The organism is Pseudomonas sp. B1(2018) (assembly GCF_003097365.1).
Lineage (GTDB): Bacteria > Pseudomonadota > Gammaproteobacteria > Pseudomonadales > Pseudomonadaceae > Aquipseudomonas > Aquipseudomonas laurylsulfatiphila.
Genome location: NZ_PYUK01000015.1, coordinates 1 through 57,671 on the forward strand (window position 1 = coordinate 1; position 57,671 = coordinate 57,671).

The window sequence follows — 57,671 nt, forward strand, 5'->3', positions numbered from 1 at the left end:
GGGCGGGACCCTGGGGCTGGCGCAATTTGCCAACAGCACCAAGGGCGATCCGAATGCGTTGCTGGTGGTCGGGGCGATCATGGTCGCGGGCATCGAACAGAACAAATCGCAGATCAGCCTGAAGGATGTGACGCCCATTGCCCGGTTGTTCACCGAGTACAACGTGATCGCCGTGCGCAAGGAGTCTGAATACAAGACCCTCGATGACCTGATCAAGGCCTTCAAGGCCAACCCGACGAGCATTACCTGGGGCGGCGGCTCCAAGGGCTCGGTGGATCACATCGGCATTGCCGAGCTGGCGGGCAAGCTGGACGTGCCGGTCAACAAGGTGAACTACGTGGCGTTTGGTGGCGGCGGCGAGGTGGTCGCCCAGGCGCTGGGCGGCCAGCTCAAGGTGATCACCGGCGGTTTCGCCGAGCTGGGCCAGTACATCAAGAACGGCCAGTTCCGTGTCCTGGCCATCGGCGCGCCGGAGCGTGTTCCCGGCATTGACGCGCCGACCCTCAAGGAGAGCGGCTATGACGTGACGATCGGCAACTGGCGCGGCGTCTACGGTGCGGCGGGTCTCACCCCGGAGCAGCGTAAAGAGGTGATCGACGCTGTGGTGGCCGCCACCAAGAGCAAGGTCTGGCAGGACAATATCCAGACCAACGCCTGGACCCCCAGCGTGTTGACCGGCGATGAGTTCGGCAAGTTCGTCGACGAAGAACATGTGCGGTTGCACGCCATGCTGGTCAAGGTCGGGCTGCTTTGAGATGGCCACACTGCGCACAGTGGTGCCGACGCAATTGGCGGTCGGCATCGGCCTGATCGCCATCAGCGTCGTGTTGGCGATGGGGGCCTACCGGTTTCCGCCGGAAATGGGTTTTGTCATCCTCCCGGCCTACGTTTACCCCTATGTGGTGGCGGCGTTTCTCGGCGGTGTGGGCCTGTTGCTGAGCTATCAGGCGCTCAGCGGCGGTTTTCGCGAGCTGGATAACGACGACGCAGGCACGGTGCCCGGTGGAAAAACCGGCGCCGCCTGGGTGACCGCCGGGCTTGTCGGGGTGGCGCTATTGATCAACCTCATCGGTTTTGTGCTGGCCGCCGGGTTGTTGTTCGCCTGTTCGGCGCGGGGGTTCGGCAGCCGTCATCCGCTGCGGGACCTGGCCATCGGCATTGCCCTGACCCTGCCGATCTACTGGCTGTTCAACGCCGGGCTGGGGGTTTCTCTGCCGTCGCTGATCAACATCTGGCTTTGAAAGGAGATCGACACCGTGGACATTCTTTCAAGCCTGGCGATGGGGTTTTCTTCGGCACTGACGCCGATCAACCTGATGTGGGGGTTCATCGGCTGCCTGCTCGGCACCGCCATCGGCGTGTTGCCGGGGATCGGCCCGGCGCTGACGGTGGCCCTGCTGTTGCCGATCACCGCCAAGGTCGACCCCACCGGCGCGCTGATCATGTTCGCCGGTATCTACTACGGTGCGCAGTTCGGCGGTTCCACCACCTCGATCCTGCTCAACACCCCGGGTGAATCGTCCTCCATGGTCACGGCCCTGGAGGGCAACCTGATGGCGCGCAACGGCCGCGCCGGCCCTGCGCTGGCAACGGCGGCGATAGGCTCCTTCGTCGCCGGTACCATCGCCACGGTTTTGCTGACGCTGTTTGCGCCGGTTGTGGCCAGGTTGGCGCTGAATTTCGGCCCGACCGAATATTTCGCGATCCTGGTGCTGTCGTTCACCACCGTGTCGGCGGTGCTCGGCGCTTCCATGCTGCGAGGGTTTGCTTCGCTGGGCGTCGGGCTGACCATCGGTTTGATCGGCCTGGACTCGACCTCGGGCATTGCCCGCTACACCCTGGGCGTTCCCGAACTGGTGGACGGAATCGAGGTGGTGCTGGTGGCGGTCGGCTTGTTCGCCGTGGGCGAGGCCTTGTACAGCCTGCTCTATCAAACGGAAGCGAACGAAGGGCGGCATCGCCTGACCTCGTTGTGGATGACCCGTGCCGACTGGAAACGCTCGGTGCCCGCGTGGCTTCGCGGCACGCTGATCGGCTTTCCGTTTGGTTCGATTCCGGCGGGCGGCGCGGAGATCCCCACCTTTCTGTCCTATTCCACCGAGCGCAAGCTCAGCAAGTACCCCAAGGAGTTTTCCGCCAACAAGGGCGAGGGCGCCATCGAGGGTGTCGCCGGTCCCGAAGCAGCCAACAATGCCAGCGCGACCGGGTCCCTGGTGCCGTTGCTGACCCTGGGCATCCCGACGTCCGCGACTGCGGCGATCCTCCTGGCCGCGTTCCAGAACTACAACCTGCAACCGGGGCCGATGCTGTTCGAAACCTCCGCCGACCTTGTCTGGACGCTGGTGGCCTCGCTGTACATCGGCAACGTCATCCTGCTGGTGTTGAACCTGCCGCTGGTGGGGCTGTGGGTCAAACTGCTGCAGATCCCCAGGCCGTACCTGAATGCCGGCATCCTGGTATTCGCCACCATCGGCGTGTATGGCATGCGCCACTCATCCTTCGACCTGCTGCTGATGTTGGCGATTGGCTGGGGCGGGGTGCTGATGCGGCGGTTCGACTTCCCCGTCGCCCCGGTGATCGTCGGCATGCTGCTGGGGCCGATGGCCGAGAAACAACTGCGCAATGCCTTGTCCATCGGCCAGGGCGACTGGACGGTGTTCGTCACGCAACCGATCTCGGCGTTCTTTCTCGCCCTGACGCTGCTGGTGCTGGTGGTGCCTCATGTGTTGCATAAACGCGGGATCAAGTTGCATGAGGATGATTGAGCAATCCCTGTGGGGGCGGTGTGTCAGTGAAATAATGGTCAACTGACCCGACGCTTTCGCGAGCAAGCCCGCTCCCACAGTAATTTTGGTTGTTCACGAATACTGCGTACACCCACCAACCCTGTGGGAGCGGGCTTGCCCGCGAAAGCGGTGTGTCATTCAACCGATAAGTTGACCGACCCGACGCCTTCGCGAGCAAGCCCGCTCCCACAGTAATTTCGGTCGTTCATGAATACTGCGTACACCCACCAACCCTGTGGGAGCGGGCTTGCCCGCGAAAGCGGTGTGTCATTCAACAGATAAGTTGACTGACCCGACGCCTTCGCGGGCAAGCCCGCTCCCACAGGGTCATGCAGTGGTTTGTGCGGTGAACCACTGCATGACCGGCGCGCACGCTGGATGCGACGCCGCCGAGGGTTGCAGGCACAACGAGTAAATCCCCCGGGTCTTCAATGGCTCACCAAACGGAATCACCAGTTCGCCGCGCTGGATCGACTCGCCAGCCAGGGTCATGTCGGTCATCGCCACCCCCAGCCCCCGGGCGGCGGCATCGAGCGCCAGTTCGTCGAGGTTGAAGGGGATATGCCGATACTCCTGCAACGCCTTGCCGCCATTGGCTGACAACCATACCTGCCAGTCATGTTGATCGGAGGAGCGGTGCAGCAATGCGAACTCCGACAGATCGTCCAGCGAAGCCAATGGCCGGGTCGGGGTGCCCAGCCCGGGCGCACACACCGGCACCAGGGCTTCCTCGAACAGCGTCAGGCAATCGGGCGCCGTGGACGGCTCAGGCAGATAGAGAATGTAGGCGTCGCTGTCACTGGCCGGTTCCACCACTTCCGTGGCCACGGTTTCGATTGCCAGGGAGACGTCCGGGTGATGCCGGTAGAAATCGCTCAGCTTGGGCAACAGCCAGCGCACCGCCAGTGACACGTGCATGCGAATGCGGAACGGGCGTTGCTTTGGCGCGAGCCGGTCTTCGAGCGACCTCAATTGTTCGAGGATAGTGCGAGCGCTGGCCAGCACCTGGTCGCCTTCCGGGGTCAGTTGCAGGCTGCGGCTGCTGCGCACGAACAACGCAACACCGAAGTGGCTCTCCAGTTGCTGGATCTGTCGGCTCACGGCGCTTTGGGTCAGGCAGAGCTTTTGCGCCGCCTGGGTGAAACTGCCCGACCCGGCGACCTCGACCAGGGCCTGCAAGCCCTGCAATGAAGGCACGTGGCGTAGTTTATCCATGCGTTTTCAGAATGCCTCGATGATTTAATAACGTTGGTTGTCTGCGTTATCAGCCTTTAGATTCTAGTCATTGACGCCGTTCACGAAAACCATTTATGCGAATCCTGCATGAAGCGCTGATCGAGACGGTTCACAGAACAAGAACCTGAGGTGACGCATGGAAAATATCTGTGGCTGGATTGCGCAAGCGGGGAGTTCTCCGTTGCGCGATTCGCTAAAAGGCACGCAGCACGCCGACTGGCTGGTGATCGGCGCCGGCATTACCGGCCTCAGCGCGGCCCACGCCCTGGCACACATGCACCCCCAGGCACGCATTGTGGTCGTTGACCGTCAGCGGGCTGCGCAGGGGGCATCGGCGCGTAACTCCGGGTTTGTGGTGGCCCACGAACATCCCGTCGCCAGCGAACTGTTGGGCAGCGCCGGGTTCGCCGGCTATCAAGTGGATACGGCGATCGGCCGCGCCGCCGCCGATGAAGTGCGCAAGCAGATCGCCCGGCTGGGCATCGAATGCGACTTCAGGGAGTCGGGCTATTTCTTTGCCGTCAGCGATCCACGCAAGCTGAGCGACGTCGAGGCCAAGTTGCAGACCTTGCGGGCCGTTGGCGCCAGCGCGCTGTTCCTGCAAGGCGAGCAACTGATCGAGAAACTCGGCACCCGCCACTACCGTGCCGGAATCTGGTGCGGCAATGGCAATGCGTTGCTGCAACCGGCCAAGTACGTGAAGGGCCTGCTCGATGCCTTGCCGCCGACAGTGACGGTCCATGAGAACAGCGATATCGCAGGTCTTGAGCGCCTCGGCGACGGCCGGATCCGTGCCCGGGGCCAAGATGGCTGCGTTGAAGCCAAACAGGTGCTGGTCTGCCTGAACGCCTTCATTCCTCGTTCAGGGATCGACGACAGCGGCACCTTCGCCATGGAGCTCAGCGCCAGCCTCACGCGGCCCCTCAGCGATCAAGAGTTTCAAGCCCTGGGTGCGCCAGCGTCCTGGGGTGTGCTGTCGACCCGTCCGTTGGGCGCCACGGTACGCCTGACGCCGGATCGCCGGGTGATGATCCGCAACACCGCGGAATACCGCTCCCGGGATTTGTCATTGAGCGAGCTGTCGACCCGTCGCCAGCACCACGTGCTGGGGTTGCAACGACGTTTCCCGATGCTCGGCGAGCAGGACATCGAATACACCTGGACCGGTCATCTCAGCGCTTCGCGCTCCGGGCAACCGTACTTTGCCAAGGTCGAGGAGGGCGTGTTCGCCGTGGCCGGGTGCAACGGTTCCGGCGTGGCGCGGGGCACGTTGTGGGGGCGCTTGCTCGCGGAAATGGCCTCGGGCGGTGATTCACCCTTGCTGCAATCGGTCATCTCGCGGGCACAACCCGGCTGGCTGCCGCCCAAGCCGTTGCTCGACATCGGTGCCATGCTGCGTATGCGCGTGGAAACGGTCCGGGCCAGAAGCGAAGTCTGAACAACACGAACTTCACAACAAGAACAACAGCACTTCCCATCGAAGGTGATTCAACATGCGCGTCAATACGCTTTCCCTTGTGGCCCTGATCTCGACCTTTTCCGCTGTCGCCTACGCCGACGAAACCGTCAATATTTCCAACTGGAACGGTTACATCGCCGACGACACCTTGCCCGACTTCACCAAGGCCACCGGGATCAAGGCGACCTACGACATCCACGACAGCAACGAAGTGCTGGAGTCGAAACTGATGACCGGCAATACCGGTTATGACGTGGTCAGCCCGTCGAACCACTTCCTGTCGCGCCTGATCAAGGCCGGCGCGATCCAGAAACTCGACAGGAGCCAGTTGCCCAACTGGAAAAACCTCGACCCGGCATTGATGAAGAAGCTCGAGGTCAACGACCCGGGCAACCAGTATGGCTTCCCTTACATGTGGGGCACGGCGGGCATTGGCTACAACGTCGAGAAGATCAAGGCGATCTTCGGCAGTACCGACGTCACCCATTCCTGGAAGCTGTTCTTCGACGAGGACAACATCAAGAAACTCAGCGAGTGCGGCGTGGCGATCATCGACAACCCGACGCAGATCCTGCCGATCACGCTCAACTACCTGGGGCTGCCGCCTCATAGCCACGAGCCGGCCGACTACAAGAAAGCCGAGCAGGCACTGCTGAAGATCCGGCCTTACGTCCAGTATTTCCATGCGTCCAAGTACATCAGCGACCTGGCCAACGGCAACGTCTGCGCGGTGATCGGTTTCAACGGCGACATCGTGCAGGCGGCCGCCAGCGCCAGGGAAGCGAAGAACGGGATCGACATTGCCTACTCGATCCCGGACGAAGGTTCCACCTTGTGGATGGACATGGTGGTCATGCCCAAGAGCGCGCCACACGAGAAGAACGGCTACGCCTACATGAACTACCTGCTGGAGCCGAAGGTGATTGCCAACATCAGCAACAGCATCCACTACGCCAACCCCAACAGCGCGGCGGATGCCTTCGTCGACCCGGCGGTGAAGCAGGACCTGGCGATCTACCCGCCGAAAACCGTGATGGATAAGCTGTTCACCGTCGAGGACTTGCCCGCGGCCATCGCACGCCTCAGCACGAGGTTGTGGACCAAGCTGAAAACCAATACCTGATCGCTACGTCATGCGCACATCTGTAGCTTGAGCAAAATCACTGTGGGAGCGAGCTTGCTCGCGATAGCGTCAGGCCAGACAACATTGATGTTGAATGGACCACCGCGATCGCGAGCAAGCTCGCTCCCACAGGTTTCGGTTCGCTCCGACAGAATGTTTCAGACAGGATTTACGCTAGATGGGTTCAGGCGTCGATGGCCGGGAAGTCGATGTCGGTCAGGATTGCGTTGTTCAGGTAGTTGGTTAGCGTCTGGGATGCCACATGGGCGATCACTTCGATGATCTTGCCGTCGTCGATACCCGCGTTACGGGCTGCGGCGATCTGCTCGGCGCTCAGGTGGCCACGGCTTTCGGTGACCTGGCGGGCGAGGGTGGCAATGGCGTTAAGCTCGCCGTGTCGTGCGCTGAGGATCTCCTGCTTGGACAGCCCGGCCTTGCCGGCGAACACCGTGTGAGCCGCCAGGCAATAGTCGCAGCCGTTGACTTGCGAAGTGGCGAGGGACACCGCTTCCTTTTCCGTGGCGCTCAGGGACGTCTTGCCCAGTGCGGCCGAGTTTTGCAGGTACGAGGCCAGCACGGCCGGTGCGTGGGCCAGGACTTTGAAGACGTTGGGCAGAAAACCGATTTTCTTCTGCACGCCTTCCAGCAGCGGGCGGGTGGTGTCGGTGGCGTTTTCCAGGCTGATCGGGGCAATGCGGGTCATGGTGATACTCCGTGATGTAAGGCGCGGAATGCGCTGGGTACGGAGCTCATGTTAGGGAGAAGGCCTGGCGTATTGGATGCAAATCGTCGAGGATATGCGACAGATCGTCCAGAACTGCCTTCGGGAGCCCTTGTCATGGATCGCCTGTCCACGTTGCTCACCCATTTCAGCGTCAATGCCGGCACTTTCCATAGCGGTATGTTCTGCGGCACCGTCGCCTACGACGGCCAACAGGCCAGCGGTCATTTACACCTGCTCCAGGCGGGGGAGTTGCTGCTCAAAATGGGCGACCAGCCGGACCTGCAACTGACCGAGCCGAGCCTGATCTTTTTCCCCCGACCCTATCGACATCGTCTGTTTGCGTCTGAAGCATCCGGCACGCAACTGGTGTGCGCGACCCTGGATTTCGACGGCGGTGCGGGCAATGCCCTGGCGGCGGCGCTGCCGGATTACCTGGTGCTCAAGCTCGATGAAATCCCGACCCTGGCCGGGACCCTGGAATGGCTGTTCAAGGAGGCGTTCGACGGTACGTGCGGGCGTGAAGCGGTGATGGATCGCCTGTTCGAGCTGCTGGTGATTCTGTTGCTGCGGCACATCCTGAGCACCACGGGCCAGCGACCGGGCATGATGGCGGGCCTTGCCGATGCGCGTCTGGCGCGGCCCCTCAGCCTGATGCATCAAAGCCCGGCCAAGGCCTGGAGCGTGGCCGAACTCTCGGTCGCCGCCAACATGTCGCGGGCCAGTTTCGCCGAACACTTTCGCCGGGTGGTCGGGCAGACGCCGGTGGATTACCTGGTGAGCTGGCGCATCAGCCTGGCGCAGAAGCGCCTGCGCGAGGGCCGGCCGATAGCGCTGATCGCCGAGGAAGTGGGTTATGAGAGCCCCTCGGCGCTGGCCCGGGCGTTCCGGCGCAAGACCGGGCTGAGCCCGCGGGAGTGGAAAGGCAACTGACCACCGCAAATCCCCTGTGGGAGCGAGCCTGCTCGCGAAGGCGGAGTGTCAGCTTGCACAAGTGTTGACTGACCCGGCGCTTTCGCGGGCAAGCCCGCTCCCACAGTTGAATGTTGCTGTGCACAAATTCCGGGTACGACATAAAGCCCCTTGTGGGAGCGGGCTTGCTCGCGAAAGCGGCATGTCAGTCGACATCATGGGTGTCTGACACTCCGCCTTCGCGAGCAAGCCCGCTCCCACAGGTTTTGTGGTGGCCTCAGCAGTGCATCAGAACTTGAACGCCTGCCGTCCCACCAACAGCCATTTACCGTCCTGCTTTTGCCAGATCTGGAAATTCTCGATTTCGGTGGGCACCACTTCGGTGCCTTTGAGCGCTTGCGCCGAGAAATGGTGGCGGACCAGCGCGACATCGCCGGAGACGGTGATGGTCTGGTTCTGCATCTCAAGGGTCTTGAACGCGCTTTTGCCGGTTTCGATGTCGGCGATGAAGGCCTGCTTGTCCTGGATCTTGCCGCTGGAATGTCCGTAGGTCAGGTTCTCGGCGGTCAAGGCTTTCAGTTCCGGGATGTCCTTGTGCAGCATGGCCTGGGTCAGGTGGTCGACGGCCTGGGCCACGTCCTTGTCCGCGGCGGCCGGGGTGGCGACGACGTAGCCGGTGAACAGGCACAGAAAACCAATCAGCACTTTTGCTTTTTTCATGGGTGTTTCCTTGTTGTTGTAGGGATGACGCGATGAATGGATGAGTATTCATCAGTCATCGTACAACTTATCATGCGCTGGAGGGAAAAAGCGAACTTGCCCGGCGACCTTGCCTCGAAGTTAAAAGGGCGCTGTCCTGACTTCGAGGTATTGCAGCCATGCAGCCGAACCAACGTATACGGCACGACTTGACGTTGCTGATGGTGTTCCTGGTGATCGTCGTGGTGTCGGGTTTTTCTCCCCGCAGCCGGGTGGACTGGGCGCTGGAAAACCTGCTGGTGCTGTTGCTGGTGGGGACGCTGGTCGCGGTTTCTCGGCGGTTTCGCTTGTCGGCGTTGTCCATCACGCTGGTGTTTGCGTTTCTGTGCGTGCATGAACTGGGCGCCCACTACACCTATTCCCTGGTTCCTTACGAACACTGGTCGTCGGCGTGGTTCGGGTTCAGTGTCGAGCAGGCATCGGGTGTTCACCGCAATCACTACGACCGGCTGGTGCATCTGAGCTACGGGCTGCTGCTGGCATATCCGGTGCGCGAAGTCCTGTGGCGGCTGACGCCGCTGCGCGGGTTCTGGCTGTTTTTCGTGACCCTCAACATCATGCTGTCGACCTCCGCCCTGTACGAACTGGTGGAGTGGATCGGCGGTGCCTTCCTGGGCAATGACACGGCGAAGGCCTTCGTCGGCGCGCAAAACGATCCGTGGGATTCGCAAAAGGACATGGCCATCGCGGTCGCCGGTGCGTTTGCCAGCCTGTCGCTGGTGTCCCTGCGTGGCATGCTGCAAAAGCAACCGGTGACGACCGCATGTCGCAAAAAACACAATCTGTGGGGATAGGCTTCAATTACTGCGTGGCCCCGTCGATAACCTCTTCAAGAGTGCCATCCGCGCGGTGCAAGCCCGCCGTCCAACGTGCCAGAGAGGAACCACAGAGTGTCCATAAAACTGCGTTTGATATTGCTGATCGGCACCGGACTACTGACTGCGTTGATCATGAGCCTGGTCAGTTACCTGGGGAACGCCCGGATGGCCGAGGCCGTGGACGACAACAACGTCAGCATGGCCGCGCTGCGCAATCACCTCGAAGCCGACATGATGCACGACGCGTTGCGCGCCGACGTGCTGTCGGCCATGTTGGTGGGCTTGAACAAGAGCACCAGCAGCAAAGCCGAGGTGCGCAGTTCCATCGAAGAGCACGCCCAACGCTTTCGCGATGTGCTCGGGGAAAACCTCAAGCTGCCGGTCAACGACACCATCAAGGCCGCCCTTAACAAGATCAAGCCCAGCCTCGACACCTATATCAGCGCCGCCGAACGCATCGTCGGGCTGGCCCTGGAAAACCCGGAGGCTGCGCAACAGGAGCTGGGCACGTTCAACAACGTCTTCAGCCAACTGGAAGACCAGATGGAGGCCCTCAGCGAGTTGATCGAAAGCAACACGCAACAGACCAGCCAGGGCACAGTGCTTGCCATCAGCAACGCCAACCTGACCCTGGGCGGGGTGCTGATTGCCAGCCTGTTGTTGCTGCTGGCCCTGGGGCGTTCGGCGATCCTGAGCATCATGGGCCCGTTGCAAACCGCCAGCCGCATTGCCGAGAGCATCGCCCATGGCAACCTCAGCGAGCCGATTGTCGAGCCCACTCGCAAGGACGAGGCCAGCGCCTTGATTCGTAGCCTGGCAACCATGCAACGGGATTTGCGCGGCATGATCGAGGTCGTGCGCAGCAACGCCCACGGCGTCAGCGGCATGAGCGAACTGCTGAGCAACGGCTGCCATGAGGTGGCCGGCAGCAGCCAGCAGCAAAGCGCGGCGGCCAGCACCATGGCCGCGGCCGCCAGTGAAATGACCGCGAGCATCGAGGAAATCACCCGGCATGCCGAACGGGCGCTGAACATGGCCAATCAGGCAGAAACCCTGGCCAAGGACGGCGGCCGGGTGATCCACCAGGTGGTCAGCGACATGGACGGCATTGCGCGTTCGGCGCAGCAGTCGGCGCAGGTGATCCGCACGCTGGACAAGGAGTCCGAGGGGATTTTCAACATCATCCAGGTGATCAAGGGCATTGCCGACCAGACCAACCTGCTGGCACTCAATGCCGCCATCGAAGCCGCCCGCGCCGGCGAGCAGGGACGCGGCTTTGCCGTGGTGGCCGATGAGGTCCGCAGCCTGGCGGGGCGCACCAGCGCTTCCACCCAGGAGATCGCCAGCATGGTCGCACGCATCCAGCAAAGCACCCGCGAGGCGGTGATCAGCATGGAGGAGGGCGTGGCCCAGGTCGACAAAGGCATGGCGGTGACGGCCGATGTCGAGCGCGCCATCCGCGAGATCCTCGATGCCACGCTGCACACCACGCAACTGGTCAATGACATCAGCCGTACCATCGGCGAGCAAAGCCTGGCCAGCAACGAGATTGCCCATCAGGTGGAGATGATTGCCGGCATGTCCGAAGGCAACAGCAAGGTGATCGGGCAGACGGCTTCGACCACGGATGAGCTGTCCAGCCTGGCGGGGCAGCTGTCGCAGTCGGTGGATCGGTTCAGGCTTTAAAAGATCGCAGCCTGCGGCAGCTCCTACAAGGATCGCGTACCTCTGTAGGAGCTGCCGCAGGCTGCGATCTTTTGACCTTAAAGATACTTATCCGTCACAGCCCCCTCCGAAGCACTGGACACGGTCTTCGCATACTTGGCCAGCACCCCGCGCTTGTATTTCGATTCCGGGCGCACCCAGCGCGTCTTGCGCTCCGCAAGCACGGCATCGGACACATCAACGGTAATCTGCCGGGTTTGCGCATCGATGATGATCCTGTCGCCATTCTCGACCAGCGCAATCGGCCCGCCTTCAAACGCCTCAGGCGTGATATGCCCCACGACAAAACCATGCGAGCCACCAGAGAAGCGCCCGTCGGTGATCAGCGCCACCTCCTTGCCCAAACCCTTGCCCATGACCGCTGAGGTCGGCGAGAGCATTTCGCGCATGCCTGGCCCGCCCTTGGGCCCTTCGTAGCGGATCACGATCACTTCGCCGGGCTGCACTTCGCCATTGAGAATGCCCGCCAGCGCACCTTCCTCGCCGTGATAGACCCGCGCCGTGCCTTCGAAGCGCAGGCCTTCCTTGCCGGTGATCTTGGCCACGGCGCCGTTGGGCGAGAGGTTGCCGCGCAGGATGACCAGGTGCGAGTCCTTCTTGATCGGCTGGTCGAAGGGCCGGATCACGTCCTGGCCGACCGGATAGTCGGGCACGCCGGCGAGGTTTTCCGCCAGGGTCTGGCCGGTGACGGTCAGCACATCACCGTGCAGCATGCCGGCATCGAGCATGCGTTTCATCAGCGGTTGAATGCCGCCGATGGCCACCAGCTCGCTCATCATGTACTTGCCGCTGGGGCGCAGGTCGGCGACCACCGGGGAGATCTTGCCCAGCTCGACGAAGTCATCCAGGGTCAGCTCGACATCCACCGCGTTGGCCATGGCCAGCAGATGCAGCACGGCGTTGGTCGAGCCGGCGAGGGCGATCACTACGCGTATGGCGTTCTCGAAGGCTTTGCGGGTCATGATGTCCCGGGGTTTGAGGTCGAGCTTGAGCAGCTCCATGACCTGCTGGCCGGCGCGGAAACTGTCCGAGGCCTTGTCGCCGCCGATGGCGTCCTGGGAGCTGGAACCGGGCAGGCTCATGCCCAGTGCCTCGATGGCCGAGGCCATGGTGTTGGCGGTGTACATGCCGCCACAGGAACCGGGGCCGGGAATCGCCACTTCCTCGATCTGCTTGACCTGGATTTCGCTGATGTCGCCCCGCGCGTGCTGGCCCACGGCCTCGAACACGGAAATGATGTCGGTATGCCCGGCCCCCGGCTGGATGGTGCCACCATAGACAAAGATCGACGGGCGATTGAGCCGCGCCATGCCGATCAGGCAGCCCGGCATGTTCTTGTCGCAGCCGCCGATGGTCACCAGACCGTCGAAACCCTCGCAACCGGTGACCACTTCGATGGAGTCGGCGATCACTTCGCGCGATACCAGGGAATACTTCATGCCTTCGGTGCCGTTGGCGATGCCGTCGGAAATGGTGATGGTGTTGAAGATCACGCCCTTGGCGCCGGCGGCATTCGCGCCTTTTTCGGCTTCGAGCGCCAGCTTGTCGATATGCATGTTGCAGGGCGTGACCATGGCCCAGGTCGAGGCGATGCCGATCTGCGGCTTGTCGAAGTCTGCATCGGTAAAACCCACGGCGCGCAGCATGGCCCGGGCGGGCGCGGCTTCGACGCCGTCGATTACTTGGGATGAATATTTGCGCAGATCGTCTTTGTCGCTCATGACAACACCTCAAGCCTCGGCGGAAAAAGCCCAGTGAGTATAGTTCTCCTCCCGAAGAGCAAAAGATCGCAGCCTTCGGCAGCTCCTACAGTGGTCAGATATCGCGGACAGGCAAAGATCCCTGTAGGAGCTGCCGAAGGCTGCGATCTTTTGATCCTGAACCGGACCACACAGTCGCGAACAGACGCGCGGGTTAGCCATGTCGTGATATTCTTCGCCCCAACTTGGTTTGACCTATTCAGTTGGCGTGTCCTCGAGACGTGCCGACGGAATCACTGTCGCTCAAGTAGCTGAAGCCAATAAAGATAAAAAGTCAGTTCAGAAGGGACAAAAAACTGGGGTCGATGCAGTTCATCGGCCTTGTGTGCCCACCCTGCAATCCTTGAGAGCCGCATCCGTGACTGCCGTGAAACACGGGGGCTGTGCGCATGAGGATGGAAGGGCGGATGGCGTTTTATCATAGGTGCTACAGATGTTTAAGAAAGTGAACACAGCCCTGCTGGGGCTGGCCTTGTCGTTGGGGATGACGACAGCCCAGGCCGAAGAAGCCAAGAAGGTCGACGTACTGCTGATTGGCGGCGGCATCATGAGCGCGACCCTGGGTGTCTGGCTCAACGAGCTGGAACCTGGCACTTCGATGGAAATGATCGAGCGCCTCGACGGCGTCGCCCAGGAAAGCTCCAACGGCTGGAACAACGCCGGTACCGGTCACTCCGCCCTGGCCGAGCTGAACTACACCCCGGAAGACGAGAACGGCAAGGTCTCGATCCCGAAGGCCGTTGAAATCAACGAAGCCTTCCAGATTTCCCGTCAGTTCTGGGCCTGGCAGGTTCAGCAAGGCGTGCTGAAGAACCCGCGTTCGTTCATCAACTCCACGCCGCACATGAGCTTCGTGTGGGGCGATGACAACATCAAGTTCCTGAAAAAACGCTACGACGCCCTGCAGGCGAGCCCGCTGTTCGCCGGCATGCAGTACTCCGAAGACCCGGCTGTGATCAAGCAGTGGGTGCCACTGATGATGGAAGGGCGTGACCCGAACCAGAAAATCGCGGCCACCTGGAGCCCGATCGGCACCGACGTGAACTTCGGCGAAATCACGCGTCAGTTCGTTGCACACCTGCAAACCACGCCGAAATTCGACTTGAAGCTGTCCAGCGAAGTACAGGACATCACCAAGAACGCCGACGGCAGCTGGCGCGTCAGCTACAAGAACCTCAAAGACGGCAGCAAGACCGAAACCGACGCCAAGTTCGTGTTCATCGGCGCCGGCGGCGGTGCCCTGCACCTGCTGCAGAAGTCCGGCATTCCTGAAGCCCAGGAATACGCAGGCTTCCCGGTCGGCGGCTCGTTCCTGGTGACCGAGAACCCGACCATCGCCGAACAACACCTGGCCAAGGCCTACGGCAAGGCTTCGGTGGGCGCACCGCCGATGTCGGTTCCGCACCTGGACACCCGCGTGCTGGACGGCAAGCGCGTGATCCTGTTTGGCCCGTTCGCGACCTTCAGCACCAAGTTCCTGAAAGAAGGTTCGTACCTGGACCTGCTGACCACCACGACCACCCACAACGTGTGGCCAATGACCAAGGTCGGCATCAAGGAATACCCGCTGGTCGAGTACCTTGCAGGCCAGCTGATGCTGTCGGATGAAGACCGCCTCAACGCCCTGAAGGAATACTTCCCGAATGCCAAGGCTGAAGACTGGCGCCTGTGGCAAGCCGGCCAGCGCGTGCAGATCATCAAGCGTGACGAAGCCGCCGGTGGCGTGTTGAAACTGGGCACCGAAATCGTCGCTTCGCAAGACGGCAGCATCGCCGGCCTGCTGGGCGCCTCCCCAGGCGCATCGACCGCCGCACCGATCATGCTGACCGTGCTGCAGAAAGTGTTCAAGGACAAGGTCGCGAGCCCTGAGTGGCAGGCAAAACTGCACCAGATCGTACCGAGCTACGGCACCCAGCTGAACAACAGCCCCGAGAAGGTTGCTGAAGAGTGGGCCTACACCGCCAAGGTGCTGGAACTGACTCCGCCACCAGCGGTGATCGCGCCGGCTGTGAAGCCAGTGACTGTCGATACGGATGCGAAGGCACCGAAGGCTAGTGCTGCGAGTGATATGGCTCTGTAACTAGACGCCGGATCAAAAAAAGCCCACTGAACCGGCGACGGTCAGTGGGCTTTTTTGTGGGCGATGACCAGGACATGCCGAAAAGCTGTTTACTTAAGCGTGTCTTCAGTCAAAGAGAAACCCGTGGCGAGGGAGCTTGCTCCCGCTTGAGTGCGTAGCACTCATAAAAAACGACATTGTTGTCATATTTTTTTTGGGGCCGCTACGCAGCCCAGCGGGAGCAAGCTCCCTCGCCACAGAAAGCAGGTGTGTCTGAGGCATCTGCTTAAGTGAACAGCACTCTCTCTATGCCGCACATATCGGCAATCCCTGTCATCAATTGCCAAGTATCTGACGCTCAATGTGAAGCAGACAGGTTGGCTGTGTCGATACTGGTTTGTTTTACCGACCCGGGTAACGCGAAACCGTAAGTCTGATACCTCTTTGCCCTGGCGGGAATTTGTAGGGGCGTGCTCGCTCCCACAGTAGTCAGTTGCATCTCGATAAAACAATCATAGAGAGCGCAGAATGAAGTTCAGTTTTTTAGACAGCCGCCAGCCGAGCCGCCGGCGGGTTTTACGCGATGCTTTCACGTTGGCGTTGGCGGCTTCGCCGGTGGCAAATCTGGCCAGGGCCGCGGAGGAAAACACTGAAGAAGTGACCTTTGCCGCGGGCCCGCGACCGTTGGTGCAATACCCGCAAAAACGCCCGTTGACCCTGGTGACCACGCGCCCGCCGCACCTGGAGACGCCTTTTTCTGTCTTCAACGAAGGGGCCATTACGCCCAATGACGCGTTTTTCGTGCGTTACCACCTGGCCAATTTCCCGACCAGTATCGATCCGGACAGCTACCGCCTGGCGATCAAGGGCTTGGTCGACACGCCGCTGTCGCTTTCCCTCGCCGAACTCAAGGCGCTTGCCGAGCCGGTGGAGGTGGTGGCCGTCAATCAGTGTTCGGGCAACAGCCGTGGCTTTTCGATGCCGCGGGTGTTCGGGGCTCAGTTGGGCAATGGCTCGATGGGCAATGCGCGGTGGTTGGGTGTACCGCTCAAGGCGGTACTGGAAAAGGCGGGAGTGAAGGCCGGCGCCATGCAAGTGACCTTCCGTGGACTCGATAAGCCGGTGCTGCCGAGCACGCCGGAGTTCATCAAGGCGCTGGACATCAGCCATGCCATGGACGGCGAGCCGATGATCGCCTGGTCAATGAATGGCACCGACCTGCCATTTCTCAACGGTTATCCGATTCGTCTGGTGGTGCCGGGTTATTTCGGCACGTACTGGGTCAAGCACCTGAGTGAGATCGAAGTCGTCGACCATACCTACGACGGTTTTTTCATGGCCAAGGGGTACCGGGTTCCGGATAACGATTGCCTGTGCATTGCCCCCGGCACCACGGCGGCGAAAACCCAACCGATTTCCAGGTTGCCGGTGCGCAGTTTCATCACCAGCGTCAAACACGGCGATGTATTGCCGCTGAACCAGAGCCTGGTGCTCAAGGGCATCGCGTTCGACGGCGGCGTGGGGGTCAACAAGGTCGAGGTGTCGATCGACGGCGGAGCTACATGGCGCGAATCCACCCTCGGGCAGGACCTGGGCCGTTTCTCCTTTCGTGAGTGGACGCTGCCGATCACCTTTACCCGCAAGGGCGCCACTCAGTTGATGGTGCGAGCCAGCAACAGGGCCGGCGAGACGCAGCCGCTGCAAGCGGACTGGAACCCCGGTGGCTACCGCCGGCACGTCGCCGAAACCCGCCACGTGACCGTCGCCTGAGGAGGGCTGCATGAAATTTTTGACCTCCCTGCTGTGCGCCGCCCAGGTTTGCCTGATGACCCTGGCTGACGCCGCGCCACTCTCGATCACCTTGCCGCCCGAAACGGCAGCGTTCAAGCCCAGTTCGCTGCCTGGCTACCCATTGGCGCAGCAGAAGTGCTCCATCTGCCATTCGGCCGACTACATCAACTTCCAGCCGCCCGGCATGAGCCTGGCGCAGTGGACCGCCGAAGCGGGCAAGATGCAGCACGTGTACGGTGCTCCGATCAGCGACCAGGACGTGAGTGTGATCGGCGCCTACCTGGCGGCGACCTACGGCAGTGCCAAGGCCAGCGACGCCGATGTCCAGGCGGCCTCGAATCCGCCGGTGGAGCAGCCGCCGACGGTGTCGGTGGCAAAAGTGGCTTCGGCCTTGCTCAAGGACAACGCCTGCCTGTCCTGCCACGCAATCGACCATAAGGTCATTGGCCCGGCCTATCACGATGTAGCGGCCAAATATGCCAATGACCCGCAGGCGCTGGCCCAGGTAATGTCCAGCATTCAGCATGGCGGCAGCGGGAAGTGGGGGGATGTGCCCATGCCGCCCTTCGCGCAATTGGGCCCTGACGACCTGAAAAGCCTGGCGACGTTCATCATGAGCCAGTGAGTCCGCCGTCCAGTTTGGTGGAGCACGCCTTCCCCTGTAGGAGCTGCCGCAGGCTGCGATCTTTTGATCTTGATCTTCAGCAATCTCCTGATCGTAAAAGCAAGATCAAAAGATCGCAGCCTGCGGCAGCTCCTACAGATATTTCGTTATCTGTGTTCCCCCGGGATTGACGGTCAGTGGGCTTTTCTGTGAGTGCGATTTGTTCAATCCATCTAGGGATTGTCGGCACTGAAGCGCTTGAGAATGTCCTGGTACATTTTGGTCCGGCGGTGATCCCGGCCATATCCGCCAGCGGCGGCGACGGTGCCGGCCTGGACGTGGTCCAGGTACTTGAAGATTTTGCCGGGGGACAGAAACACCACCTTGTAGCCGAGGCCGATCGCGCGGTCCTGCAGCTCATAACCGGGCACCCGGTCATCGATCTGGAAATGCAGACCCTGCTGCTTCATCAGACTGCAATTCCAAAGGGTGCAAAAGCTTTTCAGGTGGGTTTCGGTGTAGGGCTTCGGTTCTCTTGAGCGCAGGCCCAGGGACAGTTTCAAGCGGCGAAAATGGTGCTTTGCGAAGCGTGAGGTGAAGCGCCAGACAGTCCTTGGCAACCCGCGATTGAGTTGTTCGGTGCAGCCGACCGCGATGACATTTCGGTCCCTGGTGCAGTGCTCCATCATCATCGTAAAGATGCTGGCATCGAAGACGAAGGTGTCGGTGTGCATCAGGAACAGATGGTCGGTATCGACCCTGGAAAGCGCCATGTCCAGTGCCTTGCCATGGGCGATGTGGCCGGGTTCTTTGGTGGGGGCATCGCGTTCGATCAGGTTGATCCAGTCCAGTGAGCGCAGATACTCGACGCTGGCGTCCGCCGAATCGTTGTCCACCACCCAGACGGGTATGCCGGCTTTGCGTGCAGGCTCACGTAAAAGGTCCAGGCAGATCCTGGTCAGATCGAGGGTTTTGTAATTCACCAGCACGATGCTGAACGGCGGTTTGGCGCTTGTATCGACACGGGCCATCTTCGAAATGCTCGACTACCTGAAAGCCTCGAAGACTAAACAAGCAACCTTAGCCCAAGCTTAATTTCACCTGGGCGGGTTGGCCGTTGGCATTCAGGCGGCCTCGATACGCCTAGGGCTTGGCCTGGTTTTTCAGCTTCTCTTCGATTTTTGCATCGACCGCCGCACGAATCTGGTCAACGCTGAAACTGGCAGGCTTCTGGCTCGGCGGGTACTCGATGAAGGTCTGCAGGAAGCGCGCCGCCTTGGCAACACCCGCGGCCATCAGGTAGGAGTTTTTCACCAGCCAGTCGTTGTACTGGTCCGAGACCAGGTCAGCCCGTTCATACGGGTCCATGCGCAGGTTGAACAGCTTCGGCACGCGCAGTGGCACGAACGGGCTGCTCCACACCGCAAAGCCACCGGGTTCGCGCTGTTCGGCGAAGACCACTTTCCAGTTGTCGAAGCGCATCGATACCAGCACGCCGTCGTCGTTGAAGTAGTAGAACTCGCGACGCTCGCCTTTAGGCTGTTGGCCGGTCAGGTACGGCAACTGGTTGTAGCCGTCCAGGTGCACTTTGAAGCTGTTGCCACCCGAGGTCGGTGCCCAACCCTTGAGCAACTTTTCCTTCACGTCGGTTTCGCCCGCGGCTGCCAGCAAGGTCGGGAACCAGTCCATGCCCGAGAACAGCTCGTTGGAGACTTCACCGGCCTTAATCTTGCCCGGCCAACGAATGATCGCCGGCACGCGGTAGGCGCCTTCCCAGTTGGAGTTCTTCTCGTTACGGAACGGCGTGGTGGCTGCGTCCGGCCAGGAGAACTGGTTCGGGCCGTTGTCGGTGGTGTAGACGACAATGGTGTTGTCGGCGATCTTCAGGTCGTCGAGGGTTTTCAGCAGTTTGCCGACGTCGCCGTCGTGCTCCAGCATGCCATCGGCGTAATCGTTGCCGGGCATGCCGCTCTGGCCCTTCATCGAGTCGCGTACGTGGGTGAACAGATGCATGCGCGTGGTGTTCATCCAGACGAAGAACGGCTTGTCGGCCTTCGCTTGTTTCTCGATGAAGGATTGAGCGGCAGCGGTGGTTTCGTCGTCGATGGTTTCCATGCGCTTGGCGGTCAGCGCGCCGGTGTCTTCGATCTTGCCGTCGGCGTAGCTGTGGATCACACCGCGAGGCGTCCTGGCCTTGACGAAGTCCGGGTCATCCTTGGGCCAGTAAGGGCGCTCGGGCTCCTCTTCGGCGTTGAGGTGATAGAGGTTGCCGAAGAATTCGTCGAAACCGTGGTTGGTCGGCAGGAACTCGTCCTTGTCGCCCAGGTGATTCTTGCCGAACTGGCCGGTGGCGTAGCCTTGGGATTTGAGGGCCTGGGCGATGGTAATGTCACGTTTTTGCAGGCCGATCGGCGCGCCCGGTACGCCCACCTTGGTCAGGCCGGTGCGTAGCGGTGACTGGCCGGTGATGAACGACGAACGCCCGGCGGTGCAGCTGTTCTCCGCGTAATAGTCGGTGAACAGCATGCCTTCGTGGGCGATGCGGTCGATGTTCGGCGTCTTGTAGCCGACCACGCCCATGGAATAGGCGCTGATGTTGGTCTGGCCGATGTCATCGCCGAAGATCACCAGAATGTTGGGTTTGTCAGCGGCATTCGCCGCCATTGCCATGACCGTCGTCGCCACCAGGGCGAGTTTCGGCAGCCACTTTTTTATGCGAGTCATCTGACTGGCTCCTTGTTGACGGGCGTCGCGCAGGGCGACCAGCGGCCATGTTCGAACGTCGTCAAAAGGTTCGCGCCACCCGTATCAGGTGGCGTGGTCGTCGATATGCAACACCGCGCCGGTGACGCTGGCGCCGGCACCGCTGGCCAGCAGTAACAAGGGGCCGTTGAGTTCTTGCAGGCCGGCGTCCTTGCCTCGACCGGCGGCGATGACGTTGACGCGAATGCGGTGGGGTGTCAGCGACTGGGCCATGGCGCGGCTCATGCGGATCAGGCTGCTATTGGTGCGCAGGCACGGGTTCGGCTCGCTGATGGGGCGCGGCGGCGGGTCGATATTGACGATGCTGCCACCGCGTTCGGCCTTGATCATGTGCAGGCTGGTGCAGTGGACGATGTGATTGTTCAGGGCAACATGCTCGCGCTCGGCGCTGTTGTTGATCAGCACATCGACGCTGCCGAATCGCTCCTGCACGGTGTCCAGGGCGGCTTCGATGCTCGGTCTGCGGGCGCTGTCGAGGCTGACAACCATGACTTCGCCACCTTCCCAATGCAGGTCGGCCGCCAGTTGCTCCAACTGCGAAGGGTGCTGGCCGCCGAGGGCCACACGGGCGCCGGCGAGGCTGATCAGGCGGGCGAAATGCGCGCCCAGTCGGGTGCTGGCATCGGCCACCAGGACGGTCTTGCCGGCCATGGAAAACGGCTGCATGAGATCGCTCATGGGCGTGCCTCCGCGGTTATCGGGCGGCGGGTGATCAGGGCTCGTGGGACAGGTATCCCGGGCGACGGAACAGGCGCGGCGCCGAGCATTTTCAACACCAGTTCCGAGTAATGGCGGATGACGGCATCAATGCTCCAGCGACCATCGGCCTGGTACCAGACGCAGGCATGGGTGAGCATGTTGAACAGGGTGCGGGCCATCAATTTGGGTTCGGCGCAGCTCAGCGAACCTTCCTTGACCCCTTGTTCCAGCAGTTCCTGCAGGGCGTTCAGATACTGACGCCGGGCTTGGCGGACCTGCTCCAGATCCTCTTCGTCGAGGCTTCTGAACTCCAGATTGCCGAGCATGGCCTCGTCCTGGTGTTCCAGGTGATAACGCACGTGGCAGGCGATGAAGGCAAGCAGTTTGATATCGGCGGTCGCGCACTTTTTGGGGCGACGCCGTGCCCACTCCCGGGACACCCCCTGGAAATATTCGAGAATCAGCTCCAGCAGCAGTTCGTTTTTGCCTTTGTAGTAGAGGTACAGCGTCGAGGCGTTGATGCCAGCTTCAGTGGCGAGCTGGCGCAGGCTCATCGAGCCGAAGCCGTTGCGCGAGATCAGTTTGATGGCGGCCAGGCGGATGTTGCTTTCAGTCATGTTCATGGGGTGGTCCTGCGGTCATCAAAACTCAAACGAAGTTGTGGCGGAGGAGCTTTTTGTGGCGAGGGAGCTTGCTCCCGTTGGGCTGCGAAGCAGGCCCATTTTTTCGGGGCCGCTTCGCGCCCCAGCGGGAGCAAGCTCCCTCGCCACAGTGGTTTTTACCTGCTGCTTATCGCTTTGTGCTTATTGCAGATTGCCAGCGACCGCGATGGTCTGCGCCGTGATGTAGTTCGACTCTGGTGAGCAGAACAGGTACACCGCATCAGCCGCTTCCTGCACGGTGCCCGGACGACCCAGCGGGTTGCGCTGGGCGAACGACTTGGCGGCTTCCGGGCTGATGCCGACTCGGATGTCACGGCCTTCGATGTTCACCGTGGCGCCGGCATGGGCGTCGGCCTTGGTCATGCGGGTTTCGATGAAACCGAAGGCCACGGCATTGACGTTGACCTTGAAACGACCCCATTCGCGCGCCAGCGCACGGGTCATGCCGATCACGCCGGCCTTGGCCGAGGAGTAGTTCATCTGCCCGGCGTTGCCGTTGAGGGCCGACACCGAAGAAATGTTCACCACTTTGCGGAACACCTCGCGCTCGGCCGCCGCATCGGCCTGGGCCTGGGCCTTGATGATCGGGTAGGCGGCACGCAGGATGCGGAAGGGCGCGGTCATGTGGCAATCGAGAATGGCGTACCACTGCTCGTCGCTCATCTTCTGGATCACGTCGTCCCAAGTGTAGCCGGCGTTGTTGACGATGATGTCGATGGCGCCGAAGTTGTCCATCGCGGTCTTGACGTAGCGGTCGCCGAAGTCCGGGGCGCTGACGTTGCCGTGGCAGACGGCGGCTTCGCCACCCAGCTTGCGGATCATTTCAGCGGTCTCGTGGGCCGGGTCGGCGTCCAGGTCGTTGATCACGATGCGCGCGCCTTCGCTCGCCAGTTTCAGGGCGATCTGTTGACCGATGCCACGACCGGAACCGGTGACCAGTGCGACTTTGCCTTCGAGTTTTGCCATGGGGTGTTGCTCCTCAGTGATCAGTTTTGTTTACAGAGCGATCACGGCGTCGCCAACGATCTTGGTCTCGCCGAATTGATTGGTGGTGCGCACTTCGACCTTGATCCGTTGCTCGCCCTCGACCTCGAAGCGCTCGACGACAGTGCCGGTGCAGGTGATCTGGTGACCCAGGTGAGTGATGCCGAGAAAGCGCACGCAGAACTCGCGCAACTGGCGCTGATCGACCCACTGGGTCAGCAGGCGACCGAGGTAGGCCATCGACAGCATGCCGTGGGCGAACACGTCGGGCATGCCGGCCCGGCGGGCGTAATCAGTGTCGATGTGAATAGCGTTGTGATCACCCGACGCACCGGCGAACAGGGCCAGGGTGGTGCGGTTGATCGGCGGCAGGGCCAGTGGTGGCAGGGTGTCGCCGACGTTGATTTTTTCCAGGCTAATCGCGTTCATCAGTGTTCTCCGCTTCAGCTGTTGCGCTGCACAAGCACGCTGCGCAGGTCCGCAACATGCTCACCGTGCTGATTGGTGACTCGGGTTTCGCGCACCACGAATTCCAGGGCGCCGCCTTTCTTGTCGTAGATGTCGGCGATGCGCACATCGAAGCGCAACGTGTCGCCGGCATAGGCCATGCGGTGATAACGGAAGGATTCTTCGCCATGCAAAATGCGCGCGGTGACGATGCCCAGTTCGTCACGCCAGGCGTTCGAGGGAATCTGGAACTCCAGCGAAAACAGAAAGGTCGGCGGCAGCGGCAGGTTGGGATACCCGGCATCGCGTGCGGCCTGTTCGTCAAAGTAAACCGGGTTGGTTTCACCGGTGGCCTTGGCGAAGAAGCGCAGTTGCCCGGCTTCGGCGGTCACGAGGAAAGTGGGCAGTTGTCTGCCGATGTGTTTCTTGTCGATCATCGAAATGGCTCCTTTGCTCTGCGGGCGCGTCAGTTTTTCTGGTAAACGGTGACCACGCAGGCGCCGCCCAGGCCGAGGTTGTGCTGCACCGCAATGCGCGCGTCCTGCACCTGGCGTTGTTCGGCGGTGCCGCGCAATTGGTGGGTCAGTTCAAAGCACTGGGCCAGGCCGGTGGCGCCCAGCGGGTGGCCCTTGGAGAGCAGGCCGCCGGACGGATTGGTCACCCATTTGCCGCCATAGGTGTTGTCGCCATCGTTGACCAGTCGCTCACCGCCGCCTTCGGCGCACAGGCCCAGGCCTTCATAGGTCAACAGTTCGTTCTGCGCGAAGCAGTCGTGCAGTTCGATGACGTCGACGTCCTGCGGGCCGATACCGGCCTGGTTGTAGGCGATATCCGCAGCCATGCGGGTCATGTCGAAACCGACCACGCGGATCATGTCCCTGGCGTCGTAGGTGCTCGGCAGGTCAGTGGTCAGCGCCTGGCCGGCCATCAATACGTCGGTGCGCAGGCCGTGCTTTTTCGCGAACGCTTCGGACACCACGATGGCCGCGGCAGCGCCACAGGTCGGCGGGCAGGCCATCAATCGCGTCATCACGCCTTCCCACAACATCGGGGCGGCCATGACTTCTTCGCTGCTCACCACGTTGCGGAACACTGCCAGCGGGTTATTGGCGGCGTGACGGCTGGCCTTGGCGCGGATCTTGGCGAAGGTTTCCAGTCGGGTGCCGTACTTCTGCATGTGCGCGTAGCCGGCGCCGCCGAACTGGCGGATGGCATTGGGCAGGTCAGGCATGCCGATCAGTTCGTTGGCCAGCACCAGGGCACGTTCGGTGGCCGGTGCGCGATCGGTCCAGGCGGATTTCAAGGCGCCCGGGTTCATGTGTTCGAAGCCAAACGCCAGGGCGCAGTCCACCGCGCCGCTTTGTACCGCCTGGCGAGCCAGGAACAGCGCACTGGAACCGGTGGCGCAGTTGTTGTTGACGTTGATCAGCGGGATGCCGGTCATGCCCACGCGGTACAGGGCTTTCTGGCCGCAGGTGGAGTCGCCGTAGACATAACCGGCGTAGGCCTGCTGGATGTCATTGAAATCCACACCCGAATCGGCCAGGGCCTGGCGGATCGCCTGTTCACCCATGACGTCGTAGGGCTCGTTGGTTCCCGGTTTCTTGAACTGGATCATGCCGACGCCAGCAACGAACACTTTATTGCTCATCGTTGTTTTCCTTGTTGTTTGAGAGGTTCAGAGCTTGCGCGCGATCATTTCGCGCATGACTTCACTGGTGCCGCCGTAGATGCGATTGACCCGTGAGTCGACGAAAGCGCGGGCGATCGGGTACTCCATCATGTAGCCGTAGCCACCGTGCAGCTGGACCATGTCGTCGATGCATTTCCACAGGGTCTCGGTGGTGAAGAGCTTGGCGATGGCCGCTTCTTCCAGGGTCAGGCGCCGGCGCATGTGCTCGCCCAGGTAGTAGTCGACCATCACCCGCATGGAGGTGGCCTGGGCCTTGATGTCGGCGAGCTTGAATTTGCTGTTCTGGAAGTCCCAGACGGTCTGGTTGAAGGCCTTGCGGTCTTTCACGTATTCGAGGGTCTGCTCCAGCAGGCGCTCCAGCTTCGCGGCGGCGGACACGGCGATCGAGAAGCGCTCCTGGGGCAGTTCACCCATCAGGTAGGTAAAGCCCAGGCCTTCCTCACCAAGGCGGTTGCCGACCGGCACGCGGACATTGTCGAAGAACAGCTCGGACGTGTCGGCGGCGGCCTGGCCGACTTTCTCCAGTTTGCGCCCGCGCTTGAAGCCGGCGCGGCTGGCTTCCACGGCGATCAGGCTGATGCCCTTGGCGCCGGCAGCCGGGTCGGTCTTGCACACGACAATCACCAGGTCGGCGGTCAGGCCGTTGCTGATGAAGGTCTTGCTGCCGTTGATCACGTATTCGTCGCCATCGCGCACGGCGGTGGTGCGCACGGCCTTGAGGTCGCTGCCGGTGCCGGGCTCGGTCATGGCGATGGCCAGGATGGTCTCGCCCGAGCAAATGCCCGGCAGCCACTGCTGTTTCTGTTCTTCGTTGCCGCAGCGATTGATGTACGGAGCGATGACGTCCGAATGCATGCCGAAGTAGGCGCCACTCACGCCGGCCCGGGCGAACTCCTCGTTGAACACCGCGCAGTGACCGAAATCACCGCCACCACCACCGTATTCGATGGGCAGGGTGATGCCGAGCAAGCCTTCGCGGCCGGCCTTGAGCCAGGTTTCGCGGTCGACCTGACCGGCCTTGTCCCAGGCGGCCTGGCGCGGCAGGCATTCGCGTTCGAAAAAGCGTCGCACGGTGGTGCGGAACATCTCATGGTCGTCGCGGAAAACGGTTCGGGCGATGTGCACGCAAGACTCCTCAAACATGGCAGGCCGGCCTTGGGCCGAGCGCTTACGCAAGGCGCGGACTGCGCCTGTGATCTGAGGGTTACGATAGGTGGGGCCCGTGGCCCGAACGCCACCCGAGCCGGGTGGCAGGGAAAAAAACAATCCATGTAGGAGCTGCCGCAGGCTGCGATCTCTTGATCTTGTTCTTGAAAAACAAAGTCAAAAGATCGCAGCCTGCGGCAGCTCCTACAGGGTTTCAGGGGTGGACGTTGCTGTCATCCTGGGATTCCAGATCGCGCACCCGGGCCACCGCTTCATCGCGGCTGCTGACGCCGAGCTTGCTGTAGATATGGCTCAGGTGCCATTTCACGGTTTCCGGGGACAGGCCCAGGGCACGGGCGATTTTCTTGTTGGGCAGGGCCTGGGCCAGCAGGCGCACGACTTCGATTTCTCGCTCGCTCAACGGCTCGATCCCGGCCGTCAACGGTTTGCTGGTGGCCGTTGTCGCAGGTTTGGCCTTCGAGATCGCCGGGGTCGTGGCCTCGGCCGCCTGCAAGCGCTCGACATAAAACGCCAGCACCGGGTCCAGGGCTTCGCGGGCGGCGATATCGCAGATCAGTTTCAAGCCATCCGGATGGGCGTCGAGGAGGCTGCGCACCAGGCCAAAGCGTTGACCTCGGCGCAAGGCTTCGATGACTTTGATCCGTGCCCGTTCAGGGTTGCCGCGTTCGGACTCGATCACGGCGCTGAGCACCAGCAGGCGCGTTGTCCCGAGTTGGCGACGATGCCGGTCGCAGGTTTCGATCAATCGTTCGATGCGATCGCAAGCCCCGTCCAGATCACCCTGGACCAGTTGCCAGCGAGCGCGGGCATTCTCGGCCAGGATGTGGATTTCCTTCAGGGCCGTGTGCCCGGCATCCGGGTGACGCGCGTCGATGGCTTCCAGGCGCGCCAGTTTGGCCTGGGCTTGTGCCGTCTCCCCGAGAATCAGCAACCAGCGCACTTGCCAGGTCAGGCAGTAGGCTTGCAGGCGCTCCAGACCGAGTTTGATCGCGTACTCATCCAGCCGCTCGACAAACGCCAGGGCTTCTTGATGGTTACCTGCCAGCCATTGCACGTTCCATAACACTTGCAGCACACGCAGGACGGAATCGGGAATCGAAATCCGTTCGAGCAGGTCGATCCAGCCCGAGAGCATTTTGAACGCGGCGTCGACATCGTTGGTTTCGTACAGCACCTCACCGAGCAGCGCGGCGGAGAGATAAGTCGCGTCGGCACCGGCCTTGCCGCATTGGCCGGCCTCATGCAGCACGTCGCGGTAAACCCTTTCCGCCTGAGTCATCTGGCCTTCAAGGGCCAGGCTCAAGCCAATCATGCAACGCCCCTGAAGGCTGCCCGCCGTGGTTCCCAGCAGCGGTTCGCCATTGATCAGCAGGTTCGGCCGGTCGAGTTGTACCTGCCGGGCCTTTTCGTATTCGCCGCGGTGCATGTACAGCCAGGACAGGATATTGGCGCAGGAGCCGATGGCCACGCTGTTGCTGCCCGGCGGCGGGTTGAGCAGTTGCGGCAGGACCGTCATGGCCGCGTCGGTGTCATCCCGTTGCAGGGCCAGGGAGGCGCGCAGCAGCGAGATCATGAAGTGGTCATGGACTTCGCTCTCGGGAACGTCGCGAAACAGTTGTTCGAGACTGGCGCTGCAGGCCACGAAATCCCGGGCATACAACTGCATCCGCGCCTTGAGGATGCGCAACTTGACCCGAGCCTGTACCTGTTCGACCGGCAACAGCCGTACCAGCTCGATCAACATGCGCAGGTCGCCATGGGCGTAGAGCGCCTCGGCGTGTTGCTCCACCAGGTCGGCGGCGGCAGCCGGGTCGCCGCCCATGACCGCATGGTGCACCGCTTCATCCAGGTGATTGTGGTCACGGAACCAGTGCCACGCCCGCACGTGCACCGCGTGTTGCTCGGCCTGGCTGCGGGAGTCGAAATACTTGAGCAGGGTTTCGCGCAACAGCGGGTGCAGGCGATACCAGGTTTCACGTTCGGCGCTGTCCACCGGGATCAGGAACAGGTTGTCCCGCTCCATGCGCGTCAGTAGCGCATTCGCTTCGGCAACCGCCTGCGGGTGGCCGCTGAGAGCGGCGCACAACGAGGCGCAGAATCGGTTGCACACGGCCATGAGCAGTAGCAGGTCGAGGTCGGTCGGCGACAGGTGAGACAGCACTTCGACTTCGAAAAACTTGGCGAAGGCTTGATCGTCCCGCAGTTGCGTGTGCACTGACGTGGCGTCCGGGGTGGCAGGCGGGCGGTTCTTTTTGCGGCTGACGGCGAGCAGTTGCAGGCCGGCGACCCAGCCATCGGTCAGCTCATGCATCATCCTGGCGTCGCGGGCATTGATCTCGCCCAACTGCGCCTTGAGGAACTGTTCGGACTCGAGCGCCGTGAAGCGCAAGTCCCGCAGGTTCAGCTCGAGCACCAGTTCCTGGCTGCGCAACCGCGCCAGGGACAACGGCACGGCACTGCGCGATACCAGCGCCAGGTGCAGGTTGGCCGGGGCGTAGTCGATCAGCCATTGCAGGGCCTGGTGAATTCCCACGTCGGTCAGGTGGTGCAGGTCGTCGAGTACCAGCACCAGTTCACGGCCACGGCTGGCAATGCTGCGCACCAGGGTGATGACAGTGCGTTCAACGGCTTCGCTGTCGATGCCGCGACCTTCCAGTTGAGTCGCGTCCCGCACCAGCGCCGGGTCGATTTGGCCGAGGCTCGCCAGCAGGTAGTCAAGAACACGCGTCAGTTCGTTGTCGTCCGCCGACAGCGTCAGCCACGCCACATCGAATCCCAACGGCAACAGCGCCTGGCGCCAGGCGATCAGGGTCGAGGTCTTGCCGCAGCCGGCCGGCCCCTTGAGCACGATGCAGCGCAAGCGTCGGGCCTTGAGCATTTGATCCTGCAGGCGTTCGCGGGAAATCAGGCGCCCGGTGCTGCGCGGCGGAATCAGTTTGGTGCTGACGATCGGGGACTGAACCGGATTGAAGACCTGGCTGGCATGGGGGTCCGATGCATTGGACTTGCGGTGTTTATCCATGGGGCTGTCCGATTCTTTCTTGTTTTGTGGGTGCGTCGAATCTCATCGAGTGTAACCCAGGGCATGGGTGGCATGACCCTGTCTTTGGCGGCCACCACCCGATGTGGGTGGTGGTCGTCGATCAACGGATTGATCTACTGGAAGGCACAAGAATAGGAGTGCTGTGGCGCTCCGTCAGAACAGTGGAGCGTTGGCAATGGGCGTACTGAGTGGCATTCGGGTGGTGGAGTTTGAGGCAATCGGGCCGGCGCCGTTTGGCACCATGCTGTTGGCCGACATGGGCGCCGACGTGGTGCGCATCGACCGCCCGCAGAAGGCCAGTGACTTGGGGCCGAAGCTGGAAGGCAAGCGTGCCGATATTACTGGGCGCAATCGGCGTTCGGTCACCCTCGACTTGAAGCGCCCGGACAGTGTCGCCGCTGCGCTGGAACTGATCGAACGTGCCGATGTGGTGATTGAGGGGTTTCGCCCCGGCACGATGGAGCGCCTGGGTCTTGGCCCTGACATCGCGCTCGAACGCAATCCGCGCCTGGTCTACGCACGGATGACCGGTTGGGGCCAGACCGGCCCGATGGCCGACCGCGCCGGGCATGACCTGAACTACATCGCCTTGTCAGGTGTGTTGTCGAGCATCGGCCCGGCCGGTGGGCGACCGGTGCCGCCGCTGAACCTGGTGGGCGATTACGGCGGTGGCGGCATGCTGCTGGCGATGGGCGTGCTGGCGGCGCTGGTCAACGTGCAGCGCGGCGGCGCCGGCCAGGTGGTCGACGCGGCCATGACCGAAGGTGCTGCGCAGCTGGGCTCGGTGATCTGGGGCTTGCTCGCCGGCGGGCACTGGACAGAACAGCGCGGCAGCAACCTGCTCGACGGCGGCGCGCCCTGGTACGACACCTACGAAACCCGCGACGGCCAATACATGGCAATCGGGCCGATCGAGTCGCGCTTCTATGCGCAGATGCTGGAAGTTCTCGGACTGTCCAACGCCGACCTGCCCAATCAGCACGACCGGGCTGGCTGGCCGCGGCTGCGTGAGGCCTTCACCGCTGCGTTCCTGGGCCGCACCCGCGAGCAGTGGGTGGCAGCGTTCGAAGGCAGCGACGCTTGCGTTGCACCGGTGCTGGGGCTTGTCGAGGCCGCCCGGCATCCCCATGGCGTTGCCCGTGGCAGCTTCATCGAGGTCGACGGGGTGGTGCAGCCGGTCCCGGCTCCGCGCTTCCTTGGCACGCCATCGGCGCAACCGCAACCCGCTCCCGAGCGTGGCGAACACGGCGGCGACGCACTGCGCGACTGGGGCTACGACACAGCGGCCATCGAGCGCTTGCGTGCGCTGGGTCTGGGATGGCGCGCCTGAGCGCGTTCGCCCCGAAAAAACATAAAGATCCGTGCAGCGCAGGAGTCACCCATGGCCATTCAGTTCAAGATCATCGATCACGTGGCACTTGTCACGCTCGATGCGCAACAGTCGAACAACGCGCTGACCCTCAGCGATTTGATGCACCTGCGCAAGACCCTGGGCGCCTGCCAGGATGACGAACAGGTGCGGGTCATCGTCCTGACCGGTGCCGGCGAACGTGCATTTTGCAGCGGTGCGAGCCACAAGGAGTCGCTGCTGGCCGCTTCGGGGTTCGTCGCCGGCACCCTCAAGAGTCGCGAAACCGAAGCCGAGGAGGGTGGCTACAGCCGGCTGTTCGACCTCAGCGACCTGGACATCTGGAAACCGGTGGTTGCCGCCATCAATGGTGCCTGCCTGGGAGGCGGTCTTGAGCTGGCGCTGCAATGCGATCTGCGCATCGCTTCGTGCGGCGCTACCTTCGGCTTGCCTGAAGTGTGCGACGCGACCATTCCAGCGGCCGGCGGCGTGCAGTACCTGCTGCGTGCGATCCCGGCGGCACACGCGATGAAAATGGCCCTGACCGGAGAGTCGATCGGCGCGCAGGAGGCTTTGGACATCGGTTTGATCATAGAGCTGCTGCCCCAGGACCGTCTGCTGCCAGCGGCGCTGGACCTGGCCGGGCGCATTGCCGCCAACGGCCCGCTGGCGGTGCAGTCGATCAAGCGCCTGGCCTTGCAGACCGCCCACCTCTCACCCCGGGATTTCGTCACCCAGGCCCATCTGCACTGGGGGTTGCTGCGCGACAGCGAAGATCACGCCGAAGGGCGCATGGCCCAGGCCGAGCAGCGTTCACCGAAGTACACCGGCACCTGACGCAACAGGCAAGCGCCGCATTCGTCCTGACCTGACAACAATAATTCACAGGAGAACCCCATGTATTTGACCCAAGGCCTGCACCGCGTGTTGCAGCAACGTCCCCATGCCGTGGCGACAGTCTTTCGCGACCGCCGCCGCACCTATGCCGAACTGGCCGAGCGGGTGGCTCGTCTGGCCGGGGCGTTGCAGCAACTGGGGATGCACACCGGCGACCGCGTCGGCCTGCTGGGCCTGAACTCCGACCGATTCCTTGAGTATTTCCTGGCGACCTGGTGGGGCGGCGGCGTGGTCAACCCGGTGAATATTCGCTGGAGCGTGCCGGAAATCGTCTACTCGCTGGACGACTGTGACACGCGCATCCTGCTGATCGACGACACCTTCCTGCCCATGGCCGAAGACATCGCCGGCAGCGCCAAGGTACGACCATTGCTGATTCACATCGGCGACGGGCCATTGCCCGAAGGCATGCTGTCCTATGAGCAACTGATTCGTGAAGCTACGCCGGTGGACGACGCCTTTCGCGGCGGTGATGACCTGGCGAGCATCATGTACACCGGCGGCACGACCGGCCGGCCGAAGGGCGTGATGCAGTCGCACATGAACCTGTGGACCGCTGCCGTGGCCCGTGCGGCCGATGTGCCGGTGCCGGCGGATGCCCTGACCCTGCATATCGCGCCGATGTTCCACCTGGCGGCGCTGTCGCGGGTCATCCTGATCTCGCTGCTCGGTCTGCCGAGCATTTTCGTCCCGGCCTTCGATGCCCTGGACGTGATGCGTACCATCGAGCGCGAGCGCATCACCGACATCCTGATCGTGCCGACCATGCTTCAGGCATTGATCATGCACCCGGAATTCGCCAGACATGACCTGAGCTGCCTGCGCAGTCTCACCTACGGCGCCTCGCCGATTGCCGTGCCCTTGCTGGAGCTGGCGCTCAAGGCGTTGCCTAATGTCGAGTTCACCCAGGGCTACGGCATGACCGAAGCGGCGCCGCCGATCAGCGCCAACGGTCCGGAAAACCATAGCGCCGAAGGCATCGCCAATGGCCGATTGCGTTCTGCCGGGCGACCTGGGCTGGGCGTGACCGTGCGCATCGTCGACGAACACGACAACGAGGTGCCGCGCGGCACGGTCGGCGAAGTGCTGGTCCGTGGCCCGAACATCATGCTCGGCTACTGGAACAAACCCGAAGAAACCGCCCAGGCCCTGCGTGGCGGCTGGATGCACACCGGCGACGGCGCCTACATGGACGACGACGGCTATGTCTACATCGTCGACCGCTTCAAGGACATGATCGTCAGCGGCGGCGAAAACGTTTATTCGGGTGAAGTCGAAAGCGCGATTTCCAGTCACCCGGCCGTCGCCGCCTGCGCAGTGATCGGCATTCCCTGCGCGCAGTGGGGCGAAGCGGTGCATGCTGTGATCGTGCTCAAGCCCGATCACGAAGCCGCGGGCGCAGCGATCATCGAGCATTGCCGGCGGCAGATTGCGGGCTACAAGACGCCGAAGTCGGTCGAGTTCCGCACCGCGTTGCCGCTGTCTGGCGCTGGCAAGGTGCTCAAGCGCGATCTGCGCGAGCCGTTTTGGGCCGGCAAGGATCGGGGAGTCAGCTGATGCCACAAGTGAACGGTGGCGCATTGATTCCCGAGGGCTTCTGCGCGCTGGAACAACGCTCGGGTTTTTTGCGCTGTTGCGGCGACTTTTATGTACATGAAACGCTGCCGATCCTGGCGGTGCGCCTCGAACCCCAACATCTCAATTACGTGCGCATCGCCCACGGCGGCTTTCTCGCCACGGTGGCGGACAGCGCGTTCGGCGTCATTTTGCGGCGCCTTTCGGTGTCGCAGTCGGTGGCAGTGACGGTCAATCTGAACGTCGATTACCTCGGTCCGGTGCACGAAGGCGAGTGGCTGGAGGCGCATGTGCAAGTGCTCAAGCGCGGCGGCACCTTCATCAACGCCAGCTGCCTGTTGAAGGTCGGCGAGCGCCTGGTGTTACGTGCCAACGGCGTCTTCACCCCCTGGAAGGGCCAGACGCCATGTACATGACCCAATGCCTGCAACGCACGTTGCAACAGAACCCGGATCAGCTCGCGACGGTTTTCGGTGATCGCCGTCGGACCTATCGCCAGTTTGGTGACCGCGTCGCTCGCCTGGCGGGTGCCTTGCAGAGTCTGGGCATGGCGGCCGGCGATCGGGTCGGCATGTTGGCGCTCAACTCCGACCGCTACCTGGAATACATCATGGGCGTGTGGTGGGGCGGCGGGGTGCTCAACCCGGTGAACATCCGCTGGAGCGTGCCGGAGATCGTCTATTCGCTGGACGATTGCAGTACCGGCATCCTTATCGTCGACGAACACTTTGCACCACTGGCCGAGAAGATCCGCATCAGTGCCCGCCATGCGCCACGGTTTATCTATGCAGGCGAGGGCGAAGTGCCGGTGGGCATGCTGGGTTTCGAGCAACTGATTGCCCAGGCCACGCCGGTCGAAGACGCCGGGCGTGGCGGTGAAGACCTCGCCTGCATCATGTACACCGGCGGCACTACCGGGTTTCCCAAGGGCGTGATGCAGTCGCACTTGAACCTGTGGTCGGCGTGCATGCCGCGCATGGTCGACATGCCGCCGATCCGTGACGGTCGACTGTTGCACGTGGCACCGCTGTTCCATGTCGCCGGCATGGCTCGGGCACTGATTCAGTTCATGGCCGGTGAAAGCCATGTGCTGCTGTCGAGTTTCGACGCGGCCCAAGTGCTGCAGGTGATCGAGCGGGAACGGATCACCGAGACGCTGCTGGTGCCGACCATGATCCTGGCGCTGCTGGCCCATCCGGACTTCGATCGCCATGACCTCGGTAGCCTGAAACGCCTGACCTACGGTGCGTCACCCAGCGCTGGCGAAATGGTGGAACAGGTGTTGGCCCGGCTTCCGGATCTCGAGCTTTCTCATTCCTACGGGTTGACCGAAGCCTGCCCGGTGGTGTCGAGCAATCTGCCGTGCAATCACACGCCGCAGGCACGCAAGAGTGGTCTGTCGCGTTCGGTCGGGCGCGGCGGGTTGGGGGTCAACGTGAAGATCGTCGACCCGCAAGGTCAGGAAGTCGCGCGAGGCACGGTGGGCGAGATCATCGTGCGCGGGCCGAACATCATGCAGGGTTACTGGAACAAGCCCGAGGAAACGGCCAGGGCATTGCGAGATGGCTGGTTGTACACCGGCGATGCCGCGTGGATGGATGAGCAGGGCTACCTGTTCATCGTCGACCGCTTGAAGGATATGATCGTCAGCGGTGGCGAAAATGTTTACTCGGCGGAAGTCGAAAACGTCCTGGCGCGGCACCCCGCCGTGGCGCTGTGCGCGGTGATCGGCGTTGCCCATGAACAGTGGGGCGAGGCAGTGCACGCGGTGGTGGTGCGCAAGCCCGGTGCCCAGGTCGATGCCGAGCAATTACGCAGGTACTGCCGCGAATTCATTGCACCCTACAAATGCCCGAAAACCGTTGAGTTTCGCGACGAACTGCCGCTGTCGGCCGCCGGCAAAGTCCTCAAGCGCGAACTGCGCCAATAACCCCCATAACCGCCCCTGTAGGAGCTGCCGAAGGCTGCGATCTTTTGATCCTGATCTTCAAAAAATCAAGATCAAAAGATCGCAGCCTGCGGCAGCTCCTACGGTCGGCGGTGATCGCTACCCGATCCGGGTGGCTTCACGACCCACCCCCCGCCAATACAGTGGTTCTACGAACCAGGCGCAAGCCTTGCCTGGCAACCCACTGGAGATCCCGATGCATATCAACCGTACCGTCTACCGTGAAGACCACGAAATGCTGCGCGACACCGCGCGGCGTTTCTTCGAGCGTGAGTGCCTGCCCAAACAGGCGCAGTGGGACGAGGCCGGGCAGGTCGACCGGGAAACCTGGCTCAAGGCTGGCCGCCACAATCTGCTGTGCCTCACCGTGCCGACCGAGTATGGCGGTGGCGGCGGCGACTTCGGCCACTCGGCGGTGTTGATCGAAGAGCTTTACCGCGCCGGGGTTTCGGGCTGGAGCCTGGGCGTGCATTCGGACATCGTCGCGCCCTACATCGTGCGTCTGGGCACCGAAGAGCAGAAGCAGAAATGGCTGCCGAAAATCTGCACCGGCGAAACCGTACTGGCCGTCGCGATGACCGAGCCGGGCACCGGTTCCGACCTCAAGGCGATCCGCACCACCGCCGTGCGTGACGGCGACGAGTGGGTGATCAACGGCAGCAAGACCTTCATCAGCAACGGCCTGACCTGCGACATGGTGGTGGTCGTGTGCAAGACCGACCCGAGTGCCGGGGCCAAGGGCTGCAGCCTGATCATGGTCGAGTGCGACCGTGAAGGGTTCCGCCGCGGGCGCAAGCTGGACAAGGTCGGCCAGCACGCTGCCGACACCGCCGAGCTGTTCTTCGACGATGTCCGTGTGCCTGTGGGCAATCTGCTCGGCGAAGAGAACAAGGGCTTCATGCACCTGATGGAAGAGTTGCCGCAAGAGCGCCTGGTGATCGCCCTGTACAGCGCCGCCAAGCTCGAACGCCTGCTGGAACAGACCGTCGAGTACGTGAAGGATCGCAAGGCGTTCAATCAGACCGTCTGGGACTTCCAGAACACCAAATTCAAGCTCGCGGACATCAAGGCCCAGGCCACGGCCGTGCGCCTGACCATCGACCACTACATCAGTGAGCACATGCGTCGTCGCCTCACGGTGCAGGAGTCGGCCATTGCCAAGCTCCTGGCCACCGAAACGCTGTGGAAGTGCATCGACGACATGGTCCAGCTGCATGGCGGCTACGGCTACATGATGGAGTACCCGATCGCCCGCGCCTTCGTCGACATGCGCGTGACGCGTGTCTTCGGTGGCACCAGCGAAGTGCTGCGCGAACTCATCGCGCGCCAGTTGTGATTCCTTTTCCCGCATTTTTTCAGGTGACACCATGAGCGAAAAAGTACTGGTTGCCGGCGTTGGCATGATCCCGTTCCGCAAGCCCAGCGACAGCCCGACCTATGTGCAGATGGGGGCCGAAGCGGTGCGTCGCGCCCTGGCCGATGCGGCGATCGATTACAGCCTGGTCCAGGAGGCTTACGCCGGTTACGTCTACGGTGATTCCACCTGCGGCCAGACCGTGCTCTACGAAGTCGGCATGACCGGGATCCCGGTGGTCAACGTCAACAACAACTGCTCGACCGGCTCCACCGCGTTGTACCTGGCGCGCAAGGCCATCGAATCCGGTTCGGCCGATTGTGTACTGGCGGTGGGTTTCGAGCAGATGCAGGCCGGCGCATTGAAGTCCCATTGGGACGACCGCCCGCCGACCCGTGAACGTTTCCTGCCGATCCTGCGCGGCCTGACCGCCGATATGGATGGCATGGCCCAGGCCATCCGTACCTTCGGTGGTGCCGGGCGCGAATACATACAGAAATACGGCACCAGAATGGAAACCTTCGCCGCAGTGCGCGCCAAGGCCAGCCGTCATGCCGCCAACAACCCGCTGGCATTGTTTCGCAAGGTGCTCAGCGTCGAAGACGTGATGAACGACCCGGTGATTCTGCCAGGCGTCATGACCCGCCTGATGGCCTGCCCGCCGACCTGTGGCGGCGCGGCGGCGATCCTGGTGTCCGAGCGTTTCGCGAAAAAACATGGCCTGCGCCGCGACGTGGAAATTGTCGCCCAGGCCATGACCACCGACACGCCCGAATCCTTCAACTTCGAAAAACCGTCGATGCTCGACTGGGTGGGCACCCACATGACCCACGCCGCCGTGGGCCAGGTGTACGAGAAGGCCGGCGTCGGTCCACAGGACATCGACGTCTGCGAACTGCACGACTGCTTCGCCCAGAACGAAGTGATCTGCTACGAGTCGCTGGGTTTCTGCCCCGAGGGCGGGGCCGAGAAGTTCGTCATGGACGGTGACAACACCTACGGCGGGCAGATCGTGATCAACCCGTCCGGCGGTCTGCTTTCCAAGGGCCATCCGTTGGGTGCGACCGGTTTGGCGCAGTGCTACGAGCTGACCCAGCAATTGCGCGGCAATGCCGAGCAGCGGCAGGTCGACGGTGCGCGCCTGGCCATGGCCCATAACCTCGGGCTGGGCGGTGCATGCGTGGTGACGCTGTACGGCAAAGTCAGTGGAGGTGCCCAGTGAGCAGCTTGCTCGACGCCTTTCGCCTGACCGCACTGCCGCCACACGCAGAAGCCTTTCGTGCCGAGGTCAAGGCTTTTCTGGCCGAGCATCTGCCAAGGGTTTCGGCAAGTGTGCGAGCGCGCAGCTGGACCGGCTTCGATGCAGGTTTCAGTCGGCAACTGGCGCAGCGCGGCTGGGTCGGCCTGACCTTGCCCGCCGCTTATGGCGGTGCCGGGCTGGATGCGTTCAGTCGCTTCGTGCTGGTGGAGGAGCTGCTGTCTGTCGGTGCTCCGGTGGCGGCTCACTGGATCGCCGACCGCCAGAGCGGGCCGTTGATCCTGAAGTTCGGCAGCGATGCACAGAAGGATTTTTTCCTGCCGCGCATCTGCGCCGGCCAGGCGTTTTTCTGCATCGGCATGAGCGAGCCGAACTCGGGTTCGGATCTGGCCAGCGTGCGCAGTCGTGCCACCCGTTGCCCTGAAGGTTGGCGCCTGAGCGGGCGCAAGATCTGGACCACCAACGCCCATCACGCCGACTACATGATCGCTTTGGTGCGCACCAGCGGTGCGCCCGAGGACCGTCAAAACGGGTTGTCGCAATTCATCATCGACCTCAAGCAGCCAGGTATCAGCGTGCGTCCCATCGTTGACCTGGCCGGTGACGCGCATTTCTCCGAAGTGGCCTTCGACGACGTCTTGCTCGGCGAAAACGCCTTGGTGGGCGAGGAGGGCAGTGGCTGGAAACAGGTCAACGCCGAACTGGCGTTCGAGCGCAGCGGGCCGGAGCGTTTCTACTCCAGCATCGTGTTGCTCGACCTGTGGGCCGAGACGTTGCGGCGCACAGGCGCGACGGCTCAGGAGACTGCGTTGCTCGGTAGTTTTCTCAGCCAGCTCACCTGCCTGCGCAACCTGTCGCTGGCACTGACCGCACTGCTCGCACGGGGTCAAAGCCCGGTGGTGGAAGCCGCACTGGTCAAGGACATCGGCACCGAATTCGAGCAAGCGATCCCGGCAGCGATTGCCGCGGCGATCAGCGCCGTTCCGGATGTACCGGTCGATGAGGCGCTCTACAGCACGGTCGCCTACCTGAACCAGGTCGCGCCGACCTTCTCGTTGCGCGGCGGCACCCGGGAAATCCTGCGCGGCATGATCGCCCGCGGCCTTGGCCTGCGCTGATGCACCTCCAACAGGAAATACTTCATGTTCACTGAAGCCATTGAAAAGATCCTCAGCGACTTGTGCACGCCGGCGCGGGTCCGTGCCGTGGAAAGTGCAGACAGCGCAACGACGTTGTGGAGCGCCCTGGAAGACAGCGGTTTTCTCGAATTGCTGACGCCGGAAGTCGCCGGTGGCGCGGGCCTTGCGCTCGATGCACTGCTGCCGATTTTTGTCGCCTTCGGTCGCTGCGCGCTGCCGGTCCCGGCGGCGCAAAGCATGGCCGCTCGCGCGTTGATGCGCGACTGCCCGAGCGCGCCACCGAGCGGCATGTTGACCCTGGCCGGTACAGCCCATCGCCAGCCCGATGGCCTGTTGTGCGTGCCACGGGTGGCGTTTGGCTTGATGGCCGATTTTGCGCTGGTCAATCTGGAAGGCCAGTTGTTGCTGCTTGATTGCAGCCTGGCCCGCCGTCAGCCCACGGGCGTTCATGGCAGTCAATGCGCCACCTTGTACTGGACGCAGGACTCACTCGGTAGCGCCATCGGCAATAACGGCGAGGAAGTACGGGTATTCAACGCCGCCATCCACGCCGCCGCCATCGCCGGGGCCATGGAGCAGGCACTTGCCATGACGCTGGAGTACTGCAACGACCGCGTGCAGTTCGGCAAGGCCATCGGCAAGTTCCAGGCGGTGCAGCATCAGCTCAGCGTGATGGCCGAGCAGGTTGCCGCTTCGCGCATCGCCGCTGAACTGGCGTTTGCCGGCGATTCGCAGGTGCCGCCGCTGATGGCGACGGCCATTGCCAAAGCGCGAACCAGCATGGCGGTGCCTCAAGTCACGGCCATCGCCCATGCATTGTTCGGCGCCATCGGCGTGACCGAAGAACTGGACCTGCAACTGTTCACCCGGCGCCTGCACGAGTGGCGCATCAGCGAAGGTTCGGAAACCTACTGGAACGGGATTGTCGGCCAGGCGTTTCTGACGCAGCCGAACGTCACGGCCTGCGAATTCGTGCGTCACGTCACCCCGTCTCCAACTGCTTGAGGATCAGCCATGAAGCCGTTTTTGAAGTACGAACAGGAAGGTCATGTCGTCACCCTGACGATGAATGACCCCGAGCGACGCAATCCGTTGACCGGCAACAGTGCCGTGCCGGAGTTCCTCGAAGCCATCGAGCGCATCGAGCGCGACAGCAGCGTCCGTGCAGTGATCATCACCGGCGCCGGCACGGCGTTTTGCTCCGGCGGCAACGTGCGCGACATGGACCGCTATGCGCAAATGTCGGGTATGCAATTGCGTCAGGAATATCGCACCGGCATTCAGCGCCTGCCCTTGGCGCTGTTCAATCTGGAGGTCCCGGTGATCGCCGCGGTCAATGGCGCGGCCATCGGCGCGGGGCTGGATCTGGCGTGCATGTGCGACATCCGCGTGGCGTCCGGGCAGGCGAAGTTTGCCGAGAGCTTCGTCAAGTTGGGGATCATTCCGGGGGACGGTGGCGCCTGGCTGTTGCCACGGATCATCGGTCTGTCCCGTGCCACCGAGTTGACGTTGACCGGGCAAATGATCGACGCCCGTCAAGCGGAGCAATGGAACCTGGTGTCCCGTGTTGTTCCCGCCGAACAGTTGCTGGACACGGCACGGGACATCGCCGCGTCGATTGCCGCCAACCCGCCTCACGCCGTGCGTCTGGCCAAGCGTTTGCTGCGCGAGGCCTTGCACACCCGGCTCGACACGCTGCTGGAAATGTCCGCGACGTTTCAGGTGCTGTCGCACCAGACCGCCGACCACCGCGAAGCCGTGGCGGCCTTTATCGACAAACGCGTGCCGAGCTTTACCGGGTGAGTGTCACCGAGCGTAACGCCCGGCTTGGACCGGGCTGTTACACCGCGCGAAACCTCGCGACCAACACCCCTTCAAATCACCCGTTCGGGTGTGAGGGACGGGCCGGAGCCCCACTAGCATGGGCGCTCCAACACTTAATCCTTAACCGGAGAAACCGCATGACAACAAAAACAATGCGCGGAGTCTTCCAGCCGAGTCTGCTGGCCGTCGCTGTAATGGTTGCCACTTGCGCGAGCAATCAGGCTCACGCTGTTGATTTCAACATCGGGGAAATTCAGGGCAATTTCGATTCATCGCTGTCGATAGGGGCGAGCTGGTCGACGGCTGATGCAGACAAGCAATTCATCTCCAACTTCAACTCACAGGGCGTTACCGGCGGTCAGTCCGCGTCCCGGACCACCGACGACAACCGCCTGAATTTCAAGAAGGGTGAAACCTTCTCGAAGATCTTCAAGGGCGTGCATGACCTGGAGCTGAAGTACGGCGACAGCGGCGCGTTCGTGCGCGGTAAATACTGGTATGACTTCGAGCTGATGGACGAGAGCCGCCCGTTCTATGACATCGACGACTCGGGGCGTGATCGCGCCGCCAAGTCCTCCGGCGCGATGTTCCTCGACAGCTTCGTCTACCACAACTACACGATTGGCGATCAGGTCGGCAACGTGCGCCTGGGCAAGCAAGTGGTGAGCTGGGGCGAGAGTACGTTCATCGGCAACTCGATCAACAGCATCAACCCGATCGACGTCGCCGCCTTGCGTCGTCCCGGTGCGGAAGTGAAGGAAGGCCTGATACCGGTCAACCTGCTCTACGTGTCCCAGGGCCTGGCGGACAACATCACCGCCGAAGCGTTTTACCAGCTGCAATGGGACAAGTCGGTGGTCGACAACTGCGGCACGTTCTTTGGCAATGACGGCGTACCGCAAGGCTGTGACGACCGCCTGGTGATCGCCGGTCTCGACCTGCCACCGGGGGTGGCGAAGAACACCGGTGGTCTGGCGGCCATTGCCGCAGGCACCGATGATGCCTTTATCCCGCGCCTCAACGACAACGATGCGCGCGACAGCGGCCAGTATGGCCTGGCTCTGCGCTGGTACGTGCCGGAAGCCAACGACACCGAGTTCGGCGCCTATGCGATGAACTATCACAGCCGCAACCCGTACCTGAGCATCAACCAGATGAGCAACCCGGCCGGGGGCGTGGCTTCGGCGCGCAGTGCCCGCTACTTCATCGATTATCCGGAAGACATTCGCCTGTACGGCTTGAGCTTCCAGACCAACGTCGCTGGCGTTTCGCTGGGGGGTGAACTCAGCTACCGGCCGAACATGCCGCTGCAACTGAACACCGCCGACCTGTTGTCCGCGGCGACCTTCGGTGCCACATCACCCCTGATCACCACCGGTTTCGCCGGGCGAACCCTGGGTGGCGAGGTCAATGGCTACAAGCGCATGCCGGTGACCCAGGCGCAGGTGACCGCGACGCAGTTCTTCGATCAGGTGTTCGGTGCCAGTCGCCTGACCCTGGTGGGCGAGGTGGGTTACAACAAGATCAACGGCCTGGGCAAGGCGGACGGTACGGACCTGCGCTTCGGTCGCAGCCCGGCCTTCGGTTCTGGCGAACTGCCGGGTGCTGCCGGTGCGGCCACTTGCCGTGGCAGCGCAGCGGGCCTGCCCAACGCCAGCAACCCGGCGCAGGAGTGCAACAACGATGGCTTCTACACCAGCAGCAGCTGGGGCTATCGGCTGCGCGGCAAGCTCGATTACCCGAACGCGATCGCCGGTATCAACCTCTCGCCGAACCTTGCCTGGTCCCACGACGTCCAGGGCTACGGCCCGAACTTCGATGAAGGTTCCAAGGCGGTCAGCCTCGGTGTCGATGCCGACTACCAGAACACCTACACCGCCAGCCTCAGTTACACCAACTACTTCGGTGGCGATTTCAATACCAACGTCGACCGTGATTACGCCGCGCTGAGTTTCGGCGTGAATTTCTGATGCAACCCTGCCAGAGGAAACTGAACATGAACGCACGTTTAATTCTGCGCGCCGGCGCACTGAGTCTGTCGTTGCTGGCCACTGGGGTCATGGCCGCCGTCACCCCGCAGGAAGCGGCCCAGCTGGGCACCACCCTGACGCCGTTGGGGGCGCAGAAAGAGGGCAATGCCAACGGCAGCATTCCTGCCTGGACCGGTGGCCTGAAGCCCGGCGCGGCGCCACTCGACAATGGATTTCTTGGCGATCCGTTTGCCAGTGACAAGCCGCAGTTCGTGATCACGGCAGCCAACGTCGAGCAGTACAAGGACAAGCTGACCCCCGGTCAACTGGCGATGTTCAAGCGCTATCCGGACAGCTACCGGATCCCGGTGTACAAGACCCAACGCACGGCCGCGTCGCCACAGAATATCTATGACATCGCCAAAAAGAGTGCGGTGACCACCGAACTCACCCCTGACGGCAACGGCTTGGTGAACTTCACCCAGACCCGCTATTACCCGTTCCCGATTCCGAAGAACGGTGTGGAGGTGTACTGGAACCACACCAACCGCTATCGCGGCGGCAACATGGAACGTATCGCGGCCCAGGCGGCCCCGCAAACCAACGGTTCCTATTCCATCGTCGAGTACGAAGACAAACTGGCCTTTCCGCAGTTGATGGAAGGCGTCGATGCCGGGCAGGCCGATAACGTTCTGTATTACTACAAGCAGGAAATCACCGCGCCGTCGCGCATGGCCGGCAGTGTGATCCTGATCCACGAGACTATCGACCAGGTCAAGGAGCCGCGCCTGGCATGGGTCTACAACGCCGGCCAGCGCCGCGTGCGCCGTGCACCGCAAGTGGCGTATGACGGCCCGGGCAACGGTTCCGACGGCATGCGCACCGCCGACAACACCGACATGATGAACGGCGCGCCGGATCGTTATGACTGGAAACTGGTGGGCAAACAGGAACTGTACATCCCGTACAACAACTACAAGTTGCAGTCGCCGAAGGTCAAGTACGACGACATCATCAAGCCGGGGCACATCAACCAGGACTTGACCCGTTACGAGTTGCACCGCGTGTGGCACGTGCAGGCCACGCTCAAGCCCGGTCAACGCCACGTCTACGCCAAGCGCGACATGTACTTCGACGAAGACACCTGGCAACTGGCCGAGGTCGATCACTACGACGGCCGCGGGCAGTTGTGGCGAGTGGCGGAAGGTTATGCGGTCAACGATTACGAGCGCGGTTCGTCGAACTTCTCCATGCTCGGCATCTACGACCTGATTGCCGGTCGCTACAACGTCCTGGCGATGACCAACCAGTCCAGGCATGCGACGACGTACGGCATGACCGCGAAGATGACCGACTTCACCCCGGCGGCGCTGCGCAACGACGGTATTCGCTGACCCGTTGCCGCGCTTCAGACAACGCCCTGTTCGCAGGGCGTTGTGCGTTGTTCGGCGCCTACCACCTGATGCGGGTGGCGCGTTATCCGGCGGCGGGCTCAATGATGGTGCCTACTCCCCATCAGCGAGGTCCGCCATGTTTGTGCCACGGCCGCATCTGATCGATGCACTTGAGGGCAAGCCGTGTCGCTTGCAACTGCTTTGTGCGCCTGCCGGGTATGGAAAGACGGCCTTGTTGCAGCAGTACTTGCAAGGCATTGCGCCGCCGGGGGCGGTGGTCTGGATGGCTTTGGGCGGACAGCGGCAGACGCTGGAGCGCTTTATTGCCAGGTTGGCGGGGGCGCTTGGGTTGCCGGTGGATACTGCACCGGATGGGGTATTGGCGTTTCTTGATTCCAGTAATTCGGCGACTGACCTATCGCTTTCGCGAGCAAGCCCGCTCCCACAGGGGAACGCGATCAACTGTGGGAGCGGGCTTGCCCGCGAAGAGGCCCGTGCAGCCAACGAATTCCTGTCGGCAGAAAACACAAACGAATCCCGCCCGATCCGCCTGGTGTTCGACGACCTTCCCGTGGAGATGCCCGCAGACCTGAACCACTGGTTCGACCGACTCCTGTCCCTCAAAAACCCGCAGATGCAGGTGCTGGTCACCTGTCGCCAGCGTCCGGACTGGAACCTGCCGCGCCTGATGCTGACCGGACAGTTGCTGGAGTTCGGGGCCCGGCAACTGGCCCTGCGCCCCGATGAGTTCGAATCGCTGATTGACGCCCTGGCGCCACACACCGATACGCCGGCCAGGGGAACTCTCTGGCATGAGACAGGCGGGTGGTGCGCCGGTGTTCGCCTGTCGCTTTCGCTGGATCATGCCCAGCCATCGCCATTGCTCGGCCAATATCTGGAGCGTGAACTGTTGTCGCGCTTGAGTGACGAGCAGCGCGACGTGATGGGTGGGCTGGCACATTTGTCCCGCGTCAGTGCGGACCTCTGCGAACAGTTATGGGAAGGCCGGCAAGCGGCGCGGGTGTTCAACAGTCTGTTGGAGTGCCAGGCCTTTGTGTTCCCGATCGAGCAACAACCCGGCTGGTTCCGCCTGCTGCCCGCGGTGGCGCAAGCCCTGCAAAGCCAATTGAGCGGTGCGCCGTTGAACCGGCTGCGCTTGCGGGCCTGTCAGCTGCTCAGTGTGCTCGGGCATGTCGACGACGCGGTGGAGCAGGCACTGTGTGCCGATCAACCTGAAGTGGCTGCCAATTACATGGAGCGCCTGTGGCTGAGCTGGATTCTCAGAGAGCGGCACTTGAGCAAACTGATGGATTGGCGTGAGCGCATCGAGCCGCAGTTATTGCACAGCAGCCCGCGTCTGATCTATCTGTGCGCCAAGGCCTTGCTGTTCAGTGGGCGACTGGACGAAGCCGCCGAGTGCCTGGCGCGTCTGGGGCATTTTTTGCCATTGCCCGACCCGGTACGCAATCAACGCCTGCTGGCGAACTGGCAGGCGTTGTTTGGCACCTTGCAGGCCTTGCGTGGACAGACCGGGGCGGCGCGCCTGCATTGCCGTGCAGCCCTTGATTATCTTGGGGGAGAGGACTGGTTGTCGGTGTTGTTGTGCCATTGCATCCTGGCGCGCCTTGCCATGGAGACCGGCGATCTTGCACAAGCGCAAACCTTGCTCGATCAGTCGCTGGAGCTGGCCCGGCGCCAGGGCAGTCATGAATCGGAAGTGCTGGTCAATGCCGACCGGGTCCGCCTGATGATGCTCAGGGGGCAATCGGGTTTTGCCCAGGCACTGTTGCGCACTGAGCTGGACCGGCTGGACCCGGTCCCGTCGCAGCCTTATCCGTTGCTCGGTCGGCTGCTGTTCCTGCGCGGCGAGCTGCTGTTGCAGCAAGGGCATTGCAGCGAAGCCGAAGTGGTGATCCAGGCGGGGTTGCTGCAGGTCCGCGATTGCTGCGCCCCCTTTGTGCTCAATGCCTATCTGCTGCTCGCGGAGATTGCCTCGCGCAACCACGACCCGGAAAAGGCTCATTTGCTGTTGCATGAGGCCGAGCGGCGTATGCAGTGGGGCAAGATCGACAACGCCTTGTATGAGGCACCGATTGCCCGGCAGAAAAACCGCATTCTGGCCCGTGAACAGCCAGCGGAAACTGGCCAGGCAACTGTCACTCGTCTCTCTGCAGGTGTGCCGGATTACCAGGATGACCTGACCCCCCGCGAGGTGTCGGTGCTCAAGTTGCTGGCCGAGGGCATGTCGGTACGCGAAGTGGGCAGCCGCTTGTTCATCTCGGAAAACACCGTGAAAACCCACGCCAAGAACATCAACGTCAAGCTCGGCGCCTGCCGTCGCACCCAGGCCATCAACAGCGCCAAGGCCATGGGCATCCTCGCCTGAATTCATCGCCGTCACGCCACCCACCTGATCCGGGTGGCGGCGTGGCGCCCGCGATGATCAACCATGCAGCCAGACCCTGTGCATTGCCGCCCGGCCGTGGCCGCGGCCTGACAAAAACAAGAGAGGTAGTGATGAGCGCCATCGAGAGTTCGACGAGCTGTGACATCCGCACGATCCTGGAAAAACAACGCGCGGCCTTCCAGGACCGCGAACCCTATACCCTTGAAGAGCGCTGTGAGTTGCTCGACCGGGCCATCGGTTTGCTGGTCAATCACGAACAGGACATCATCGAGGCCCTGACCGCCGATTTCGGCCATCGCAGCCCGGGTTTCTCCAAGGGCAGTGAAGTGCTGTCGCCACTGGCGACACTACAGCAGACCAAGGCCGAACTGGCCGAATGGATGCGCCCGGAACAACGTCAGGCCCGCGCCGGCGAAGCCTGGGTGCAATACCAGCCGCTGGGTGTCGTGGGCATCGTCACGGCCTGGAACGTGCCGGGTTACATGGTGTTCAGCGGGCTGGCCGGCGCATTGGCGGCGGGCAACCGGGTGATGATCAAGCCGTCGGAGTTCACCCCGCATACGTCGGCGCTGATCGCGCGGCTGATCCGCTCGGTCTACGCCGAGGACGAAGTGGCGGTGGTGCTGGGTGGTGCGGACGTCGGGCAGGCGTTCTGCGGCCAGCCGTTCGACCATTTGCTGTTCACCGGTGCCACCAGCATCGGCAAGCACGTGCTACGGGCTGCGGCGGAAAACCTGGTGCCGGTGACCCTGGAACTGGGCGGCAAGTCGCCAACGATTATCTCGCGTTCGGCAAACTTCAACGAAGCGGTGGCCAAGGTCGTGATCGGCAAGCTGCTCAATGCCGGTCAGTTGTGCGTGGCACCGGACTACGTGTTTGTCCCGCAAGAGTTGGTAGAGGCTTTCATCGGCGTGGCCAAAGCCGTGGTGGCGAAGTTCTTCCCGACGCTCAAGGACAACCCCGACTACACCTCCATCATCAACACCCGTCATTTCGAGCGCTTGCAGGGTTATCTGAGCGAGGCCCGCGCCGCCGGTGTCGAGCTGATCGAACTGAATGCCGGCGCTGAAGACTTCAGCCAGTCGCCGCTGAACAAGATCGTACCGACGCTGCTGCGCAATCCCGGCGACGACCTGCAGGTAATGCAGGACGAAATCTTCGGTCCGCTGCTGCCGATCAAACCCTACGAAACCCTCAGCGAAGTCATCGCCCAGATCAATGCGCGGCCGCGGCCGCTGGCCCTGTACTACTTCGGCAACGATGCCGCCGAAGAAGCCCGGGTGCTCAGCCGTACCTGCTCCGGCGGCGTGACCCTCAACGGCGTGATGAGCCATGCCAGCACCGAAGGCCTGCCCTTCGGCGGCGTCGGCCAGAGCGGCATGGGGGCCTATCACGGCATCGACGGTTTCCGCACCTTCAGCCACGCCAAAGCCGTTTTGCGTACAGCGGCCAACCCGGCCTGAACCCACATCATTGTCGAGAGAACTGTCATGAAAGCTGCCGTATTCCATCAGGTTGGAGCCCCGCTGGTCATTGAAGAGGTCGGCATCAGCAAACCGGGCCCGCGTGAAGTGTTGATCCGCACCAAGGCCGTGGGCGTGTGCCACTCGGACCTGCACGTCATCGACGGCTCGTTTCCGTATCCCGGCCCGATGGTGTTGGGCCATGAAGCTGCCGGTGTGGTCGAACAGGTCGGTTCCGAAGTGCGTTCGGTCAAGCCGGGCGATCATGTGGTCACCTGCCTGACGGTGTTCTGCGGCCATTGCGAGCACTGCGTGACTGGCCACCTGGCGCGTTGCGTGTCCCCGGAAACAAAGCGCGACAAGGACGAAGAGCCACGCCTGACCTACGTGCACAAACCGATGCCGCAATTCGTCAACCTGTCCGGGTTCGCCGAGCAGATGCTGGTGCACGAAAACGCCTGTGTGGCGATCCGTCGCGACATGCCGCTGGACCGCGCCGCATTGCTCGGTTGCGCGGTGACCACCGGCACCGGCGCGGTGTTCAACACTGCCAAGGTGCGACCGGGCGAAACCGTGGCCGTGATCGGTTGCGGTGGCATCGGTCTGGCGGCCATCAACGGTGCGGCACTGGCCGGGGCAGGGCGGATCATCGCCATCGACATGCTCGACTCGAAGCTGGAACTGGCCAAACAGTTCGGTGCCACTGACCTGATCAACGGCCGGGACGGCGATGCCGCCAAGCAAGTGATGGAACTGACCCGTGGCGGTGTGCACCACGCCTTCGAATGCATCGGCCTCAAGCAGACCGCCGAGCAAGCCTTTGCCATGTTGGCGCGCGGCGGTACTGCCACCGTGATCGGCATGCTCAAGCCCGGCCTGAAAATCGAGCTGGACCCTCTGCAACTGCTGCATGAACGCCGTATCCAGGGTTCGTTGATGGGTTCCAACCGCTTCCCGGTCGACATGCCGCGCCTGGTCGACTTCTACATGGCCGGCAAGCTCAAGCTCGATGAAATGATTTCCCAGCGCCTCCGTCTGGACCAGATCAACGAGGCGTTCGATGAGCTGCGCCGCGGTGAGCTGGCGCGTTCGGTGATTGTTTTCGAATAAGCGACTCAATGACCCTGTGGGAGCGGGCTTGCTCGCGAAGAGGCCGTCACATCCAACATCAACGTTGACTGTCACGCCGCCTTCGCGAGCAAGCCCGCTCCCACAGGGGTTGTGGGTAAGCCCCAATGCTTTTGGAGTGGATGGATGGACATTGATTTCACTGCGCACGAGCGCGCGTTTCGCGAGGACGTGCGCGCATTTCTTCGTGATCACCTACCCGTTGAATTCGCCGAGCGGATTGCCCTGGGCAAGCGCCTGAGCAAAGCGCATCAGGTGCAATGGATGCGCACACTCAACCGGCAAGGCTGGCTCGCGCCGGGCTGGCCTGTCGAGTTCGGTGGTACCGGTTGGAGCGATGTGCAAAAGCATATCTTTGACGAGGAATGCTTTGCGGCCGGGGCGCCGAAAGTATCTTCCTTCGGTTTGAAAATGGTTGCCCCGGTGATCATCAAGTTCGGCACCGCCGAGCAGAAAGCACACTTCCTGCCGCGGATTCTTTCCTGTGAAGACTGGTGGTGCCAGGGTTACTCCGAACCGGGTGCCGGTTCTGATCTGTCGTCATTGAAAACCCGTGCGGTGCGCGAGGGCGATGACTATGTGGTCAACGGCCAGAAAACCTGGACCACGCTGGCGCATTTCGCCGACTGGATGTTCTGCCTGGTGCGCACCGACCCCGAGGCGCGTCAGCAACGGGGCATTTCGTTCCTGCTGATCGACATGAAAACCCCCGGCATCACCGTGCGGCCGATCATCACCCTGGACGGCGAGCATGAAGTCAACGAAGTGTTCTTCGACAACGTGCGGGTGCCTGTGGCGAATCGGGTCGGGCAGGAGAACGAGGGCTGGACCTGCGCCAAGTACCTGCTGACCCACGAGCGCACCAGCATCGGCGGGATCGCGCAGAACAAGGCATTGCTCACCTGGCTCAAGCGCATTGCCAGCCAGGAAGTCCGCGATGGCCGGCCATTGATTGACGACCCGTTGTTCCGCATGCAGATCGCTGAAGTCGAGATGCAGTTGATGGCGGCCGAAATGAGCAATCTGCGAACCCTGGCGGCGACACAAAACGGCGAAGTACCCGGTGCCGAAAGCTCGTTCCTGAAGATCAAGGGCACCGAGATCCGGCAGGCCATCACCTACCTGATCAGCAAGGCCGTGGGGCCGTACGCGTTGCCGTTCATTGAGGATGAGCTGGGTTACGGCAGCGAACCCTTGCTGTACACCGACTACAGCAGCGCGGCCACCTACCAGTACCTGGATGCGCGCAAGGCCTCGATTTATGGCGGGGCCAACGAGATCCAGAAGAACATCATCGCGAAAATGATCCTCGAACTGTAAGGCGCCCCGATCATGGATTTCAAACTGACAGAAGAGCAACTGATGCTGCAGGAAACCGCCGCGCGCCTGGTGCGGGACGTGTATGGTTTTGAGCATCGCGAGCAATATCGCCAGAGCAGACACGGCTTCAGCGAACCGTTCATGCAGCAACTGGGCGACCTCGGCCTCTGCGCCGTGCCCTTTGCCGAAGCCTATGGCGGCTATGGTGGCAGCGGTGTGGAGAACATGCTGATCATGACCGAGCTGGGCCGGGGCCTGTGCCTGGAGCCATTCCTGCATTCGGTGATTTTCGCCGGTGGCCTGGTCGACCAGTTGGGCACCTCCGCCCAGAAAGACACGCTGTTGCCGCAGGTCGGCAGCGCCAGCTTGCAACTGGCCGTGGCCCTCGATGAGCCGCAGAGTCACTACCAGTTGCACGACGTTCAGACGACCGCCGAGGCGGTCAGCGGCGGCTGGAAGCTCAATGGCCGCAAGTCGGTGATCATCGGCGGCCAGAGCGCCGGGCTGATTCTTGTCTCGGCGCGCACCAGTCACGGGGTTCGGGACGAGCAGGGCATCACTGTGTTTTTGGTCGACCCGCAAGACCGCGGCGTCGGTCGACGCGACTTCGCCACCCAGGATGGGCGGATGGCCTGCGAGCTGTACCTGGACGACGTGTTCGTCAAAAGCAGTGCGGTACTCGGCGCAGTGGGGCGGGCCTTGCCGGCGCTGCGTTATCAGCAGGGCCGTTGCATCGCCGCGCAATGCGCCGAGGCCGTCGGCAGCATGGAGGCGGCGTGCGCGTTGACCCTCGACTACCTGAAAACCCGCCAGCAGTTCGGTCAGCCCATCGGCAAGTTCCAGGTGCTGCAACACCGTATGGTGGACATGCGCATCGAGCTGGACCAGGCCACGTCCATGACACTGCTCGCGGCCTGTGTGGCCGATCAGGCGGACAGTGACGAACGCAGCCGCATCCTGGCAGCCGCCAAGTTCATCGTCAGTCGTGCCAGCCGCTTTGTCGCCGACCAGGGTATCCAGTTGCACGGCGGCATCGGCCTGACCTGGGAGTACATGCTGTCGCACCACGCCAGGCATTTGCTGATGGTGGCGCGTCAGTTTGGCGATGACGATCACCATTTGCAGGCTTACGCGAAGTTGCTGCAGGTGGCGTGAGGCATACCCCAACCGCGAGGCTATCGCCGCCCGCCACGTTAGAACGTACCTGTGCGCACCTCGCCGCTGCGGGTATAGCGGGCGATCAGCACACCCCCGGGCGAACTGATCGAGTTCAGCAAGGTGAAGGCCGCCGCCTGTGCGTTGTCGTCGAACAGGCGCTTGCCGCGTCCCAGCAGGATGGGGTGAATCATCAGCCGCAACTCGTCCACCAGGCCGGCGGCAAGCAGTTGGCGCACCAGGTCGCCGCTGCCCTGGGTCAGTAGCCGAGGACCGTCCTGGCGCTTGAGCGCGCTGATCGCGTCGACCAGGTTGCCCGGCAGCGCGTGACTGTTGTGCCATTCCAGTGAATCGCCGCGATGGGTGGCCACGTGCTTGGGCACGCCGTTGAACAGGTCGGCAATGGTGTGGTGGGGGGAGTCGGCACAAGCGTGCGGCCAATAGGCGGCGAAGATGTCGTAGGTCCGACGCCCCAGCAGTAACTCGAACGGTTGTGAGAACAGGTCCTGTACGGCCTGGCCGGTTGTCTGGTCGGCGTAGGGCACGATCCAGCCACCGAAGCGGAATCCGCCACTGGTGTCCTCTTCAGGCCCGCCGGGCGCTTGCATGACGCCGTCCAGGCTGACGAACGCGGCAACGGTCAGTGTGCGCATGTTTTTCTCCTGATTCGTCCTGGTGAAGGAGGTTGGACAGGGGCGTCTGCGATCAGTCGAGACGTTCCCTGCCGGATGGTCGTACCTCTATTTGAATATGCCTGCGCCGTAACCAGCGGCGATGACAATGAGTGCGAGAAAACAGATCAATTGTAGGCAAAAGAAAGTAAATCGAACCGCCACGAAACTATCGGTCTGCACATGGGATACGTGCACCAGAGACTGACACACACGAGCGATCAGGACGATGATGGACAAGTAGCTCACCGCAGGGCCGTCGATACCAAGGGCTGAAATCACGAACACGATGACGCCAAAGACCGGCAGGTTTTCCACACAGTTGGCGTGTGCTCTTGTCCCGCGCCGATACCAATCCTCGCCTTCGAGCTGATCACTTCGGAAAGAAGCGATCGGAACCTTCGAGAACAGGATTCTGACCCAGCGATAGACCCCGACGGTTGCCATCAACAGCAGCAAGGTCCAGGTCGCAAAGCCAAGCAGCATCCACATCGGAGTCGTCATGGCTGCCATCCTCGATCAATCATTTTCAACACGTCATCCCACTGTCGCGCGACCGACGTGCGGTCGGTCGCCCCTTGTCGATCACTGGCCCATGATGGGTGCCAGTGCGGTCTGGACCCTGGACATCTGTGCCGGCGTTGTCATGCGCGCAAGCAGCCGGCCAAAGTGGGGATGCTGTACGCCCGAGACAATGTATTGCCAGCGGTAGGCGCTCAGCACGCAGGCCTTGATTTGCGCGGTCTGATCGACACTGAACGATCGTGAAGCATTTCCCATGAAGTAGTCGGCATCGGCTGCCGATTGTGCCTGCAGGATCGCGTCGACGGCCGCCACCAGGGCAATCAGATCGTTCACGGCCTGGTCGCGCTCGGCCGGGGAGAGTTTCGCGTGCTCCGCCTCCCACTCCAGTTCATCGAGTACGACGTGGCGGCTTTCATCCTTCCAGTGAAACTTGAAGACGTCCTTGAACAGTGGGCACAACTCCTCGCGCGGGGCGATGCTCTGCACATAGTGCGTCTGCACGAACAGCTCGATATGACAGGTCAGCGCCAGGACCGCCCAGGTGCTGGCCGCCAGCACCGCGCGCGCCACATCGTTCGGATCGGCAACCTGACGATATCCCGCCGGCAAACGAGTACCCATCATCGTCTCGATGCGCCGGAACAGCTCCTGATGCTTGATCTCGTCGTTGGAAAAGCGCACCAGCGCTTCGAGGGCGAGCTGATCGTCAAATACATGGGCCCGACCCTGATCGAGCATCTTGGCACTGATAAAACGCTCGACCAGGCCAAAAATATACGCATAGGTTCGGCCCTGAATCTGGCTGAGCAGGCGTGCCTCGTCTGCGCCGAGGAAGGTCAGGCGGTCGATATGCGATAAGCCGTCGGGCAAGAATTTGCGCGAGAAGTCGAAGCTGCGGTCCTGCAGCAAGTCGCGATCGATCTGCCATTCCGCTTTCTTCGAGGATTTGACAAGTTGCGCATAACGGACGGCATTGCCCGAATCCGGGCGGGGCAGGGTAGCGGCGGTGTTCATACTGATCTCCGGCTAGCGTGGTCGAGTTGGTATGGGCCAGTTACGGTTAACGCAGGAGTCAATGACAATCATGAAGCGTCTGGGGATGGTCTCGATCACTGAGTCCGCGTTGGTGCTAATCTAGGCCTCGCCGTTCAGGCGGCGAATGACCAGTGCGCCTGATTACATGCTCGGGACTCCGGAAAGGAGGGCTGGCAATTGCTGGATGCGCTATCTGATGTATTGCGGGTGATTCGGCTGTCTGGAGGGGTCTTCCTCGAGGCGGAGTTCACTGCGCCCTGGTGTCTGAGCGGAAGAATCTCCGCCGACGATTGCAAACCCTTCCTGGCCGCCCCCCGACACATCATTGCCTCGCATTTTGTCGCGGCGGGGCACATGCAATTGCGAGTCGACGATGGTGCCACCCTCGACGTGCGGGCAGGCGAACTCATTCTGCTGCCGCGCAATGACGTTCATACCTTTGGTAGTGATCTAGGTGTTGCGACCATGTCGGCGCGCGAAATCATTCAGCCGCCGGAAGTCGGCGGCATATCACGAATCAAGTGCGGCGGGGGCGGCGAGGCCACACAGTTACTGTGCGGATTCCTCGGCTCTGAAACACCGTTCAGTCCGTTGCTGTCGTCGCTGCCATCCTTGTTGAAGCTTGATGTCCGCGCGACGGCTTCAGGCGCCTGGATTGAAAGCTCATTCCGTTTCGCCGTCAGTGAGATCGCGGCGGGACGCGTCGGCTCGACAACGGTCATCGCCAAGCTCTCCGAACTGCTGTTCGTCGAAGCCGTCAGCCAGTATGTCGCGAACCTCCCCCCTGAACGGCGCGGGTGGCTGGCGGGCCTGCGAGATCCGCATATCGGGCGCGCCCTGGCGCTGCTCCATGCCCGTCCAACCGAGGGCTGGACGGCAGAAGCCCTGGCGCTTGAAGTGGGCATGTCGCGCTCGGTATTCGCGGAGCGATTCACGGCATTGGTCGGACAGCCACCGATGCAATACCTGACGCTCTGGCGTATGCACGTGGCGGCTCAACACCTGCGCGAAGGTCGCGGTAACGTGGCACAAATCGGCTTTGCAGTGGGCTACGAATCCGAAGCGGCGTTCAGTCGCGCATTCAAACGCCAGTTCGGCACATCACCCGGCACCTGGCGCAGACAATCGGCATGAGAAGGGCTGGTGTCTGAGGACTATCAGATCGAGCCAGGCGGAGAATGTCTCCTCCTGGCTGATTGTGGGCTGTCGCGAATGGCAATCTCCACCTTCGGTCAGCGAATCCGAGTGTCTACAGGTTTACGAATCCCGGTGGGAACGGACGGGTGCCGTGGTGCCTGGCGCATTGTCCGCCCCACGCTTCTCATGGGTCAGCGCGATCGCCAGTCAGCGGCCTGTTCGAACGCATGGGCCGCCCGGTAAATGTCGGCTTCGCCGAAGTACTTGCCGACCAGTTGCAGGCCAATGGGCAGGCCATCGCGCATGGCGCAAGGGATCGACATCGCTGGATGGCCCGACACATCGAAGCCACAGGTGTTGCCAAGCATCTCGAACGCACGACCCAGGAAATCCGGCAGCGCGGCATCCGCGCTCGGTAGCGGCGTCGACCTGATCGGCAACGTGGGCATCAGCAGCAGGTCAAAATGTTCGAGCAGGCCGTCGTAGGCCAGGCGCAGTTGACGGGCGAGATTCTGTGCTTTTCCGTAATAGCGGCCTTGGTACTGGCGACTGAGGTACTCACCGAGGATCATTGTTGTCTTGACGGTGTCCGGAAGGCTGTCTGCCTGCCCCCGCCATCGCGCATGGTGTTCCATCATGTCGGTCAGGTAGAGGCCGCGCCAATTGAAGCCGTGGCTATTGCCTTTCATCATTTGCTGGGTGGCGCCTTCGGCCGCAATTGCCAGCCAGATGACCGCACCCATGGCGTGCATGGGAAGGGATACCTCCTCAACCGAAGCCCCGAGTTCCCGGAAGATCCCACAGGCCTCCAGCACCGCCTGATCCACGACGGCTTCTGTGTTGGCCAGGCCGAAGCCTTCCTTGAGAATGCCGATCCGCATGCCGGCGACGCCACGTGACAGCGCCTCGACGTAGCCGCCCACCTTTGTCGGGTTCGACTGGCGAGGGTCAAGGCCGTCCGCACCCGCCAGCACCTCCAGCATTAGCGCGTTGTCCCGGACGCCAGCGGTGATCGGCCCCAGGTGGTCGAGTGTCGTTTCGATGGGCATGGCGCCGGTATAGGGTATCAACCCATAGGTGGGTTTCATGCCGTACACGCCGCAGAAGGAGGCCGGGATGCGAACCGAACCGCCTTGGTCGCTGCCGACGGCCAGGTCAACTTCGCCCGCCGCGACAAGCGCGGCGCAGCCCGACGAAGACCCGCCAGCGGAGTAACCGTGCCGGTGGGGATTGTGCACCGGGCCGCTGGCTGCGGTATGGGAGCCGCCCGAGAAGCACAGCGCCTCGCAGACTGCCTTGCCGGCGATAGTCGCGCCTGCATCCAGGAGACGGGTGACGACGGTGGCGTCGACTTCGGGCACATAGCCATCGAGCGTAAAGGAGCCATTGAGCATGGGGAGCCCGGCGACCGCGATGTTATCTTTGATCGCGACGCTTTTGCCCGCTAACGGGCCGCCGCTCCTGCCGCGGATTTGCGATTTGCATTGCCAGGCGCCATAGCGGTTCTCCTCGGCGTCCGGCACATGAATCCCTTGCCGTGGATAGCGGACTACTGGAAGAAAATCCGCAAGCGTTTCGAGTTGGTCGTACGCGTCGAAGTTACCCTGTAGCGCGACCTGATAATCCTCGATCTGCGAAGGGCTCAAGGTGATGCCGAGGGAGGTGGCGATTTCACCGATTTGTTCATTGCTGGGTCTGAGAATGGCCATGTAGTGTCCTCATGGAAATCCGTGCTGAAAAAGGGTGCGACGAGCGACACGCAGAAGCTGTGCGTCTGTTGGCTGCTTCGTCGCACCGAAAAATCGTTCGTCAGGCCGGGAGCAGATAGCCGCCGAACAGGTCCACGACCACGTTTGCCGCGTCCGCCTGGTCTCCCCAAAGCTCCCGGGTCGTGAACTGGACGTGGTAGGTGGGTTCGGATGGACTGGAACGGCCATGGCCGACCGTATCGGGGAATGGCCATTGCTGGGATGTGCGATGCACCACTACACCGCGCTTTCCGCGAACATAACCGGGCATGCGGATATGCCCGGAAACGAACTCATCACGCACAAGCACCTGATCGCCCACCTGAAACGGCTGTGCAGGAGGCCTGGGGTCACGCCCCTCGACCAGGGGCTGGGCCAGTGGATAGGCGCCTGCGGCCAGTTCTTCGAGGCGTTGCTGTTGGAGTGCACCCTTCTCGACAAACAAGGAAGCCACGCCGACGATGATCCTGTCGTAGTAGCTGGACGTCAGGTATTGGCGCGGCTCCATGCGTTCTATCGCATGGCGCAGTTCGTCAACATTGAACAGGCCGAGTTCGGCTGCGCCCAGGAAGAGCAGGCTGTAGCCAAGGTTTTCCCAGTCTTCGTGGAAGACCGGCTTGTAGCTCAGGGAGTTGGCGGTGTGCTGTACCCGGCCGAAACCCTGAAGGCCACCGAGATCATGTATGCCATCCATTTTTCATTCACTCGCTGCAGATGAAGGAAGTAGTCGCTACCGGATCATTCCCGGCCCATACGCTCAAGGCTTGCCGGGACTTCAGGTCGGGCGATTCCGATCAGTACGTCCTTGGTGACGAGCAAGGCCAACGCTTCTTCCGACCAGCCTTCGGTACCCGCCGGCCGAAATGGCAGGACCATGTAGCGGGTTTCGGCAGTGGTATCCCAGACCTGGATCTCAACGTCGAGTGGCAGGTCCAGGCCCATTTCACGCAGGACCGTGCGCGATTCCCGTACGACCCGCGCGCGGTACTCGAAGCTCTTGTACCAATCCGGTGGCAGGCCGAGGACAGGCCAGGCAGTGCAGGAGCAGAGCGTGCAGACGATGACGTTTTGCAGTGTCGGTGTGTTTTCCAGGGCGACGATGTATTCACCCTGCACGCCGGTGTAACCGAATTGGTCGCAGGCGGCGGTAGCGTCCCGCAGCAG

48 protein-coding genes and 2 pseudogenes (1 of these 50 running past the window's edge) are annotated in these 57,671 nt (G+C 62.2%); 30 read left to right on the forward strand and 20 right to left on the reverse strand.

Annotation, left to right across the window (positions count from 1 at the left end):
* From C9422_RS21890 to C9422_RS21900, 3 genes are all read left to right on the forward strand, one after another.
* Positions 1-754, forward strand: a 754-nt coding sequence (locus C9422_RS21890; protein WP_102699832.1) for a tripartite tricarboxylate transporter substrate binding protein, incomplete at its 5' end; no start/stop codon positions are given.
* A 1-nt stretch (position 755) separates the two neighbouring features.
* The gene (locus C9422_RS21895) at positions 756-1,241 is read left to right on the forward strand and encodes a tripartite tricarboxylate transporter TctB family protein (protein WP_116582109.1); all 486 of its coding nucleotides are present in this window, start codon (positions 756-758) and stop codon (positions 1,239-1,241) included.
* Positions 1,242-1,256: 15 nt separating this feature from the next.
* Positions 1,257-2,765, forward strand: a complete 1,509-nt coding sequence (locus C9422_RS21900) for a tripartite tricarboxylate transporter permease (RefSeq protein WP_007979103.1) — start codon at positions 1,257-1,259, stop codon at positions 2,763-2,765.
* A 348-nt stretch (positions 2,766-3,113) separates the two neighbouring features.
* Here C9422_RS21900 and C9422_RS21915 read toward each other — a convergent pair whose 3' ends face one another.
* Positions 3,114-4,001, reverse strand: coding sequence for a LysR substrate-binding domain-containing protein (locus tag C9422_RS21915; protein ID WP_116582110.1), 888 nt, complete (start codon positions 3,999-4,001; stop codon positions 3,114-3,116).
* Between the two features lie 157 nt (positions 4,002-4,158).
* Between C9422_RS21915 and C9422_RS21920 the strand changes: the two genes are divergently transcribed.
* Entirely contained in the window at positions 4,159-5,460 is a 1,302-nt protein-coding gene (locus tag C9422_RS21920) for an FAD-binding oxidoreductase (RefSeq protein WP_116582111.1), read from the forward strand.
* A 55-nt stretch (positions 5,461-5,515) separates the two neighbouring features.
* The gene (locus tag C9422_RS21925; RefSeq protein WP_116582112.1) at positions 5,516-6,604 is read left to right on the forward strand and encodes a polyamine ABC transporter substrate-binding protein; all 1,089 of its coding nucleotides are present in this window, start codon (positions 5,516-5,518) and stop codon (positions 6,602-6,604) included.
* Positions 6,605-6,788: 184 nt separating this feature from the next.
* Here C9422_RS21925 and C9422_RS21935 read toward each other — a convergent pair whose 3' ends face one another.
* Entirely contained in the window at positions 6,789-7,307 is a 519-nt protein-coding gene (locus C9422_RS21935) for a carboxymuconolactone decarboxylase family protein (RefSeq protein ID WP_116582113.1), read from the reverse strand.
* Between the two features lie 135 nt (positions 7,308-7,442).
* On the opposite strand from C9422_RS21935, the gene C9422_RS21940 reads away from it, so the two are divergent.
* Positions 7,443-8,258: an AraC family transcriptional regulator gene (locus C9422_RS21940; protein WP_116582114.1), complete on the forward strand. Its 816-nt coding sequence runs from the start codon at positions 7,443-7,445 to the stop codon at positions 8,256-8,258.
* A 267-nt stretch (positions 8,259-8,525) separates the two neighbouring features.
* On the opposite strand, the gene C9422_RS21950 is transcribed toward C9422_RS21940, so the two are convergent.
* Positions 8,526-8,957, reverse strand: coding sequence for a nuclear transport factor 2 family protein (locus C9422_RS21950; protein WP_116582115.1), 432 nt, complete (start codon positions 8,955-8,957; stop codon positions 8,526-8,528).
* Positions 8,958-9,115: 158 nt separating this feature from the next.
* Between C9422_RS21950 and C9422_RS21955 the strand changes: the two genes are divergently transcribed.
* The 3 genes and pseudogenes from C9422_RS21955 to C9422_RS32990 all read left to right on the forward strand — a co-directional run bounded on the left by C9422_RS21955 (position 9,116) and on the right by C9422_RS32990 (position 11,500).
* On the forward strand, positions 9,116-9,790 hold the full coding sequence (locus C9422_RS21955) for a DUF2238 domain-containing protein (RefSeq protein WP_116582116.1): 675 nt from the start codon (positions 9,116-9,118) through the stop codon (positions 9,788-9,790).
* 96 nt (positions 9,791-9,886) lie between these two features.
* Positions 9,887-10,642: pseudogene (locus tag C9422_RS32985) on the forward strand (MCP four helix bundle domain-containing protein); the annotation flags it as partial.
* A 132-nt stretch (positions 10,643-10,774) separates the two neighbouring features.
* Complete coding sequence (locus C9422_RS32990; protein WP_371924827.1) at positions 10,775-11,500, forward strand: methyl-accepting chemotaxis protein; 726 nt, start codon at positions 10,775-10,777, stop codon at positions 11,498-11,500.
* Positions 11,501-11,577: 77 nt separating this feature from the next.
* Here the strand turns inward: C9422_RS32990 and ilvD are convergent, their stop codons facing one another.
* Positions 11,578-13,260 (reverse strand): dihydroxy-acid dehydratase, encoded by a 1,683-nt coding sequence (ilvD, locus tag C9422_RS21965; protein WP_116582118.1) that lies wholly within the window; start codon positions 13,258-13,260, stop codon positions 11,578-11,580.
* Positions 13,261-13,732: 472 nt separating this feature from the next.
* Here ilvD and mqo point away from each other — a divergent pair, with 472 nt between their 5' ends.
* The 3 genes from mqo to C9422_RS21980 all read left to right on the forward strand — a co-directional run bounded on the left by mqo (position 13,733) and on the right by C9422_RS21980 (position 17,774).
* Positions 13,733-15,379, forward strand: coding sequence for a malate dehydrogenase (quinone) (mqo, locus tag C9422_RS21970; protein ID WP_116582119.1), 1,647 nt, complete (start codon positions 13,733-13,735; stop codon positions 15,377-15,379).
* A 507-nt stretch (positions 15,380-15,886) separates the two neighbouring features.
* Positions 15,887-17,128, forward strand: a complete 1,242-nt coding sequence (locus C9422_RS21975; RefSeq protein WP_116582120.1) for a molybdopterin-dependent oxidoreductase — start codon at positions 15,887-15,889, stop codon at positions 17,126-17,128.
* 10 nt (positions 17,129-17,138) lie between these two features.
* Complete coding sequence (locus tag C9422_RS21980; RefSeq protein WP_116582121.1) at positions 17,139-17,774, forward strand: c-type cytochrome; 636 nt, start codon at positions 17,139-17,141, stop codon at positions 17,772-17,774.
* Between the two features lie 212 nt (positions 17,775-17,986).
* Here C9422_RS21980 and C9422_RS21985 read toward each other — a convergent pair whose 3' ends face one another.
* From C9422_RS21985 to C9422_RS22035, 10 genes are all read right to left on the reverse strand, one after another.
* A complete protein-coding gene (locus C9422_RS21985) occupies positions 17,987-18,784 on the reverse strand; it encodes a glycosyltransferase family 2 protein (protein WP_116582122.1) in 798 nt (265 codons plus the stop codon).
* A gap of 112 nt (positions 18,785-18,896) precedes the next feature.
* A complete protein-coding gene (locus C9422_RS21990; protein ID WP_116582123.1) occupies positions 18,897-20,477 on the reverse strand; it encodes an arylsulfatase in 1,581 nt (526 codons plus the stop codon).
* Positions 20,478-20,561: 84 nt separating this feature from the next.
* Entirely contained in the window at positions 20,562-21,194 is a 633-nt protein-coding gene (locus C9422_RS21995; RefSeq protein WP_116582124.1) for an SDR family NAD(P)-dependent oxidoreductase, read from the reverse strand.
* Positions 21,191-21,838 (reverse strand): TetR/AcrR family transcriptional regulator, encoded by a 648-nt coding sequence (locus C9422_RS22000; protein WP_116582125.1) that lies wholly within the window; start codon positions 21,836-21,838, stop codon positions 21,191-21,193. The genes C9422_RS21995 and C9422_RS22000 overlap by 4 nt, the downstream gene beginning before the upstream one ends.
* Positions 21,839-22,018: 180 nt before the next feature.
* Positions 22,019-22,843 carry an SDR family NAD(P)-dependent oxidoreductase gene (locus tag C9422_RS22005; protein WP_007974186.1) on the reverse strand — a complete coding sequence of 275 codons (825 nt, stop codon included), beginning with the start codon at positions 22,841-22,843 and terminating at the stop codon, positions 22,019-22,021.
* 30 nt (positions 22,844-22,873) lie between these two features.
* Positions 22,874-23,290, reverse strand: a complete 417-nt coding sequence (locus C9422_RS22010; RefSeq protein WP_116582126.1) for a MaoC family dehydratase — start codon at positions 23,288-23,290, stop codon at positions 22,874-22,876.
* Between the two features lie 14 nt (positions 23,291-23,304).
* A complete protein-coding gene (locus C9422_RS22015; protein WP_007974190.1) occupies positions 23,305-23,745 on the reverse strand; it encodes a MaoC family dehydratase N-terminal domain-containing protein in 441 nt (146 codons plus the stop codon).
* A gap of 29 nt (positions 23,746-23,774) precedes the next feature.
* The gene (locus tag C9422_RS22020; RefSeq protein ID WP_116582127.1) at positions 23,775-24,959 is read right to left on the reverse strand and encodes a lipid-transfer protein; all 1,185 of its coding nucleotides are present in this window, start codon (positions 24,957-24,959) and stop codon (positions 23,775-23,777) included.
* Positions 24,960-24,986: 27 nt separating this feature from the next.
* Positions 24,987-26,144 carry an acyl-CoA dehydrogenase family protein gene (locus C9422_RS22025; protein WP_256590011.1) on the reverse strand — a complete coding sequence of 386 codons (1,158 nt, stop codon included), beginning with the start codon at positions 26,142-26,144 and terminating at the stop codon, positions 24,987-24,989.
* A 217-nt stretch (positions 26,145-26,361) separates the two neighbouring features.
* On the reverse strand, positions 26,362-29,190 hold the full coding sequence (locus C9422_RS22035) for a LuxR C-terminal-related transcriptional regulator (RefSeq protein ID WP_116582129.1): 2,829 nt from the start codon (positions 29,188-29,190) through the stop codon (positions 26,362-26,364).
* Between the two features lie 196 nt (positions 29,191-29,386).
* Between C9422_RS22035 and C9422_RS22040 the strand changes: the two genes are divergently transcribed.
* The 17 genes and pseudogenes from C9422_RS22040 to C9422_RS22120 all read left to right on the forward strand — a co-directional run bounded on the left by C9422_RS22040 (position 29,387) and on the right by C9422_RS22120 (position 51,391).
* Positions 29,387-30,541, forward strand: a complete 1,155-nt coding sequence (locus C9422_RS22040) for a CaiB/BaiF CoA-transferase family protein (RefSeq protein ID WP_116582130.1) — start codon at positions 29,387-29,389, stop codon at positions 30,539-30,541.
* Positions 30,542-30,592: 51 nt separating this feature from the next.
* On the forward strand, positions 30,593-31,396 hold the full coding sequence (locus C9422_RS22045) for an enoyl-CoA hydratase/isomerase family protein (protein WP_116582131.1): 804 nt from the start codon (positions 30,593-30,595) through the stop codon (positions 31,394-31,396).
* 57 nt (positions 31,397-31,453) lie between these two features.
* A pseudogene (locus C9422_RS22050) lies at positions 31,454-33,013 on the forward strand (long-chain fatty acid--CoA ligase); the annotation flags it as partial.
* Positions 33,013-33,447 carry a PaaI family thioesterase gene (locus C9422_RS22055; protein ID WP_116582133.1) on the forward strand — a complete coding sequence of 145 codons (435 nt, stop codon included), beginning with the start codon at positions 33,013-33,015 and terminating at the stop codon, positions 33,445-33,447. The pseudogene C9422_RS22050 and the gene C9422_RS22055, both read left to right, overlap by 1 nt.
* On the forward strand, positions 33,438-34,961 hold the full coding sequence (locus C9422_RS22060; protein ID WP_116582134.1) for a long-chain-fatty-acid--CoA ligase: 1,524 nt from the start codon (positions 33,438-33,440) through the stop codon (positions 34,959-34,961). The genes C9422_RS22055 and C9422_RS22060 overlap by 10 nt, the downstream gene beginning before the upstream one ends.
* A 214-nt stretch (positions 34,962-35,175) precedes the next feature.
* A complete protein-coding gene (locus C9422_RS22065) occupies positions 35,176-36,315 on the forward strand; it encodes an acyl-CoA dehydrogenase family protein (protein ID WP_095967213.1) in 1,140 nt (379 codons plus the stop codon).
* 31 nt (positions 36,316-36,346) lie between these two features.
* Positions 36,347-37,555: a lipid-transfer protein gene (locus C9422_RS22070; RefSeq protein ID WP_116582135.1), complete on the forward strand. Its 1,209-nt coding sequence runs from the start codon at positions 36,347-36,349 to the stop codon at positions 37,553-37,555.
* Positions 37,552-38,709, forward strand: coding sequence for an acyl-CoA dehydrogenase family protein (locus tag C9422_RS22075; protein WP_116582136.1), 1,158 nt, complete (start codon positions 37,552-37,554; stop codon positions 38,707-38,709). Before C9422_RS22070 ends, C9422_RS22075 begins: the two co-directional genes overlap by 4 nt.
* 24 nt (positions 38,710-38,733) lie before the next feature.
* Positions 38,734-39,735 carry an acyl-CoA dehydrogenase family protein gene (locus C9422_RS22080; RefSeq protein WP_116582137.1) on the forward strand — a complete coding sequence of 334 codons (1,002 nt, stop codon included), beginning with the start codon at positions 38,734-38,736 and terminating at the stop codon, positions 39,733-39,735.
* Between the two features lie 9 nt (positions 39,736-39,744).
* The gene (locus tag C9422_RS22085) at positions 39,745-40,533 is read left to right on the forward strand and encodes a crotonase/enoyl-CoA hydratase family protein (protein ID WP_116582138.1); all 789 of its coding nucleotides are present in this window, start codon (positions 39,745-39,747) and stop codon (positions 40,531-40,533) included.
* Positions 40,534-40,691: 158 nt separating this feature from the next.
* A complete protein-coding gene (locus tag C9422_RS22090) occupies positions 40,692-42,524 on the forward strand; it encodes a DUF1302 domain-containing protein (protein WP_116582139.1) in 1,833 nt (610 codons plus the stop codon).
* A gap of 26 nt (positions 42,525-42,550) precedes the next feature.
* Positions 42,551-43,918: a DUF1329 domain-containing protein gene (locus C9422_RS22095; protein ID WP_007974213.1), complete on the forward strand. Its 1,368-nt coding sequence runs from the start codon at positions 42,551-42,553 to the stop codon at positions 43,916-43,918.
* Between the two features lie 136 nt (positions 43,919-44,054).
* Positions 44,055-46,304, forward strand: coding sequence for a LuxR C-terminal-related transcriptional regulator (locus tag C9422_RS22100; RefSeq protein WP_116582140.1), 2,250 nt, complete (start codon positions 44,055-44,057; stop codon positions 46,302-46,304).
* A gap of 131 nt (positions 46,305-46,435) precedes the next feature.
* Positions 46,436-47,788, forward strand: a complete 1,353-nt coding sequence (locus C9422_RS22105; RefSeq protein WP_116582141.1) for a coniferyl aldehyde dehydrogenase — start codon at positions 46,436-46,438, stop codon at positions 47,786-47,788.
* Between the two features lie 27 nt (positions 47,789-47,815).
* The gene (locus tag C9422_RS22110; RefSeq protein ID WP_116582142.1) at positions 47,816-48,898 is read left to right on the forward strand and encodes a Zn-dependent alcohol dehydrogenase; all 1,083 of its coding nucleotides are present in this window, start codon (positions 47,816-47,818) and stop codon (positions 48,896-48,898) included.
* A gap of 144 nt (positions 48,899-49,042) precedes the next feature.
* Positions 49,043-50,236, forward strand: coding sequence for an acyl-CoA dehydrogenase family protein (locus C9422_RS22115; RefSeq protein WP_116582143.1), 1,194 nt, complete (start codon positions 49,043-49,045; stop codon positions 50,234-50,236).
* Between the two features lie 12 nt (positions 50,237-50,248).
* Positions 50,249-51,391 (forward strand): acyl-CoA dehydrogenase family protein, encoded by a 1,143-nt coding sequence (locus C9422_RS22120; RefSeq protein WP_116582144.1) that lies wholly within the window; start codon positions 50,249-50,251, stop codon positions 51,389-51,391.
* Between the two features lie 38 nt (positions 51,392-51,429).
* Here C9422_RS22120 and C9422_RS22125 read toward each other — a convergent pair whose 3' ends face one another.
* The 3 genes from C9422_RS22125 to C9422_RS22135 form a co-directional block, all read right to left on the reverse strand.
* Positions 51,430-52,044 carry a dihydrofolate reductase family protein gene (locus C9422_RS22125; protein ID WP_116582145.1) on the reverse strand — a complete coding sequence of 205 codons (615 nt, stop codon included), beginning with the start codon at positions 52,042-52,044 and terminating at the stop codon, positions 51,430-51,432.
* A gap of 87 nt (positions 52,045-52,131) precedes the next feature.
* Complete coding sequence (locus tag C9422_RS22130) at positions 52,132-52,566, reverse strand: MAPEG family protein (RefSeq protein WP_095967253.1); 435 nt, start codon at positions 52,564-52,566, stop codon at positions 52,132-52,134.
* A gap of 81 nt (positions 52,567-52,647) precedes the next feature.
* The gene (locus C9422_RS22135) at positions 52,648-53,601 is read right to left on the reverse strand and encodes a diiron oxygenase (RefSeq protein ID WP_116582146.1); all 954 of its coding nucleotides are present in this window, start codon (positions 53,599-53,601) and stop codon (positions 52,648-52,650) included.
* Positions 53,602-53,799: 198 nt separating this feature from the next.
* Here C9422_RS22135 and C9422_RS22140 point away from each other — a divergent pair, with 198 nt between their 5' ends.
* A complete protein-coding gene (locus C9422_RS22140; protein ID WP_116582147.1) occupies positions 53,800-54,756 on the forward strand; it encodes an AraC family transcriptional regulator in 957 nt (318 codons plus the stop codon).
* 194 nt (positions 54,757-54,950) lie between these two features.
* Here C9422_RS22140 and C9422_RS22145 read toward each other — a convergent pair whose 3' ends face one another.
* The 3 genes from C9422_RS22145 to nthA form a co-directional block, all read right to left on the reverse strand.
* Positions 54,951-56,468, reverse strand: a complete 1,518-nt coding sequence (locus C9422_RS22145; protein WP_116582148.1) for an amidase — start codon at positions 56,466-56,468, stop codon at positions 54,951-54,953.
* A 100-nt stretch (positions 56,469-56,568) separates the two neighbouring features.
* Positions 56,569-57,201 (reverse strand): nitrile hydratase subunit beta, encoded by a 633-nt coding sequence (nthB, locus tag C9422_RS22150; protein WP_116582149.1) that lies wholly within the window; start codon positions 57,199-57,201, stop codon positions 56,569-56,571.
* Between the two features lie 44 nt (positions 57,202-57,245).
* On the reverse strand, positions 57,246-57,671 hold the 3' portion of the coding sequence (gene nthA, locus C9422_RS22155) for a nitrile hydratase subunit alpha (protein WP_104448132.1). Its footprint extends 198 nt past the window's final position; 426 of the gene's 624 nt are visible here — the last part of the coding sequence; its start codon lies beyond the right edge, outside the window — the gene reads right to left on this strand; the stop codon is at positions 57,246-57,248.

Excerpts from the sequence above, each read along its gene's own strand:
- C9422_RS21895 (WP_116582109.1), top strand. The coding sequence starts at position 756 with ATGGCCACACTGCGCACAGTGGTGCCGACGCAATTGGCGGTCGGCATC.
- C9422_RS21915 (WP_116582110.1), bottom strand. The coding sequence starts at position 4,001 with ATGGATAAACTACGCCACGTGCCTTCATTGCAGGGCTTGCAGGCCCTG.
- C9422_RS21920 (WP_116582111.1), top strand. The coding sequence starts at position 4,159 with ATGGAAAATATCTGTGGCTGGATTGCGCAAGCGGGGAGTTCTCCGTTG.
- C9422_RS21925 (WP_116582112.1), top strand. The coding sequence starts at position 5,516 with ATGCGCGTCAATACGCTTTCCCTTGTGGCCCTGATCTCGACCTTTTCC.
- C9422_RS21935 (WP_116582113.1), bottom strand. The coding sequence starts at position 7,307 with ATGACCCGCATTGCCCCGATCAGCCTGGAAAACGCCACCGACACCACC.
- C9422_RS21940 (WP_116582114.1), top strand. The coding sequence starts at position 7,443 with ATGGATCGCCTGTCCACGTTGCTCACCCATTTCAGCGTCAATGCCGGC.
- C9422_RS21950 (WP_116582115.1), bottom strand. The coding sequence starts at position 8,957 with ATGAAAAAAGCAAAAGTGCTGATTGGTTTTCTGTGCCTGTTCACCGGC.
- C9422_RS21955 (WP_116582116.1), top strand. The coding sequence starts at position 9,116 with ATGCAGCCGAACCAACGTATACGGCACGACTTGACGTTGCTGATGGTG.
- C9422_RS32990 (WP_371924827.1), top strand. The coding sequence starts at position 10,775 with ATGGCCGCGGCCGCCAGTGAAATGACCGCGAGCATCGAGGAAATCACC.
- ilvD (WP_116582118.1), bottom strand. The coding sequence starts at position 13,260 with ATGAGCGACAAAGACGATCTGCGCAAATATTCATCCCAAGTAATCGAC.
- mqo (WP_116582119.1), top strand. The coding sequence starts at position 13,733 with ATGTTTAAGAAAGTGAACACAGCCCTGCTGGGGCTGGCCTTGTCGTTG.
- C9422_RS21975 (WP_116582120.1), top strand. The coding sequence starts at position 15,887 with ATGAAGTTCAGTTTTTTAGACAGCCGCCAGCCGAGCCGCCGGCGGGTT.
- C9422_RS21980 (WP_116582121.1), top strand. The coding sequence starts at position 17,139 with ATGAAATTTTTGACCTCCCTGCTGTGCGCCGCCCAGGTTTGCCTGATG.
- C9422_RS21985 (WP_116582122.1), bottom strand. The coding sequence starts at position 18,784 with ATGGCCCGTGTCGATACAAGCGCCAAACCGCCGTTCAGCATCGTGCTG.
- C9422_RS21990 (WP_116582123.1), bottom strand. The coding sequence starts at position 20,477 with ATGACTCGCATAAAAAAGTGGCTGCCGAAACTCGCCCTGGTGGCGACG.
- C9422_RS21995 (WP_116582124.1), bottom strand. The coding sequence starts at position 21,194 with ATGAGCGATCTCATGCAGCCGTTTTCCATGGCCGGCAAGACCGTCCTG.
- C9422_RS22000 (WP_116582125.1), bottom strand. The coding sequence starts at position 21,838 with ATGAACATGACTGAAAGCAACATCCGCCTGGCCGCCATCAAACTGATC.
- C9422_RS22005 (WP_007974186.1), bottom strand. The coding sequence starts at position 22,843 with ATGGCAAAACTCGAAGGCAAAGTCGCACTGGTCACCGGTTCCGGTCGT.
- C9422_RS22010 (WP_116582126.1), bottom strand. The coding sequence starts at position 23,290 with ATGAACGCGATTAGCCTGGAAAAAATCAACGTCGGCGACACCCTGCCA.
- C9422_RS22015 (WP_007974190.1), bottom strand. The coding sequence starts at position 23,745 with ATGATCGACAAGAAACACATCGGCAGACAACTGCCCACTTTCCTCGTG.
- C9422_RS22020 (WP_116582127.1), bottom strand. The coding sequence starts at position 24,959 with ATGAGCAATAAAGTGTTCGTTGCTGGCGTCGGCATGATCCAGTTCAAG.
- C9422_RS22025 (WP_256590011.1), bottom strand. The coding sequence starts at position 26,144 with ATGTTTGAGGAGTCTTGCGTGCACATCGCCCGAACCGTTTTCCGCGAC.
- C9422_RS22035 (WP_116582129.1), bottom strand. The coding sequence starts at position 29,190 with ATGGATAAACACCGCAAGTCCAATGCATCGGACCCCCATGCCAGCCAG.
- C9422_RS22040 (WP_116582130.1), top strand. The coding sequence starts at position 29,387 with ATGGGCGTACTGAGTGGCATTCGGGTGGTGGAGTTTGAGGCAATCGGG.
- C9422_RS22045 (WP_116582131.1), top strand. The coding sequence starts at position 30,593 with ATGGCCATTCAGTTCAAGATCATCGATCACGTGGCACTTGTCACGCTC.
- C9422_RS22055 (WP_116582133.1), top strand. The coding sequence starts at position 33,013 with ATGCCACAAGTGAACGGTGGCGCATTGATTCCCGAGGGCTTCTGCGCG.
- C9422_RS22060 (WP_116582134.1), top strand. The coding sequence starts at position 33,438 with ATGTACATGACCCAATGCCTGCAACGCACGTTGCAACAGAACCCGGAT.
- C9422_RS22065 (WP_095967213.1), top strand. The coding sequence starts at position 35,176 with ATGCATATCAACCGTACCGTCTACCGTGAAGACCACGAAATGCTGCGC.
- C9422_RS22070 (WP_116582135.1), top strand. The coding sequence starts at position 36,347 with ATGAGCGAAAAAGTACTGGTTGCCGGCGTTGGCATGATCCCGTTCCGC.
- C9422_RS22080 (WP_116582137.1), top strand. The coding sequence starts at position 38,734 with ATGTTCACTGAAGCCATTGAAAAGATCCTCAGCGACTTGTGCACGCCG.
- C9422_RS22085 (WP_116582138.1), top strand. The coding sequence starts at position 39,745 with ATGAAGCCGTTTTTGAAGTACGAACAGGAAGGTCATGTCGTCACCCTG.
- C9422_RS22090 (WP_116582139.1), top strand. The coding sequence starts at position 40,692 with ATGACAACAAAAACAATGCGCGGAGTCTTCCAGCCGAGTCTGCTGGCC.
- C9422_RS22095 (WP_007974213.1), top strand. The coding sequence starts at position 42,551 with ATGAACGCACGTTTAATTCTGCGCGCCGGCGCACTGAGTCTGTCGTTG.
- C9422_RS22100 (WP_116582140.1), top strand. The coding sequence starts at position 44,055 with ATGTTTGTGCCACGGCCGCATCTGATCGATGCACTTGAGGGCAAGCCG.
- C9422_RS22105 (WP_116582141.1), top strand. The coding sequence starts at position 46,436 with ATGAGCGCCATCGAGAGTTCGACGAGCTGTGACATCCGCACGATCCTG.
- C9422_RS22110 (WP_116582142.1), top strand. The coding sequence starts at position 47,816 with ATGAAAGCTGCCGTATTCCATCAGGTTGGAGCCCCGCTGGTCATTGAA.
- C9422_RS22115 (WP_116582143.1), top strand. The coding sequence starts at position 49,043 with ATGGACATTGATTTCACTGCGCACGAGCGCGCGTTTCGCGAGGACGTG.
- C9422_RS22120 (WP_116582144.1), top strand. The coding sequence starts at position 50,249 with ATGGATTTCAAACTGACAGAAGAGCAACTGATGCTGCAGGAAACCGCC.
- C9422_RS22125 (WP_116582145.1), bottom strand. The coding sequence starts at position 52,044 with ATGCGCACACTGACCGTTGCCGCGTTCGTCAGCCTGGACGGCGTCATG.
- C9422_RS22130 (WP_095967253.1), bottom strand. The coding sequence starts at position 52,566 with ATGACGACTCCGATGTGGATGCTGCTTGGCTTTGCGACCTGGACCTTG.
- C9422_RS22135 (WP_116582146.1), bottom strand. The coding sequence starts at position 53,601 with ATGAACACCGCCGCTACCCTGCCCCGCCCGGATTCGGGCAATGCCGTC.
- C9422_RS22145 (WP_116582148.1), bottom strand. The coding sequence starts at position 56,468 with ATGGCCATTCTCAGACCCAGCAATGAACAAATCGGTGAAATCGCCACC.
- nthB (WP_116582149.1), bottom strand. The coding sequence starts at position 57,201 with ATGGATGGCATACATGATCTCGGTGGCCTTCAGGGTTTCGGCCGGGTA.